This is a genomic window from Telluria mixta (assembly GCF_029223865.1).
Classification (GTDB): domain Bacteria; phylum Pseudomonadota; class Gammaproteobacteria; order Burkholderiales; family Burkholderiaceae_D; genus Telluria; species Telluria mixta.
Genome location: NZ_CP119520.1, coordinates 1,604,419 through 1,661,592, shown reverse-complemented (window position 1 = coordinate 1,661,592; position 57,174 = coordinate 1,604,419). Strand labels below are relative to the sequence as shown.

Sequence of the window (57,174 nt, the reverse complement as noted above, 5' to 3'; positions counted from 1 at the left end):
GCGCGCCAGCTTCCTCGAGGCCGTGCGCGCGCGCCGCGTGTTCGCGACGATGGACAAGGATGCGCAGGTCGTCCTCACCGCGAACGGCCACCTGATGGGCGAGCGGTTCGATAACGCGGGGGCGCTGCGGCTGCAGGTGGCTTACGCCAGCGCGACGGGCCGGCAGGCCGCGACGGTGGCGATCACCGAAGGCGTCCCGGGCCGCAACGGCGACGTGAGCCAGCTGTCGGACAAGGCGGACGTCACGACGACGCCCGCGCCGGGCGCGCATTTCTATTATGCGAAGGTGACGCAGGACGACGGCAAGGTCCTGTGGTCGGCCCCTGTGTGGGTAACGCAGCAGCCCTAGAAGCCCAGGTTGCGTCCCGCGCCGAGCAGCGTCGCGATGCCCAGCACGGCAAAGACCAGCGCCGCCAGGCCGTGCACCAGTTTTAAAGGAATACGGCCGGCGATCCGGTCGCCGAAGTACACGGCCGGCACGTTCGCGAGCATCATGCCGAGCGTCGTGCCGGCGACCACCGCCACGGCGGACGAGTAGCGCGCGGCCAGGGCGACGGTCGCGACCTGCGTCTTGTCGCCCATCTCGGCGACGAAGAACGCGAGCAGGGTGGTGAGGAAGACGCCGAAGCGCGCGAGCGGCGTCTCGTCTTCGTCGACCTCGTCCGGCACCATGATCCAGGCGGCCATGCCGAGGAAGGCGATGCCCAGCACCCAGCGCATGACGTCCGGACCGAGCAGGCGGCTCACGAGCGCACCGACGGCGGCGGCGAAGGCGTGGTTGGCGATGGTCGCGACGAAGATGCCGGCCACGATCGGCAAGGGACGGCGGAAGCGCGCGGCGAGCAGGAAGGCCAGCAACTGCGTCTTGTCGCCGATTTCGGCGAGGGCGACGATGCCGGTGGAAACGAGGAAGGCATCCATTGAATGGCGGATCATAGCAGAGGTGTGGCGCCGACGCGAACATGCTATCCTGCCCCGCGCTTCCACCACCCAAGGAACCCAAGAGTGCAATCCATGACCCGCATTGCAGCAGCGATCCTGCTCGCTTTTTCCGGCGCCGCACTGGCGCAGGCGCCCGTCGCCGCTCCCACCGCACCTGTCATTACGCAGGATGTTTCCGCGCTCGACGCTCACCTGGCCACCGACGTCCAACGCACGATGACGCTGTTCGACGTGCCCGGCATCGCGATCGCCATCGTCAAGGACGGCAAGGTCGTGGCCACGCAGGGCTTCGGCGTGCGCAAGCTGGGGGCGCCGGACAAGGTCGATGCGAAAACGCTGTTCGAGGTCGCGTCGAACTCGAAGGCGTTCACGGCGGCCGCGCTGGCGATGCTTGTCGACGAAGGCAAGCTCGCGTGGGACGATCCGGTCACGAAGCACCTGCCGGACTTCCAGATGTACGACGCATACGTCACGCACGAGATGACGGTGCGCGACCTGCTCACGCACCGCAGCGGCCTGGGTCTCGGCGCCGGCGACCTGCTGTGGTGGCCCACGACGAATTTCTCGACCGACGAGATCATCCACAAGCTGCGCTACATCCGCCCCGCGACGAGCTTCCGCAGCAGCTATGCGTACGACAACCTGCTGTACATCGTGGCCGGCAAGATCATCGCGGCCAAGTCAGGCAAGACGTGGGGTGAGACGATCCGCGAACGCATCCTGGCGCCGGTGGGCATGACGGCGACGACGACCAGCCTCGCGGAGAGCGCGGGCAACCCGGACGTGGCGAACGCCCACAGCAAGATCAACGACAGGATCGCGGCCGTGAAGGCGATGCCGGTGGCGAACGCGGTGGGCGCCGTCGGCATCAATACGAATGCCGGGGACATCGCGCGCTGGATGAACGTGCTGCTGGCCGGCGGCGTCGTGGGCACGGACGCGAACGGGAAGGAGATCCGCCTGTACAGCGCGAAGCAGGCACGCGAGATGTGGACGGCGCAGACACCGATGCGCATCAGCGAGCCCGATCCCAGGCTGGCCGCCACGCGTCCGAACTTCCTCGCGTATGGCCTCGGCTTCCAGCTGCGCGACTGGCAGGGGAAGTTGCTCGCGATGCACAGCGGCGCGCTGCAGGGCTTTTATTCCAAGGTGGTACTGGTGCCCGAAGCGAAGCTGGGCATCGCCATCCTCACCAATGCGGAAAGCGGCGGCTCGCTCAACGCGCTGCAGTACCAGCTGCTCGACCGCATGCTGGACCCGGCCGCGACGACCGACTGGATCGGCATCGTGAAAGCCGTCGAGGACGAGAAGCACGCAAAGGAACTGGCGCGCGTCAAGCAGGCGAACGCCGCGCGCGCATCGAAGTCGCAACCGTCGCTGGCGCGGACGGCGTACGACGGCGAGTACGAGGATCCGTGGTACGGCATCGCGACCATCCGCCACGACGGGAATAAACAGATCCTGACGATGTCGCGCACGCCCGACCTGACGGGCGAACTGGAACACTACCAGCACGACACGTTCATCGTGCGCTGGAAGGAGCGCAACTTCAATGCGGATGCGTACGTGACGTTCGCGCTGAATCCGGACGGGAGTATCGAGCGGATGCGGATGCAGCCGATTTCGACCGAGACGGATTTCAGTTACGACTTCCAGGATCTGAACTTCACGCCGGTCAAGAAGACCGCGCCGTGATTCAGATCGCCGGCACCGGCGAATATCCCGACACCGCCCGGTACTTCCCGTTCCCGTACCGGAGCACCTGCTTCTGGTCGATCGCCGCCGGCGGACCCGCGTACGACTCGGCACGGCTGATCGCGCCCTGGTAGCGGATGGTCAGGTCCCCCGGCTGCTCGTGCGTCGCGTCGATGCTCCAGCTGCTTTCGATCGCATAGCAGTCATGCGTGTCCGGCGTGCCCCCATCGTCGCGTGCGATGGGGTCTTGCTGGTGCGGCTTCACGAGCGGAGACAGGCGGCGCTGGCAATCCGCCGCGCTGTCGACGTTGATGCCGGACAGCGCCAGTTCCACGGCGGGCTCGCGCCGGACGGCGTCGCGGCCCACTTCGTACACGGCGAGCCAGGTGCCGCAGTAACCCTGCCAGCAGCTGCCGTATTCCACTGCGACGGCCGGACGGCGCGCGGCCAGCGCGACTTCGCGCACGGCGGCGGCGCCGGAAAAGCCGCGCAGCGCGAAGATGCCCTGGCGTCCGACGACGCCCCACGTGCCGCCATGCTGTTCGAACTGGTAAGCCGCCAGCGCCAGCGGGGTCGCGTGGACGGCGCCGGTGCGGCCGTCGTCTCCGGCCGGCACGAGGCCCGCGATCAGGGTCAGGTGCGTGGGATCGGTGCGTACCACCAGTTTCGGTTCGACGAGCACGCGGTTCGTGCCCACGTTCCAGCCGGCATAGATGCCGTGCCCGGTGCCGGGGAGCGGCGGCAAGGACGCGCTGTGCACGCGGCCGGCCGCGCTCTCGCTCCAGCCGGGAAAGGCCAGCGCCGCCAGCTGGGCCGGCGTGGGCAAGGCCTGTGCGGCCGCGGCGAGACTCGGCGCGCACGCCGAGAGCACGGCCGCGCCCAATGCGGCGCGGCGTAACGAAAGCACAGACGTCATCAATTCTTCTTGCCGTTCCAGACGTCCAGCATGTCTTGCGAACCTTGCGAGCGGATGCCGTTGTCCTGCAGGACGCCCTCGGTCGCGTCGACCATCGCCTGGCGCGGCAGGACCATCGTCTCGCCCAGGCGCTGGTCGAAGCGCAGCACGACGAGGTCGTCCTTCAGGTCGCGCAGCAGGGCCACCAGGTGGCGCAGGCTGCGTACCGGTACGCCGTTGATCGACTCGACGACGGCGCCGAAGCGGTTGCTGTAACCCGTCACGAGCTTGTGCGGGAAGAACGGCGAGCTGACGACGACGAGTTCTTCGCGCTGCGCGTCCGGCTCGTCGCCGCGGCGCGTGACGAGCGGGCTGGCGTTGAAGCTGTAGGCGTTCAGCAGCTGCGCGTTACCGCTGATGAAGGACAGGTATTCCGCCGTGGCGCGCGAGAACACGATCGGGCCGTACACGAAGTACGACGGATAGTCGCCGTCCAGCGCCGGGATCAAGAGGGGACGCTGGCCGTTCACGGGTACCTGCACCTGCATGGTCTTGCCGCCGCGGACGATGGTGAGCGGCACCTTGCCGTTCTTCGCGACCTGCTGCACGCGGTACTGGAAGCGCACGCGCAGGTTGGGCCCCAGCCTGACCATGCCCTGGTTGTCGATGGGGTAGTCGCCGATGCGCGTGATGACGTCCCATTCCTTCAGCGGATACGCGGCATCGCTGCGGTACGGGCGGTGCACGATGACGCCGTCGACCGACTTGTCCAGCTTGAGATACTGGCGCAGGATCGGGTTCTCCAGCGTCTGGATGTCGTCCAGCAGCAGCGGCTTGCCGTCGTAGCGGCCGTCGGCCACGTCGCGCAGGAACAGTTCCACTTCCTCGTTCGGGATCACGTAGCCGATGTTCTGAGCGTTCGCCGCCACCGAGAACGCGAGGCCGACCATCTTGTCGCCGTCGATCACCGGACCGCCGCTGTTGCCGGGGTTGATGGGCGCGTCGATCTGCACGCGCAGGCCTGCGCTGCCGTAGCCGTAGGGGACGAATTCGACGCGCGAGACGATGCCTTTGGTGACGGACAGCGACGTGCCGCCCATCGGATAGCCATAGGCCATCACGGCCTCGCGCACGTCCGGCAGGACGCTCGTGCGCGCGACCGGGCGGTGCTTGTCGAAGAACGACTCGTCGTCCAGCTTCAGGAGGGCCAGGTCCATGCCGCGCGCGATGGCGACGACGGTGGCGCCGACCTTGTCGCCGTCCTGGCTGGCCTGCACCTGCACCTGGCTCGCGTAACCGACGACGTGGGCGTTGGTGAGGATCCGCTTGCCTTCGATGACCACGCCCGATCCCGTGATGTCCTGCGGCGTGGCCTTGGTCCAGGGCTTGAACGGATCGGGCCGGCGCAGGGTGCTGAAGATCCTGACGACCGAGTTCTCGACGGCAGGCGACACGGGCGGCGCCGAGGTCGGCGGGGCGGTGGCCTGGCTGGCTTCCTGGGCCTGGAGCGTGCAGCTGGCCAGCGCGATCGCGGCGGCGGCCGCAAGGCGGACGATCTTCATGGATTCCCTGTTCTGAAATGTGACATGCAGCGTTGCCGACGCAATATACACGGTGCTTAAGTGTAAAAATGCACAAATTCTCACGCGTAACCATTCAGTAATGTCGTGTTGCATTCAAGCGTAATGACGCATGCATATGCGAGGTGTCCGGCCCACCTGTCGCGGACACCGGGCGGACAGTCGCGGACACCGCGAAACGCCGGAACGCGTGCAAATCCGCCGCCTCCCACGTGGCATGAAGATTGCCTATTCAAAACGTCAACTTGCTGCTAAGGTGCATCGGCTTCATCACCCCGCAGTAAAAAAAGGAGCGGTCCGCCACCCGGGCCGCTGACCAAAAAGAAGTGTGTGATTTCAGGAGAACCCATGGAACGCCGTACCTTCCTTAAAATCGGTGCCGGAACCGCCGGTGCCATGCTGGTACCCGTCTTCGGCAACGCGATCGCCGCCGAGGAGCTGCTCACCGCGATGCCAGTCGCGGCCAAGAAGGCGCTGGCCGATATCGCGCTCAACGCCGCCACCAAGGCCGGCGCGAGCTATTGCGACGTGCGCATCGGCCGCTATCTCAACCAGTACATCATCACCCGCGACCTGAACGTCGAGAACGTGACGAACACGGAATCGGCCGGCGTCGGCGTGCGCGTGGTGTGCAACGGCGCGTACGGCTTCGCCGCCACCAACGACATGACGCCGGACGGTATCGCCGGCGCGGCGCGCCAGGCGGTTGCGATCGCCAAGGCGAACGCGAAGCTGCAGTCCGAACCGGTGCGTCTCGCACCGGTCAAGGGCGTGGGCGAAGTGTCGTGGGCGACCCCGATCGTGAAGGACTGGCGCGCGGTGCCGATCAAGGACAAGGCCGAACTCCTGATCGCGGCGAACAAGGCGGGCATGGATGCCGGCGCGAGCTTCATGCAGTCGATGCTGTTCCAGGTGAACCAGCAGAAGTACTTCGCATCGACCGACGGTTCGTACATCGACCAGGACCTGCAACGTATGTGGGCGCCGTTCTCCGCGACCGCGGTGGACAAGGCCAGCGGCAAGTTCCGCTCGCGTAACGGCCTGTCGACGCCGGTCGGCATGGGCTACGAATACCTGGACGCACGCAAGGAAGACAAGATCAAGGCCGCGGGCGGCGTCGCCACGCTGTACACGAAGTCGTACGACATCGTCGAGGACGCGCGCGCCGCGGGCCGCGACGCCAAGCGCAAGCTGACCGCGAAGTCGGTCACGCCGGGCAAGTACGACCTGATGCTGTCGCCCGAACACCTGTACCTGACGATCCACGAATCCGTCGGTCACCCGACCGAGCTCGATCGCGTGCTGGGCTACGAGGCGAACTACGCCGGCACCAGCTTCGCCACGCTCGACAAGTGGGAGTCGAAGTCGTTCAAGTACGGCTCGCCGCTGGTGAACATCGTCGCCGACAAGACGACTCCGGGCTCGCTGGGCAACGTGGGCTACGACGACGAAGGCGTCAAGACCAAGCGCTGGGACATCATCAAGGACGGCATCCTCGTCAGCTACCAGGCCACGCGCGACCAGGCGCACATCATCGGCAAGGAAGAATCGGACGGCTGCTCGTACGCGGACAGCTGGAGCAACGTGCAGTTCCAGCGCATGCCGAACGTGTCCCTGCAGGCCGGCCAGAAGAAACTGACGCCGGACGAGATGGTCAAGGACATCAAGAAGGGCATCTACATCGTGGGCGAGGGTTCGTTCTCGATCGACCAGCAGCGCTACAACTTCCAGTTCGGCGGCCAGCTGTTCTACGAGATCAAGAACGGCAAGATCGGCCAGATGCTGGAAGACGTGGCGTACCAGTCGAACACGCAGGACTTCTGGAATGCGTGCACGGCGATCTGCGACGAGCGTGACTGGCGCATGGGCGGCTCCTTCTTCGACGGCAAGGGCCAGCCTCCGCAGATCAGCATCGTGTCGCACGGGTCGTCGACCGCGCGCTTCAACGGCATCAACGTCATCAACACCGCCCGCAAGATCGGCTAAGGGGACCCTGCATCATGACCATCCTGACCCAGGAACAAACCAAACACATCACCGACCGCGTCCTGTCGTTCTCGAAGGCGGACGAATGCATCGTCACCGTGAGCGGCAGCCGCAACGGCAACATCCGCTTCGCGCGCAACCAGGTCTCCACCGCCGGCCTCGCGGACGACACCAACATCTCCGTGACGGTCGCTTTCGGCAAGCGCCAGGGCACCGCCACCATCAACGAGTTCGACGACAAGTCGCTGGAAAAAGTCGTGCGCCGCGCCGAGGACCTCGCGCGCCTGGCGCCGGAGAATCCGGAATTCATGCCGGCCGTCTCGAAGCAGGAGTACAAGGCGTCGCAGACCTTCAACGCGAAGACGGCCGCCATCGATCCGGAATTCCGCGCCCAGACCGCGGCGTACGCGATCGAAGCCTGCAAGAAGAACAAGCTCGTCGCCGCCGGCTTCTTCACGGACGGTAACCAGATCTCCAGCGTGGCCAACTCGAACGGCGTGTACGGCCACCAGCAGCAAACGAGCCTCGACTTCACCTGCACCGTGCGCACGGAAGACGGCCGCGGCTCCGGCTGGGTCAAGCGCTCGGCCTCCGACGCGAACAAGTTCGACGCGCGCGAAGCGGCCGACGTCGCAATCGAAAAGGCGCTGCGCTCCGTCGACGCGAAGGCGCTGGAACCGGGCCGCTACACCGTGATCCTGGAACCGGCCGCCACGTCCGAGCTGCTCGGCTACATGCTGTTCGGCTTCGACGCGCGCCAGACCGACGAAGGCCGCAGCTTCCTGTCGAAGAAGGGCGGCGCCTCGCGCCTGGGCGACAAGCTGTTCGACCAGCAGGTCAACATCTGGGCCGACCCGTGGAATCCGGACGTGCCCGTCCTGCCGTGGGACACCGAGAACCTTATCGCGCGCAAGCGCATGGACCTGATCAAGGACGGCAAGGTCAACGCGCTGAACTACTCGCAGTACTGGGCGAAGAAGAAGGGCGTGCCGGCGACGGCCACGCCGGGCAACATCATCATGGCAGGCACCGACAAGTCGACGGCGGAGCTGATCGCCAACACGAAGAAGGGCGTCCTCGTCACCCGCACGTGGTACATCCGCATGGTCGACCCGCAATCGGTGCTGCTGACGGGCCTCACGCGCGACGGCACGTTCTACATTGAGAACGGCAAGATCAAGTACCCGATCAAGAACTTCCGCTTCAACGAGAGCCCCGTCACGATGCTCAACAATATCGAGGAGATCGGCAAGCCGGTCGTCATCGGTGGCGACGAGGTGCCGTTCCAGATGCTGATTCCGCCGATGAAAGTACGCGACTTCAACTTCACGTCGCTCTCCGACGCGGTGTAACAATAAGCACGTCGTTCCCGCGGAGGCGGGAACGACGGTTTTGCGGTAATGGAGAATTCATGGAACGCCGTACCTTCCTCAAAATCGGTGCCGGCACCGCCGGCACCATGCTGGTCCCCGTGTTCGGCAATGCGATCGCCGCCGAGGAACTGCTCAATCCCCTCGCACTGAGCTTCAAGAAATCGCTGGCCGATACCGCGATGGACGCCGCGAAAAAAGCGGGCGCCTCGTACTGCGACGTCCGCATCGGCCGCTACCTGAACCAGTACATCACCACGCGCGACCTGAACGTCGAGAGCGTGACGAATACCGAATCGACGGGCATCGGCGTGCGCGTGATCGCCGCCGGCGCCTACGGCTTCGCCGCCACGAACTCCCTGACCCCGGACGCCGTCGCCGGCGCCGCGCGCCAGGCCGTGGCCATCGCGAAGGCCAACGCGAAGCTGCAGACGGAACCCGTGCAGCTCGCGCCCGTGAAGGGCGTGGGCGAAGTCGCATGGGCCACGCCGATCAAAAAAGACTGGCGCAGCGTGCCCGTCAAGGACAAGGCCGACCTGCTGATCGCCGCGAACAAGGCGGGCCTCGCGGCCGGCGCCAGCTTCATGACGGCGAACCTGTTCCAGGTGAACCAGCAGAAGTATTTTGCATCGACGGACGGCTCGTACATCGACCAGGACATCCACCGCCTGTGGGCGCCGATCAACGCGACGGCGGTCGACAAGGCGACCGGCAAATTCCGCGCGCGCGCGGGCCTGGCGCCGCCGGTCGGCATGGGCTACGAATATTTCGACGTCAAGCCGGAGCACAAGGTGCGCGCGGCCGGCGGCGTGGCCACGCTGTACAACGGCGGCTACGACATCGTCGAGGAAGCGAAGAACGCGGGCCGCCAGGCGCGCGAAAAGCTCACGGCGAAGAGTGTCGACCCGGGCAAGTACGACCTCGTGCTGGCGCCGGAAAACCTGTTCCTGACGATCCACGAATCCGTCGGCCACCCGACGGAGCTGGACCGCGTGCTGGGCTACGAAGCCAATTACGCCGGCACCAGCTTCTGCACGCTGGACAAATGGGAATCGCGACAATTCAACTTCGGCTCGAAGATCGTCAACTTCACGGGCGACAAGACCGCGCCGGGTTCGCTGGGCGCCGTCGCCTACGACGACGAAGGCGTGCCCGCGAAGCGCTGGGACATCATCAGGGACGGCATCCTCGTCAACTACCAGGCCACGCGCGACCAGGCGCACATCATCGGCGAAAAGGAATCGCACGGCTGCTCCTATGCGGACAGCTGGAGCAAGGTGCAGTTCCAGCGGATGCCGAACGTGTCGCTCGTCCCCGGCAAGCAGAAACTGACGCCGGACGAGATGGTCAAGGACGTCAAGAAAGGCATCTACATACTCGGCCGCGGCTCCTACTCCATCGACCAGCAGCGCTACAACTTCCAGTTCGGCGGCCAGCTGTACTTCGAGATCAAGGACGGCAAGATCGGCCAGATGCTGGAAGACGTGGCGTACCAGTCGAACACGCAGGACTTCTGGAATGCGTGCACGGCGATCTGCGATGAACGCGACTGGCGCATGAGCGGCTCCTTCTTCGACGGCAAGGGCCAGCCGAGCCAGGTGAGCGCCGTCTCGCACGGCACGTCGACCACGCGCTTCAACGGCATCAACGTGATCAACACGGGCCGCAAGATCGGCTGAAGAGCATGGCGACGTACGACTTCTACTTCACGCGGCTGACGTACGAGTCGGGCGACTGGGACGTGGACCAGCGCATGCCCAGCAACGTCCTGAACTCGCTCGTCGAGTACACGACGTTGCGGGTCGATACCGCCGAGCGCATCGTTGCACTGGCGGACCCGAAGATGCTGGAAGCGCCGTTCTGCTACCTGGCCGGGCACAAGCTCGTGCAATTCACCCCGGCCGAGCGGCGCAATTTCGAACGTTACGTGAAGGGCGGCGGCTTCGTGTTCGTGGACGACTGCAACCACGACATCGACGGCCTGTTCGCCAAATCCTTCGAGGCCGAGATGGCGCGCATCTTCGGCCCGAAGGCGCTGCATAAAATCCCCAACAACCACCGGCTGTATTCCAGCTTCTTCCATTTCGACGGGCCGCCCAACACGGCGGTGGAGCTGAACGGCTGGGGCGACGATCTCGTGCACGAATACCTGCGCGCCATCGAGGTCAATGGTCGCATCGGCGTGCTGTACTCGAACAAGGATTACGGCTGCGAGTGGGACTACGACTTCCGCAACAAGCGCTGGCTCGCGGTCGACAACACGCGGTTCGCCGTCAACATCATTCAATACGCTTTAGGAGCATAGCCGTGGCAGAAGCATCCGCGTGGACCGAGAACGAGATCGCCGACCTGGCAGCGAAAGTGGACGCGCTCAAGGCGAGCATGGGCCGCGTGATTATCGGCCAGCGCGACGTGATCGACCTGCTGGTGACCTGCCTGCTGGGTGGCGGCCATGCGCTGGTCGAGGGCGTGCCGGGCCTCGGCAAGACGCTGCTCGTGAAATCGCTGGCGCAGGCGACCGACATGCAGTTCCGGCGCGTGCAGTTCACGCCCGACCTGATGCCGTCCGATATCGTCGGCACCGAGATCCTGGAAGAAGACCAGGCCACGCGCCAGCGCGTGTTCCGCTTCCAGCCGGGCCCCGTGTTCACGCAGGTGCTGCTCGCCGACGAGATCAACCGCGCGCCGCCGAAGACGCAATCCGCCCTGCTGGAAGCGATGCAGGAACGCAGCGTGACGTTCGCCGGCCAGACGCACAAGCTGCCGAAGCCGTTCTTCGTGCTCGCGACGCAGAACCCGATCGAGCAGGCCGGCACGTATCCGCTGCCGGAAGCGCAGCTCGACCGCTTCCTGCTGCGCATCGACGTCGGCTACCCGACCGAGGAAGAAGAGATGATGATGGTCGGCGCGACGACGCACGCCGGCCTGCGCGACGCGGATCCCGCCATGGACCTGGAGACGCTGCTGCGCCTGCAGCTGCTCGTGCGCGACATCGAGATCTCGGACTCGATGCTGCGCTATGCGACGCGCCTCGTGCGCGCGACGCGCCCGGCCGATTCGCCGGTGGAAGCGATCCGCAAGCACATCGGCTGGGGCGCCGGCCCGCGTGCCGGCCAGGCCCTCGTGCTGGCATCGAAGGCGCGCGCGCTGATGCACGGCCGCCTCGCGGTCACCCGCGACGACATTGGCGCGATGCTGCTGCCCGTGCTGGCGCACCGCGTGCTGCGCAACTTCGAGGCCGAGGCGGACGGCGTCGCCATCGCGGACATCCTCGCCGCGCTGCAGGCCGGCATCCGGGCCGAGTAAAACGTGCTGTCTTCATCGGCGCTGATCGCACATGCGACCAACCTCGAGCTCGTGGTGCGCCACGTGCTGGCGGGGCTCGGCCACGGCATCCACGCCGGGCGCGAGCGAGGGGCAGGTGTCGAGTTCTCGGAATACCGGGCCTATGCGCCCGGCGACGAGTGGCGCCGCGTCGACTGGAAGCTGCTCGCGCGCGCCGATCGATATTATGTGCGCGAGGCAGAGCGCGACAGCCATGTCGCGGTCTGGCTCGTGCTGGATGCGACGGCGTCGATGGCGGAACCCAGCCGCAGCGTGGAAGGGCTCACGAAGCTGCAGTATGCGCGCGTGCTGCTCGCCTGCGTGGCCGCCATCGCGCAGCGCCAGGGCGATGCGTTCGGCCTCGTCGTGTGCCGGGGCGAGCGCGCCGACTTCACGCCGGCCGCGCGTGGCCCGCGCCAGTTGCAGCGCGTGCTGGCGCGCCTGAACGGCGTCGAGGCGGGCGGCGTGCTGCCCGGCGCCGAAACGCTGCGCGCCAGCCTGCATTTTTCCCGTGCGCCCGGCGTCGTGTGCGTAGCGAGCGACTTTCTCGACTGGCCGTCGCCGCTGTCCGATGCACTGCTGCGCCTGCGCCGCATGCGCCACGACGTGCGCGCGCTGTGCCTGTACACGCAGGCGGAGGTGGATGCAACGTTCGATACGACGCCGGCTTACCGCGACCCCGAGCACGGCGGCGCCGTCTATCGCTTCGGCCGCGACGTGAAGGAGGCGTACGTCCGCAACCGCGCGGCGCACTTCGACGAGGTCGTGCGCGCGTGCCGCAAGAACGACGTGCCGCTGGTCCAGGCGCGCATCGAGCAGGCGCCGGGTGAGGTCCTGCGCGCCTGGTTACGGGGAGCGCGGGCCGCATGAACGTAATGAGCTTGTGGTGGTGGGCGCTGCCCATCGTGCTGCTGCCCATCCTGTGGCACCGCCAGAAGCGCGAGCAGACGAAGACGTCGCTGCTCGCGTCCGCGCGTTTCCTGCCGGCGGCGGAGCCGAAGATGCAGCGCGTGTGGCGCTGGCACGACGTGATCCTGCTGGCACTGCGCTGCCTGCTGCTCGTGACACTGATCGCGCTGCTGGCCGACCTCGTGCTGGCGTGGCGCGGGGACTCGGTGCTGGTCGTGCCGGGGACGCCGCCGGCGGTCGTCGACAAAGAGGCTGGTCAGCGCATCACCTTGCCCGACCGCGACGCGGTGACGTGGCTGCACGCGCACGAGCGCGAATTCGAACCGGGTGCGCGCCTGGTCGTCGTCGGCGACGCCGTCATGCCGGCCGTGCTGCCGCGCTTCCGGCACGCCGTCGAGCTGCGCACGGCGGCGGCGCCTGCCGCGCCGGCCGAGCGCCACGTCGCCGTCTTCAGCGACCGTGCCGACGACTGGCGCCGGCTGTTCGCCGCGGCCGAGGGTACATGGCATATCGTCGTGGATGCGGCGCCCGGCCCGCGTACGGAACTCGTCGTGTGGGACCGGCCCGACGTGCCGCCCGCCGGCCTGCGCGGACCGCTGTGGCGCGCAGGGCCGCCGCACGATGCCGACGGTGCGCGCGCGCTGTTCGCCGCGTGGCAGCGCCAGTATTTCGGCGTACAACCCTACACGGCGCCCGCACAGGCGCTTGCGCCGGACGCCGCCGCGCCGGCAGGACCGGCTTCCGGCGCGCTGCGCCACTGGCTGGGTCTCGCGCTCGTCGTTCTGTTCGCACTCGAAAGGATCGTCACCCATGTCCGGCGCCGTTGATCTCGTGCGCCGCCTGTGGCGCGCCGCATTGCTGCGCCGGGCCGGTTTGTGGTTCGTCGGCGCACTGCCCTGGCTGCTGCTGCGCTCCGGCCCCGGCCTGCTGGCCTGGTCCGCGTTCTGCGCGTGGGACGGCCTGCACCTGCAGCGCCGCGTGGCGCATGGCTGGGCGCACTGGATCGACGGCGCCGTGCCGGAGATGGAAGACAGCGCCGCGCTACTGGCGCAGGAACCGGAAACGTCTGTCGCGCGCCTGCAGCGCGAGCGCCTGCTGAAACGCATCGATGCCGCGCTGCCGCCGCGCCGTGTGCGCGCGATCGTGGCTGCGCACGTGCCGTTCGGCTGGACATGGCTGTTCGCGAATCTCGCGCTCGCGGGCCTGGCGTGGGGTTCGACCCTGCTGCCGCACGCCGCGGGCACGCGGGCCGTCGCCGCGCAGGCACCTGGCCAGAAGGCCGCCCCGCTTGCAACGCACGCGGGACTGGTCGTAAAACTGGCGCCGCCGTCGTACACGGGTGTGGCGCCATCGTCCTTCGCACCGAAGGATGCGCAGGTGCCCGAGCAGACCGCCGTCGAATGGTGCCGGGACGACCCGCAGAAGGCGGAAGAAACCATCGAATTGAGCGACGGCCAGACCCTGCACGCGGGCGCGCAGTGCGCGCGCTGGACGGCGACGGAATCCATCTTCTGGCGCTGGCGCGGCACGCGCTACACGCTGAAGGTCATACCGGACCAGCCGCCGGAGATCGCGATTACGCAGCCGAACGAGATGACGAAGGACTTGCCGCGCGACGCGAAGAACGCAGCCATTGCGGTGACAGTCACCGACGACTACCGCGTCCAGCAGGCCACCCTGCACCTGACGCTGGCGCGCGGCAGCGGCGAGAACATCCGCTTCAGCGACCGCGAACTGCCGCTGCCCGCATCGCCCGACCCGCGCCGGCGCAGCTGGAGCAAGGATTGGCTGCTCACGGACCTCGGCATGGAACCGGGCGACGAGCTGTATTTCTTCGTGCGTGCGAGCGACAACGCGGGGCGGCCGCACACGGTGCAATCGCCCACGGTCACGCTGCGCCTGCCCGCGCCGCCGTCGGAACGGGATGAAGAGACAACGGCGCTGCCCACGCTCGTCAAGCCGGAAAGCCTGCGCAGCCAGCGCCAGGTGATCATTGACACGGAGCAGCTCGTGGCGGACATGCGGTCGAAAAAGATGCGCGAGGACGAGGTGCGCGAACGCAGCGAAAGCATCGCCGCCGACCAGGCCGCGCTGCGCCGCCGCTATGGCCAGTTCCTCGGCGAGGAATCCACGTTGTTCGGCAAGGACGACGACCACGACGCGCATCCCGGCCAGAAGCTCGACGTGCTGCACGAATTCGGCCACGCGCACGACTCGGTCGAGAACGCGACCCTGTTCGACGACGCGACGAAAAAACTGCTGCGGCGCGCACTTTCGGCGATGTGGGATGCGGAAAAGGCGCTGCGCGCCATCACGCCGAAGACCGCGCTGCCGCCCGAGTACAAGGCGCTGGAAGCGATCAAGGAACTGCAGCAGTCGGAACGCATCTATCTGCACAAGACGGCGTTCGCGCCGCCCGCCATCAAGGAGGACAAGCGCATGAGCGGCGACATGGCCGGCGCGGCGAGCTACAAGCGCGCGCAGGCGAATGCCGCCGAGATCGTACCGGCGAACCTGCGCGACCTCGTGCAGGCGCTGGGCGGCGACGGTCCGCTGCCCGCGCTGTGGACGCGCACCGCGCACGACTGGGTGCGCGAACGGATCACGGACGACGAGCAGCGGCTCGCGGCGCAGCGGGCGATCCAGGACGCGGCCGACGGCAAGCCGGCCGCGCGCGCGCAACTGGCCGCATGGCTGCGCGGTGGCGTGACGGACGCACCGGTGCTGCTGCAGGCGCGGCCCGTCGTCGAGACGCCGTTCGCGAAGGCGTTGCGGGGAGGCGGGCGATGATCGCCATCGTTGCTGTCGTCATTGGGGTGCTGGCCGCGCTGGCGTATGCCGTGCGTCGGCGCTGGATCGATGCCGTGCTGGCGCTCGTGGCGAGTATGGCGCTGGCGGGCACCGTCGGCGAATTCGCGCTGCCGGGCGAGGCGGGGAGCACGCTGACGGTCGACGCGGCCGACCCGCCGCGCACGCTGGCCGGCGTGCGTGCCTTGCGCCTGTCCGGCGACGGCCTGCGCGCGGCCGAATGGGACGACCTGCCGGCCCGTTCGCTCGACTGGAAAAAGCCCGACACCCCGGCGCTCGATCTCGACTTCCCGCGCACGATCGCGCTGGGCCGCGTGTTCACGCTGCGGGTACATCGCTCGTGGTCTGCGCCCGGCCGCTTGCAACTGCTGGCGGAGAACGGTCAGGTGCTGGCCGAAGCGAAGGGAGATACGGACCTTGCCGTGCAATGGCTGCCGCCCGTCGCGGAGCGGCTGGTGTTGCGGGCGCGCCTGCTGGATGCCGCCGGCAAGGTCGTCGACGAGGGCCCCGTGCCGTTCACGGTAACGGACCCGGCGCCGCTGCAGGTGCGGGGCCGTTTCGGCGCGCCGTCGTTCGACCTGCGCGTGCTGGACGACCTGCTGGCGTCCAGCGGCGCCGTCATCGACTGGCAGGTCGAACTGGGCAAAGGACTGGAACGTGCCGAGACGGCGCGCACGCAGATGGACGCGCCGGACCTGGAGGTCGTCGACGCGGCGTGGTTCGAACGCGCGGGCGCAGGCACCCGCGACACGCTGCTGGCGCGCGTGGCCGCTGGCACGCGGCTACTCGTGCTGGGCGCGAATGCGCGCGATGCGGGTACGTGGGCGCGCAGCGTGCAGTTGCCGCTGGCGCCGCAGCCGGCCAACAAGACCGCCGGCACGGTGCTGCCGATGGCGTCCAGCGGCCTGAATCCGAACGGCGACCGTGCCGGCGAGTGGACAGGTCAAGACGGCTTGTGGACGCGCGACTGGAAAGACGGTCGCATCGCCTGGCTGGGCGTGGGCGACTGGCACCGTCATGCGATCGCGCAGCCGCGCCAGCTGGCGCTGTGGTGGCAGGACGTTCTCGACCGCCTGCGCGTGCAGCGCCGCGCGGACGTCGAATGGCTTAATCCGGACGAGATGCCGCTGCCGCACCGGCGCCTGGCTGTCTGCGCGCGCGGCGTGAGCGGCACTGTGACCGTCGCTGAATTGAAGCAGACGCTCGCCTGGCAGCGCCGCCCGGAACAGGTGGATGCCGCCTGCGTGGCCGTGTGGCCGGCGGCCAGCGGCTGGCTGCATCTGCAAACGGGGACGAACGAGGGCCAGGTGTACGTGTACGCGCCCGCAGACTGGACGTTGTGGCAAAGGAGCGAACGACGCGCCGCGACGGCGCAGTATGCGGCGCGCACGCCGGCGCCGGTCGCGCCGGGCGCGCGGCCGTTGCCCGTGTGGCCGTTCGGCGTCGCGTTCGCGCTGGCCATGTTGTCCTTGTGGTGGCGCGAACGGCGCTGATTCGGCACGATTTCCGCGAACGTGCGATGATCGATCATCGTCCACACGATCCGTTACCGCCATGTCCGAACCCACCGCCGCCCCACGTCTCCCCGACGGCCGTTTCCGCAACGTCGTCCCGCGCCGCCGCCAGGGCATCCTGGAGATGCTGGCGCTGTTCTGGAAAGTGTCGACGACGAAGCCGAAGACGGCGGTGCCCGACCAGCCGCTGCCCGTGCAGCCGCTGACGGCGGCCGACATCGCGTCCGCGTCCGATGCGAGCCTGTGGCGCCTGGGCCATTCGACGATGCTGTTCAAGCTCGCCGGCCGCTACTGGCTCACGGACCCCGTGTTTTCCGAGCGCGCCGCGCCGGTGCAGTGGGCCGGGCCGAAGCGTTTTCACGCGGCGCCGATCGGCATCGAGGCGCTGCCGCCGCTCGCCGGCGTGATCCTGTCGCACGACCATTACGACCACCTGGATCACGACAGCATCAGGCGCCTGATCCCGAAGGCCGACCTGTTCATTGCGCCGCTGGGCGTGGGCGACCGCATCGTGCGCTGGGGCGTCGATCCCGCGAAGGTGCGCCAGGTCGACTGGTGGCAGTCGACGGACGTCGACGGCGTACGCCTGACGGCCGCGCCGTCGCGGCATTTCTCGGGCAGGAGTCTCAGCGACGGCGACCGCACGTTGTGGGTATCGTGGGTCATCGAAGCGGCCGGCCTGAAACTGTTCTTCAGCGGCGACACGGGCTACCACGACGATTTCAAGACGATCGGCGAGCGCCACGGCCCGTTCGACGTGACATTCCTCGAAAACGGTGCGTACAACGAGATGTGGCCCGAGGTGCACATGCTGCCGGAAGAGACGCTGCAGGCCCACCTGGACCTGCGCGGACGCTGGCTGGTGCCGGTCCATAACGGCACGTTCGACCTGGCGCTGCACCCGTGGTACGAGCCGTTCGAGCGCATCGCCGACCTTGCGCGCGCGGCCGGCGTGAAGCTGGCGACGCCGATGATGGGCGAGCGCCTGGCGCTGGCGCAGCCGCAGGAGTGCGCCGATTGGTGGCGCGACGCGATGCCGGCGCCGGCCATGCCGCTCACGCCCGCAGCGCGCTGACCACGAGCTTGCGCTTGCCGTTCGGCGCCAGCGGGATATCGCTTTCTTCCTGTAGCGCGATGTCGAACCGGTCGCCCCAGCGGCGCCGTTGGGCGTCCAGCAGGAAGGCGCGCTGGGCGGCGTCGAGCGGGCCATGGCGCCCGACCACCGCGAGGACGATCTCGCCGGGACGCCGCTGGCGCACCTGGTACAGCCGCACGAAGTCCCACGTGGCCTCGTCGATGACGATGGACAGACCGGGGATACGGTTGCCCGCGCGGTCGATCAGGAATTCCTGCGCGCGGCCGTCGATGGCGGCGCAGCGGCCGCCCGCGTCGATCACGCCATAGTCGCCGGTGCGGTAGCGGATCAGCGGCATCACGTCGTTCCACAGCGAGGTGCCGACGATTTCCGCGCGCGTGCCGTCCCAGCGGTTTTCCGACCAGCCGTACAGGGGCTGGAAGCGATAGGCCGGATTCTCCATGCCGGTGCAGGTGGCGAAGGCCAGGTTCGTGCGTTCCGACAGGCCGTAGTTGAGCGAGACGGGGCAGTCGAACAGCCGGCGCAGCGCCGCCAGTTGCGCGGGTGTGACCGGCTCGGACGCCAGCAGCACGGCGCGTACGCGGACATCGAGGTCGCCGGGTTGCAGCAGTTCCGCCAGCGCCGCCGCGGAGCTGGGATATGCGTGCACGTAGTCCGGGCGGAAGCGGTTGAGGGCCGCAAGGATGGCGGCGCGGTGCGCGGGGCCGACGTGGTAGGGCGACAGCATCAGCCGGTTGCCCGCCATGCGTACCGGCGGCTCGTGCACGTGGCGCCGTGCGTCGGCCCCGATGCGCAGGATGCGCGACTTGTCGAACGAAAAGCCGAAGCGTCCCCACTCGTGTGCAAAGAAGGCTTTTTCGATGTCCGCCAGGCGCTTGTTGCGCCACATGCCGATGCCCTGGCCGGACGAGCCGCCGCTCGTCGCGTACAACAGCCGGCGCGGGTCGAGGCGGCTGTCGAGGAAGTCGCGCTGCCGCGCCATCACCTCGTCCTTGGTCAGCCAGGGAAAGGCGGCCAGCACCTCGACCAGCGGTTCGTGGGCCGCCTCGGCGATGCTGAGCCGCACGGTACGGCGGTAGTGCGGCACGTGTGCGAGTGCGTGCACGAGGATGCGGCGCAGGCGCCGCCGCGCGAGCGCATCGATGGCCGCGGCGTCGCCGGCGAGCAGCGCGCGCAGGCGGAAGAAATCGGGATGGTACAGCAGGCGGGCCGGAAGATACGGGCGCCACGCGTAGTAGCGGCGCGCCAGCCAGCCGTACAGGGCGGCGCGCTCAAGCATCGAGCAGGCGACGGAAGTCGGCCGGCGACGCGTCGCCCAGCCCTAGGCTCGCCAGCGTGCGCGCCTCGGGCTCGCTGCGGAAATCGCGGTCGAGCAGGCCTTCGGCGATCACGATCAGCGCGTCCGCGACGGGTGTCGGCACGTCCATCAGGCGGCCGATCGAGGACAGCAGGGCGAGGCCCATCGGCACGTCTTCCGTGATGAAGCGCGTCTCCATGCTGGCCGGTCCCTTCGGGCCGCCTTCCCGTGCGTAGCGGCGGAACACGGCCAGCGCGGGTTCGTCCAGGTCGTCGGCGTTGCGGAAGCGGCACTCGTCGAAATACGGCGACGGCCGCCCGCCCGTGGCAGCGATGACGGCGTTCTTTTCCGCGTCGAGCCGCGCCAGCAGGCGCAGGACCGACGGCGTGAACGCTTCGCGGTACATCCAGAACTCGCCTTCTGCGTATTCGATGCGGCTGGCCGAGAGCAGCGTACCGATCGTGTGCACGACGAGGTTCGGATTGTGCAGCGCGGATTCGACCACGTTGGTGCGGGTTGCGACATAGGTCGGGAACAAACGTGCCGCGCGCGCCAGTCCCTCGGCCGCGCGGGCCCGCGGCACGAAGGCCAGTGCATTGCGCACGTTGCGGAACAGGATGTCGACGATGCCTCGCCCGACGAGGCGCGCGTCGTACGGCAGGCTTTCGCCTTCCGCCAGCAGGAACCCGGCGCGGGCCTGCCAGGGCAGGAAGTGGAACGAACCCAGGTAGCCGGGCGCCAGCAGCACCAGCGCGCGGCCGTCGAGCCGCGGGCCGATCAGCGCGGCGACGTCCGGATGGCATTGGGTCTGCGTGGTGACGATGACGGCGTCCGGCGCGATGTCGAAGGCTTCGTCCGGATCGCGCGTGGCCAGCGCCAGTGCGGCCGTGCGCGGTGCGCCGCCGGCCTTGCCGATCACCGTGATCGTGTGCGTCGCGGCGACGGTGTCGAAGTTCTCGTCATGCAGCGCGCGCGACGTTTTGAGCAGGGCGACACGGTGGCCGTCCAACGCGAGCAGGGCCCCGAGCGCGCAGCCGGCATTGCCGGCGCCAACCATTAATACATTCATGTTGAGCTCCGTCAGAATCGTCGATGACGTTTCGTGACAATGCCCAATGCGCTCGTGGCTGGGTTGCGCTGGCTCAGTCGTATGCGCCGCGCATGACGGAACTATTTGCGGTAGCGGTACGTCTGCAGAGGTCCGTCGGGAAAGCCGACGGTCTCGGCGGCGATGGCCCCGGCTTTGAGCGCGACGCGGCGCGACGCTTCGTTGCCGGGTTTGATCAGGCTGATCAACGACGTCATGCCCAGCGTGGCGAACGCGACGTCGCGCACGGCCCGTGCCGCTTCCGTGGCAAGTCCCCGGCCGCGCAGCGCGGGCACGATCATCCAGCTCAGTTCCGCTTCGTCCCACCCGGCCGGATGAAACAGGCCGACGCGGCCCACGAAGCTGCCGTCGGCGGGATCTTCGAGCATCCACACGCCGTAGCCGCGCATTTGCCAGTGACCGATCAGCATCGCAAGATGCAGCCAGGCGTCCGTCCGGTCCAGCGGGCGGCCCTGGTCGATGTAGCGCATCGTGTACGGATCCGCATGCAGGGCGGCGAATGCGGCGACGTGGCGCGCTTCGGGAACGACCAGTTGCAGGCGCGCGGTGCGCAGGAGCGAGATGTCGGTGGTCATGCCCCATGCTAGCCCGAGCCGGGCCGGGGCCGGCGCACGATCAGCCGGCGTGGTCGCGCATCCACTCCTTCAACCCGTTGACCCAGTTCTTGGCCGGCAGGTTGTAGCGCCGCTTGATGTCGGCCGCGCGCTCGTACAGCACGGCGAAATCGATCTGCGGCGCGTCCTTGAATGCGATGACGACGATGTTGGCGTCGTGGACCTCGGGCAGCCAGACGACGGCGTCGAACGCGTCCCGCATCGCATCGAGGTTCTTGTCGTAGTTGGAAAAATCGCCGAACACGTTGGCCGTCATGACGCCGCCATCCTTCAGGCAGGCGGCGCACGCGGCGTAGAACTCGGGCGTATCGAGCACGGGACCGCGCGCTTCCTCGTCGTACAGGTCGACCTGCAGCACGTCCACCGTGCCGTGGTTGGCGTCATCCATCACGAAGTCCAGCGCGTCCATCTCGCGCACGTCCAGGCGGTCGTCGTCCGGCGGCAGGCCGAAGTAGTCGCGGCAGATGGCGATCACGTTCGGATTCAGCTCGACGGCCGTCACGCGCGCCTGCGGAAAACGCTGGTGGCAGAACTTCGTCAGCGCAGCGCTGCCGAGGCCCAGCTGCACGATGCGGCGCGGATCCGGCAGGAACAGCATCCACATCATCATCATCTGGACGTATTCGAGCTCGATCGCATCGGGCCGCGCCAGCCGCATCGAGCCCTGCACCCACGAGGTGCCGAGGTGCAGCGAGCGCACGCCTTCGAATTCGGTGATCGTGGCCGGCGGGTGGCCGGGCCGGGCGAAGCGGGGATCGCTGGCGTTCGACATTACGGCAGCGACCACGCGTACTGGACGGGCTGCCACGCCGCGACCGTATGGCCGTTCTTCAGCGCGGGCTTGAAGCGGCACAGCCGGAGCGCGGCTTCCGCGGCGTGGTCGAGGATCGCGTAACCGCTCGACTTGAGCAGGCGCGACTCGCGCACGGTGCCGTCGCTGGCGACCAGGAAGGCCATCATCGACACGCCGCTCATGCGCGCCTGCAGCGCTTCCTGCGGATAGACGGGCGGCGCGCAATCCTGGCCCGGCACCTGCTGCTGCGGCGGATGCTGCGGCTGCGCGGGCGCGGAGGCCGTGCGGGTGGAGGGGGACTGGACGCAGCCGGCCAACAGCGCCAGCGCGGTCATGCAAAACAGGGGTAGTCGGATCATTCTTCGCGTACTCCAACGTCGACGAAACCGGGAGTATCGCACGATCGTGCGCTTTCGCGGCAAATTCGGGGTCAGAGCACATTATAAATGGTCGTTGCGCTCAACATCGCCTATTGTGCGGGTAAGTACATGGAACGGCGTTCAATGCGCGAGATGGCGCCGGAAAAAAGGGACCTGACCCCGAATCTGAGCAATTTCCTAAAACCGGGCTCTGACCCCGAAGTGTCGAGTTCAGGCGGGGAGGATCAGGGTGACGGCCAGGCCGCCGCCCTCGCGGTTGCCGAGGGTGATGCGGCCGCCGTGGGCTTCGGCGATTTCGCGCGCCAGCGCCAGGCCGAGGCCCGTGCCGCTGCGCTTCGTCGAGTAGAACGGGACAAGGGCATTCGTCAGCACGGCGTCGTTCATGCCCGTGCCGCGGTCGAAGACGTCGATGCGGACGATGTCCTGTACGCGCCGCACGTGCAGCTCGACGTCTTCCGGGCGCGAGCCGGATTCGTGGGCGTTCTTCAGCAGGTTGAGCAGCGCCTGTTCCATCTGCGCGCGGTCGATGTGGGCCGGCGTCTCCGGCAGCTCTCCACCCAGGCGGAACGCGACCTGGTCCGCCAGCCCGGCCACGAAGTCGGACCAGGCGATCGTCTCCAGGCGCGGTGCCGGCAGCTTCGCGAAGCGCGCGTAGCCGAGGATGAAGCTCTCGAGGTGGCGCGTGCGTTCGCCGATGGTTTGCAGGATCTGCGGCAGGCGCTCCGTCTGGCCGCGCCGCACGAGCTCCGTGCCGGAGTGGGCGAGCGATGCGAGCGGGGCCAGCGAGTTGTTCAATTCGTGGCTGATGACGCGGATGACTTTTTTCCACGTCTGCACTTCCTGGCGCCGCAGCTCGGCCGTCAACTGGCGCAGCAGCAGCAGTTCGTGGCGCCGGCCGTTCAGGCTGAAGTTGCGGCGGGCGAGGTGATAAACCTCCTCCTCCTCGCCGTCGCCGGCCGTGAACAAGCCGTCGCCCCCGCGTGCCAGCGCTTCCACGAGCGCCGGCGTCTTTTGCAGCACGTCGTGCAGCGCATGGCCTTCCAGCTTATGGCCCTCGAACAGCAGCTGGCGCGCCGCCACGTTGGCATAGACAATGACGCGGTCGGCCGCGCCCGGCGGCTCCGTCACGAGCAGCATGGCGACGGGCGTGTTCTGCACCATCGTGTCGAGCAGCAGTTCGCGCTGCACGAGGTCCAGTCTCTGCTCGCGCAGCACTTCGCCCAGCGCGTTGTGGGCGGCGATGAGGTCGGACAGTTCGTCGTTCTGCGGCCAGTGCAGGCTGAACGAAAAATCGCCGTCGCGGTAGCTGGTGACCGTGCCCTCCAACGCGCGAAACAGCGACAGGATCGGCTGCACCTGCGAGCGCAGGGTGATGATGGAAATCGGCACGACGCACAGCAGGCAGATGCCCAGCACGGCGAGCGGGCGGCCCGGCAGCAAATGGTCGAGCGCCAGTGCGATGATGATCCCGACCGCCAGCAAGGTGCCGACGAGCGCCGACCAGCGCGTGACGAGCGACAGCCGGAATTTCATGCGGCGCGGGCGATACCCAACCTCTCCATGCGGCGGTATAAAGCCTGGCGCGACAGTCCGAGCTCCGCCGCCGCCTGCGCAATCACGCCGCCCGCGCGCGCCAGCGCCTGCGTGATGGCTTCACGGTCCGGCTCCGCGTCGAGCGCGGCATGGGCCGGCAGCGGCAGGCCGAGGTCGGGCGCCTTGATCACGTCGCCCTGGGCCAGCAGGTTCGCGCGCGCCATCACGTTTTTCAGTTCGCGCACGTTGCCCGGCCAGTTGTGCGCGAGCAGGGCGGCTTCCGCACCGGGATGCAGGATCTTGCCGCGGGGGAGGAAGCCGTGCGCCAGCGGCAGGATGTCGCCCGGACGCGCGGCGAGTGCCGGCAGCTTCAGTTCGATCACGTTCAGGCGGTAGTACAAGTCTTCGCGGAAGGTGCCGGCGCGGATCATCGCCGCGAGGTCCGCGTTCGTCGCGCTGATCACGCGCACCTTCACCTGGCGCTCGCGGTTGGAGCCGAGGCGTTCAAAGCGCCCGGTCTCCAGCACGCGCAGCAGTTTCATCTGCCCGGCCAGCGGCAGGTTGCCGATCTCGTCGAGGAACAAGGTGCCGCCGTCGGCCGCTTCGAATTTGCCTTCGCGCGCCTTCGATGCGCCCGTGTACGCGCCGGCATCGGCGCCGAACAGCTCCGCCTCGATCAGTTCCGACGGCAGCGCGCCGCAGTTCAGCACGACGAACGGGCCGTCGCGGACCATCGAATTCGCCTGGATGATGTCGGCGATGCGTTCCTTGCCCGTGCCGTTCGGTCCCGTGATCAGGATCGGCACGTCGGCGCGCGCCACCTGGCAGGCGAGGCTCAGCACGCGCTCCGTGGCCGGGTCGGCCCATACGAGGCCGCGCAGGTCGAAATTCTGTTCCAGTTCGCGCCGCGCACGGCGTTCGCGCTGCAGGCGCTGGCCCAGCGCGCGGTTGGCTTGCCCCAGCTCGATCAGGTTCGTCACCGTCGCGAGCAGGCGGTCGTCGTTCCACGGTTTCGACAGGTAGTCGGCGGCGCCGGCCTTGATCAGGTCGACGGCCGCGTCCAGGTGCGTCCACGCCGTCAGCAGGATCACCGGCAGGTCCGGATATTGTTTCCGGATTTCCCGGAACAGCGCCACGCCTTCCTCGCCCGACGTGGTGTCGGCCGTGAAGTTCATGTCCTGGATGACGAGGTCGACCTGCTCGCGCGCGAGGAGGGCGAGGCCTTCCTCGGGCGAGGCGGCGCGCAGCGAGGCGATGTCGTGCAGCGAGAACAGCACGTCGAGCGCGATGCCGACGGCGGCGTTGTCATCGATGATCAATACGGTAGGCATGCCCGCTAGCATATCACTGCCGGGTCACACGCTGCGGGTCGCCGTCGCCGGCGAAATGCTGGCCGCGCGCCATGCGGGACCGTACGCCGCCGCCACGCCCAGCAGCCAGAAGCCGAGGGCGCCGAACACGAGATAGCCGGCCGGCAGGCGCGCCATCTCCAGCTTGCTGACGAGGAGCTGGTTCAGCGCGAGGCCCAGCGCCACGCCGCCGAACACGCCGGCGCTCGTGATCATGAAGTTCTCCGTGATGAAATAGCGCAGGATGTCGGTCTTCTTCGCGCCCAGCGCGCGGCGCACGCCGATCTGCTTGCGGCGCTGCGTGACCCACAGGCTGGCCATGCCGACGATGCCGCTGGCGGTGATCAGGAGGAGCAGCACGCTCACGGTGACGAGCATCCACTGCAGCGCGACGTCGGCGCGGTAGCGGTCCTTGCGGTCTTCGTCGACGGTCTTCAGTTTCGTGATCATCGGCGTGGCCGACGACTTGTGCAGCGCTTCCTCCGCTTCCTTCATCACGCGGTCGCGCTGGCCCGGCTCGGTGCGGACCGCATACAGGACAACCGGTTCGCTGCCGTACAGGCGTCCCGGCATGATCACGGACTGTTCGCCCCGTTCGCCGACTTCGGCGTGGGCGCTCATCAGGCCTTGCACGACGCCGACCACCTGCACGCCGCGCGCGTCCTTGCCGGTACCGAAGTACATCGTCTTGCCGACGGCCGGCTGGTCCGGCCACAGCTTGTCCGCCAGCGGTTTCGTCAGCATGACCTGGGGCGGCGGGTCGGCCGTCGTGTCCTCGTTGATGTCGAGGAGTTCGCCCGGCAGGAAGTCGCGGCCTTCGACCAGTTTCAGGCCGAAGGTCTGCACGAGCGAATCGCCCGAGACGTATTGCGAGGCGACGGCGCTCGGCTTGTCCTGGCGGTCGTTGACGGCGACGCCGGTGTTGCTGCCGCTGCGCGACAGCGGCATCTGGCTGACGTGGGCGACCGACGCCACGCCGCCGACGGCGCGCAGCAGCGCGGTCTGGCGCTTGATGTTGGCGAGGCGCTGCTCCGGCGTGTCGTTCGACAGGCTGCGCACCGTGACGTAGAACGTCGAATGTTCGTCGGACAGGCCGGACGGCCGCGCGGCGACGGCGCGTCGTTCGTTGACGATGTGGGCCGCGTTGGCCAGGATCGCCAGGCTCAGGGCGACCTGCAGTGCGACGAGGATCGGACCGGTCTTGTTGCGCAACAGCGCGGACAAAATGGGACGGATTTCCATGACGGTCTCCTTACTGCGATTTGAGCTGGATGGCGGGCGTGACCTGGCAGGCGCGCCAGGTCGGCAAGAGGCCGGCGAGGATGGCGGCACCGACCGACATCACGAAGGTCACGAACAGCATCTGCCAGTCCATGTGGGCCACGGCGGCGGTCTGCTTGCCCTGCATGGAAATCAGCGCCAGCGCGCCGAACGCGAGGACGAGTCCCAGCACGCCGCCGACGAGACCCACGACGCCGGTCTCGATGAGGAACTGGCGGAAGATGTCGGTACGCGAGGCGCCCAGCGCGCGCCGCACGCCGATCTCGGACGCGCGCACCGAGAACTTCGCCAGCAGCAGGCCGATGGTGTTCACGAGGCACAGCGCGAGGAAGCCGAAGGCGAGCCAGGTCTGCAGCTTGCTGTCCTTGCCGACGACCTTCGTGAACACCAGCCATTCGGGCACGTCGTACAGGCGGTTGACGGCGTTGCGCTTCAGGCGGCCCAGCTTGCGCTGGTCGGCCGCATAGTTGTCGAGCCAGGCCTGCAGGTCGGCGCGCTCGCCGGCGGATGCCGTTTCGAACCACACCGTGATCCAGGTGCACTCGGATGCCAGGCGCGCGGCGAAGCCGGGGCCGGAGTTCGTCGAGCAGCTCATGCTGCCGTTGTGCGTGAGTTCGTGACGGATGGACGTCGCGAACGGGATGAAGAATTCCTCGCCGGCGCCGTAGCGCACGCCGCCGTTCAGGCGATAGAAGCGCGGCAGCGGCATCCAGTTGTCGATCACGCCCACGATGGTGAACGGGAAGCCCATCAGCATGACGCGCTGGCCGACGGGATTGGCGTCGCCGTACAGTTTTTCGGCGATCTCGCGGCTGAGGACCACGACGTCGGCGCCGCGCGCTTCGTCCTGTTCCGTCCAGGCCTGGCCGTGGATGAAGGGCACGTCGAACATGGCGAAGAAGTCGCGCGAGGGCGCGAGACCGGACAGGTTGAACGGCTGGATGTCCGCGCGCGGCGGCTGGATCGGCGCGGAGACGCCGTACAGCGCCGTGCGGCGCACGCCCTGGCCGCCCTTGAGCAGGTTGACGGCGTCCTTGTAGCTGATCTGGATGTCGTCCGGATCCTCGCCCGGCGTGTAGCCCTCGACCGGGCCGTTGTCGATCAGCGGCACGAACAGCCGGGTGCTTTTCTGCGGGATCGGGTCGCTCGACATCATGTGCAGGATCGTCAGCGTGGACACGCTGGCGGCCACGCCGACGGCCAGGGTCAGCACCATCAGCGCGGTGAGGGCGGGATTGCGGCGCAGGCTGCGCACCCCGAGTTTGAAGTAATAGCCGAACACGTTGGTCTCCTCAGACGGTGGCCGTGGCGGATTTCGTGTCGACCAGGGTCGGGCCGCGGCGCACGAGGTCCGACACCTGGCCGTCGATGATGTGCACGTTGCGCGTGGTGCGCACGGCCAGTTCCGGGTCGTGCGTGACCATCAGGATCGTCGTGCCGGCCGCATTGATCTCTTCCAGCAGTTCCATCACGCCGCGCGCCATCTGCGTATCGAGGTTGCCGGTCGGTTCGTCCGCCAGCAGCAGTTTCGGCGAGCCCGCCAGCGCGCGCGCGATGGCCACGCGCTGCTGCTGGCCACCAGACAGCTCGGCCGGATAGTGTTTCATGCGCGACGCCAGGCCGACCTTGGCCAGCGCGTCCTCGATGCGCTTCTTGCGCTCGGCCGCGTTGAAGCCGCGGTAGCGCAGCGGGACGTCGACGTTGTCGTACAGGTTCAGGTCCGGGATCAGGTTAAAACCCTGGAAGATGAAGCCCAGCTTTTCGTTGCGCAGGCGCGAGCGGGCGTTGTCGTCCAGGCCCTTCACGTTGACGCCGTCGAGGATGTACTCGCCGGAGGTGAATTCCTCGAGCAGGCCGGCGATGTTGAGGAAGCTCGTCTTGCCCGACCCGGACGGGCCGGTCACGGTGACGAACTCGCCTTCGCGGACTTCGATCTCGAAGCCGCGCAGCGCGTGCGTCTCGATCATGTGGGTGCGGTATACCTTGGAGAGATTGGTCATGCGCAGCATGGCTTGTCCTTTGGGTTGGTTACTGATTGATCGAGACGCGTTGGGCATTGCTGAAGGCGTCGGTGCCGGCGACGACGACCTTGTCGCCCTGCTTCACGCCCGAGAGGATTTCGACGGCCGACATGCTGGTGGCGCCCATGCGGATCGGCGTGCGCGTGGCGATCCCGTCGCGCACGACGTAGGCATAGCGTCCGCCCTCGCTTTCGACGAACGGGCCGCGCGCCACCATCAGCACGTTCGGCTTTTCTTCGATGAGAAGGCGTGCCGTCACGCGCTGGCTCTGGCGCAGGCCCTTCGGCTGCTCGCCGTCGAAGCGCACGCGCGCCAGCACCATGCTCTTGACGACTTCCGGCGACAGCGCCGACAGCTTGCCCGTCGCCGTGCCCGCGGGGAGCGTGACCTCGGCGTTCATGCCCAGGCCCAGGTCGGCCGCATACGTTTCCGGCACCTCGATCTCGACCTCGAGTTTCGACAGGTCGACGAGCGTCATCAGCGGCGCGTTCGCGGCGACGACCATGCGGTCCTGCACGTTCAGCGTGCCGATGAAGCCGTCGACAGGCGCGCGCACGGTCAGTTCGTCGACGCGGCGCTGCGCCTCTTCCATCGACAGGCGCGCGCGTTCCAGGTCGTTCAGCTTTGTCTTGATCGCGAGCGCGACGTCCTCGCTTTCCAGGCTGGCCGCCTGCGTGGCGTGCTTCGCGCGGATCTGCGCGGACTGCACCGCGTCCTTCGCTTTCTGGTAATCGATCTTGGCGATGACGCCGAGCTGGCCCACGCTGTCGTAGCGCTCCAGCGTGCGCTGGGCGGACAGGCGGTCGATCTCGGCGGTGTCGGCCTCCTTCTGCGCCAGCAGCTTCTGCTTGCGCGACAGGATCTGCTGGCGCGCCACCTCGGCCTTCAGGCCTTCGTACGCGGACGTCTCGCGTTTCAGCACGTCCGTCAGGTCGGGCGATTCGAGCACGGCCAGCACTTGCCCCTTTTTGACCGTGTCGCCGGCGGCGACCTTCAGGTTGACGGTGGCGGGCGCCTTGGCATACAGGGTCGGGCTGACGGCGGCGACGACGCGGCCGTTGACGGAGGCGTCGCGCACGAGCGTGCCGCGCGTAACCTCGGCGATGCGCAGGCGCGACGCGCTGACAGAGGCTTCGCTGCCGCGCCACGTCGACACGAGGCCGGCGCACAGGGCGGCGACCGCGACGGCGCTGCCGATCCAGAGTGCGCGACGCTTCAGCTTGTGGCCCGGGGGCGGGGCGATGACGGCGTCTTGTTGGGATGTATCGCGGATCATGATGTGGACACGGGTTGTGGACAGTGTCGTATTTGCATGATCCATGCCAGCCGCTAAGTCATTGATTTCATTGGTGCGGACAGCGGCACGGTTGCGTCCGCGACTGTCCGGGGCCGGCATGGACGGACAGTGCGGACGGTCTTGATGTCTGGAAAGGAGCGTGGTGACGTGGCGCGGTAAATTCGGGGTCAGAGCCCGAATTTGGGAAATTTCCAAAAATCGGGCTCTGACCCCGGTGTTCAAGCCGACCGGCGTGACAGGTATGCGCGCCACCCGCCGAACACGCTGATGTCCGTGGCATTGGCGATGGCGGCCGGTTCGCAGATGAAACCCTTGACCCGGCTGCCGCCCGCCAGTTCGAGCGAGCCGATGCCCAGCGGCGCCGGGATCTCGGCCACGAATTCGCCGAAACGGCGCAGCGGCAGTTCCCACACTTCGACCTCGATCGCCGTGCCGTCGCGTTCGACCCGTGCGAGCCCCGGCTTCGGTGGCGTCGTGCCCGGCAGCGCATACAGGCGGTAGTGCGGCGCCGTGTGCGTGGCCGCCACCTTGCGCGCGCCCCGTTCCAGCAGTTGCCAGTTCAGCGGTTGGCCCGCCAGGTGCGCGCCGACGACCGCGACCCGCACCGTGGGCTCGACGAACGGCAGCGGATCGGCGGCCAGCGCGTCGGCATCCGCGCCGCCGAGCAGCGCTGCGGCGGCCGTCGCCAGCAGGTGGTCGCTGCCGGCGGCGCCGATCAGCGTGACGCCCGCCGGCAGGCCGTCCGCACGGGCAACCCCTGGCACGGCCAGCGCGGCCATGTCGAAGAAGTTCACGAAGTTCGTGTAATACCCCAGCTGCGAATTCAGTTCCACGGGGCGTTCCAGCACGTCGGCGATGCGCGGCATGGTCGGCGTCGTCGGCACGAGCAGGATATCGTAGTCCGCCAGCGCTTCCTCGGCCGCGCGGCGCAGCGCCGCCAGCCGGTAGTGGCCCTGGAACGCAGCGGTCGCGTCGTACTCCTGCGCTTGCCCGATGATGCCGGCCACCACGGGATGCGCGGCATCCGGCTGCGCGTCGATGAAGGCGCCGACGGCAGCATGGCGCTCGGCGACCCACGGGCCCTGGTAGAGCAGGGCGGCGGCGTCGCGGAACGGCGCATAGTCGACGGTGCCGAAGGTGCAGCCGGGCAGGTCGCGCAGGCGCGCGAGCGTCGCTTCGAACGCGGCTTTCGCGGCGGCGTCGCCGAAGAATTCCAGTTGCGCGGGCACGGCAATGCGATAGCCGCGCCGGCGCACGCCCCGCATCGGGATCGTACGCGAGTAAGGATCGGCGGCATCGTACCCGGCCGCGGCCTGCACCACCTTCCACGCGTCGGCCACGTCGGCCGCGAACACGGACACGCAATCGAGCGTGCGGCAGGCCGGCACGACGCCGCGCGTCGAGAGCAGGCCACGCGTGGGCTTGAGGCCGACGATGCCGTTCAGGCCTGCGGGCACGCGGCCGGAGCCTGCGGTATCTGTGCCGAGCGCGAAGGCGGCCATCCCCAGCGCCACGGCGACGGCCGAGCCGGAGCTGGAACCGCCCGACACATAGTCCGGGTCGATCGCGTTCCTCACGGCGCCGTACGGCGAGCGCGTGCCGACGAGGCCCGTCGCGAACTGGTCCAGGTTCGTCTTCCCGACCAGCAGCGCCCCCGCCGCGACGAGCTTCTGCACCACCGGTGCGGAGGCGTCCGGCACGTACGCGAAGGCGGGACAGGCGGCCGTGGTAGGCATGCCGGCCACGTCGATGTTGTCTTTGACGGCGAACGGAATGCCCAGCAGCGGCAGGCGGTCCAGCGCGGCGGCGCCGTCCGCCGCCAGCACGGCGTCCTGCGCGCGGGCCTGCGCCAGCAGGTCGGATGCGTCGGCGCGGTGGATCCAGATCTCGGGGCGGTCCGCCGCGGCGATGCGGGCCAGCACGTCCTCGATGTGGTGGCTGGGCGTGGACGTGCCGCTCAGATAGGCGGCGTGGATGTCGGCGATCGTCATGATGTCTCCCGAAGAATGGTCAGAAGCCGTAGCTGAGGGTGGCCAGCAGGCGGTTGCCCTGCTTGACGCCGTAGCGGTTGTCGCCGCCCACGAGTCCTTGCAGGCCCCACGTGAAGCCGGCGCCGAGCGGCTGCGTGAAGCCGATCGTCAGATGGCGCCAGCCACCGGACGACGGCGCGCCGCCGGCGAAGCAGCCGTTGACGATGAAGCTCGTGCCGGCCGCGCAGCGCGTGCCGGTCAGCGTGTCGATCGTGCCCAGGTAGCGGCCTTCCTTGTGGTACGTGTAGAAGCCCAGCGTGGCGGAGAGGGTGATGTCGTGCGGGAGCGGCTGGCTCGCGGCGAGCGTCCAGTAGGTGTCGCCCTGGTTGCCCCACACGACGTCCTTGAGCAGCGTCTGCGCCGTCACGCTGAACGGGCCGTAGCTGGCCCCCAGCTTGGTTTCGAACGCGTTGGCGTGTTCGCCGTTGACGTAGTAATAGCCGGTCAGGCCGACCGTGTAGCCGAATTCGCCCACCTTGCCGTTGTAGCCGCCGTAGAAGTCGTTCTCGATCGATTTCTTGTGCTGGAAGTCGGCGATGCTGCGATCGGCATACGACTCGCCCAGGCGCTTGTACGAGTAGTTGATCTGCGACGCCCAGTAGCCGAGGAAGAAGCCGGACGGATCGTTCCAGTCCACGCCCCATTGCAGCGCGGGCTGGTCCGACTCGGGTGCGTCCGCGCCGGCGTTGCCCAGGCCCGGCAGGCCGGGTCCATAGGTCGAGCTGACGCCGCGCAGGATATATTTGCTGACCAGGTCGACGTGGCCGGTGAACGCGGGCGCGTCGTCGGCATGAGCGGCGCCAGTAAGCAGCAGGGTGGCAATGGCGAGAATGATCTTCTTGTCGTGCATGCGGGACTCCTTGTTTGGATGGGATACGGATTCAGGAAGCGGGAGTGAAGACGGCGATGCGCTGGCCGGCGGCGACGGGCTTGCCCTCGGCGACGAGCCATTCGTTCAGCACGCCGTCGGCGGTGGCGACGACGGGGATTTCCATCTTCATCGACTCGAAGATCGCCAGCGTGTCGCCCGCGCGCACGGCGGCGCCGGCCGGCACGACGATCTTCCACACGCTGCCGGGGACAACGGCGGACAGGTACTGGCTGCCATCGGGCAGATCGGCCAGTTCCGCGGCGTCGCTGCTGGCTTCCTCGCTGACCCATTCGGCCTGGCCGCTCGTGCGCCAGCGTTCGCGCTCGGCTTCGAACGCGGCCTGCTGGCGCGTCTTGAACGCGGCGATGGCATCCGCTTCGCGCGCGAGGAACGCGTTGTAGTCGGCCAGCGAGAACGTGGTCTCCTCGATGCGCACGTCGAAGCGGCCGAGCGGGAAGTCGCGCCGGTGTTCGAGCAGGCGGTCTTCCGTCACTTCGTAGAAGCGGATCTGGTCGAAGAAGCGCAGCAGCCACGGTTTGCCGTCGCGGAAGCTGGCCGTCTGGCGGTAGCGGTTCCACATCTGCACCGTGCGGCCGACGAACTGGTAGCCGCCCGGGCCTTCCATGCCGTACACGCACAGATAGGCGCCGCCGATGCCGACGGCGTTTTCCGGTGTCCACGTGCGCGCCGGGTTGTACTTCGTCGTCACGAGGCGGTGGCGCGGATCGACCGGCGTCGCGACGGGCGCGCCGAGGTAGACGTCGCCCAGGCCCAGCACCATGTAGCTTGCCTTGAACACGACGTCGTACACGTCGCGGATGGAGTCCAGGCCGTTGATGCGGCGGATGAACTCGATATTACTGGGGCACCAGGGCGCGTCCGGGCGGACGGTCGTCTCGTACTTCTGGATCGCGAGACGTGTCTGCGTGTCGTTCCAGGCCAGCGGCAGGTGCACGATGCGCGACGGGACCACCATGTCCTCGACGGGGCCCTGCGCCGCCAGCAGCGCGCCGACCCGTTCCAGCAGGTGCGCCGCGCTCAGGCGGCGATGGTCGAAGTGGACTTGCAGCGAACGGATGCCCGGTGTGAGGTCGACGACGCCATCGAGGCGCGCCTCTTCCAGCGCGCACATCAGCGCATGTACGCGGAAGCGCAGGTTGATGTCCAGCGCGAGGTCGCCGAATTCCACCAGCAGGTAGTCGTCGCCGGCGCGGCGGAACACGACCCGGGTGCCGTCCGGCAGCGCCGCTTCGCCCGCGACGGCCGGCTGCGCCTGGCCTGACGTCGACACCGGCGGCGTCCACACGGGCACCGCGTCGGTCCGTTCGAACACGGCTTCCAGCGCCGCGCGCAGGGCCGCCGCCTCGTCGACGGACACGCGGTGGAAGCGCACCGTGTCGCCCGGCTTCAGCTGGCCCATCTTCCACAGGTCCGCGGACACGATCACGGCGGGGCACACGAAGCCGCCCAGGCTCGGGCCGTCCGGGCCGAGGATCACGGGCATGTCGCCGGTGAAGTCGATGGAGCCGATGGCGTAGGCGTTGTCGTGGATGTTCGATGGGTGCAGGCCCGCTTCGCCGCCGTCCGTGCGCGCCCAGCGCGGCTTGGGGCCGACGAGGCGCACGCCGGTACGGCTGGAATTGAAGTGCACCTGCCAGTCCGTACCGAAGAACATGGCGATGTCGTCGTCCGTGAAGAAGTCGGGCGCGCCGTGCGGGCCGTAGTGTACGGCGATGTCCCAGTGGTGCGCATACGCGGGCAGCGCGGCGGGTGCGATGGCGCGGGGCTGCGCCGGCACGGGCTTCAGCTTGAGCATGTCGCCCGCGCGCACGGCGCGGCCGCCGTGGCCGCCGAACTGGCCCAGCGTGAACGTGGCGCGGCTGCCGAGATATTCGGGCACGTCGACGCCGCCCGCGAACGCGAGATAGGCGCGCACGCCTGCACCGCGAACGCCGGCAAAGCGCAGCGTTTCGCCGGAGGCGATGGCGTGCACGCCCCAGTTGGCGAGTTCGCGCTTGCCATCCGTGCCCGACACGCTGGCGCCGAGGTCGGCGCCGGCCAGTGCGATCGTGCACGCGCAGTTGAAACGCAGGGTGGCGCCCTGCAGGGTCATCTCCAGCGTGGGCGCCGCCGCGTCGTTGTCGAGCAGGTGGTTCGCCACGCGGTGTGCGTACGCGTCCATCGGGCCGGACGGCGGGATGCCGACGGCCCACAGGCCCTGGCGGCCCGGATAATCCTGCACCGTAGTCTGGATGCCGCCGTCCAGCACTTCCACGGTCTGCGGCGCGAAGTCCATCGCGGCCAGCATCTGCGTGATCTGGCGGCCGGCGACGAAATCGTCGTAGCGCAGGATGCGCGCGAGGTAGGCGAGATTGGTCTCGATGCCGTCGATGCGCGACGTTTCGAGCGCGTTTGCCAGCATGGCCACCGATTCCTCGCGGCTGTCCGACTTGACGATCAGCTTGGCCAGCAGCGGGTCATAGTACGGGCTGACGGTGACGCCGCGCTCGACCCATGTGTCCACGCGCAGGCCGGGCGCGAATTCGACGGCCGTCAGTACGCCGGAGCAGGGTTGGAAGTTGCGCGCCGGGTCTTCCGCGTACACGCGCAGCTGCATCGCGTGGCCGTTCGGCACGAGCGACGCCTGCTCCGGCAGCGTGAGTTCGCCGGCGGCCGCGCGGATCATCCATTCGACGAGGTCGACGCCGAACACTTCTTCCGTCACGCCGTGTTCCACCTGCAGGCGCGTGTTCACTTCGAGGAAGTAGAACGCGCCCGTGTCGGCGTCCAGTACGTATTCGACGGTGCCGGCCGACAGGTAGCCGATCGACGCGCCCAGGCGCACGGCGGTGGCGGCCAGCGCGTGGCGCGTGCCGTCCGACAGGCCGGGGGCGGGCGTTTCCTCGATCACCTTCTGGTTGCGGCGCTGGACGGAGCAATCGCGCTCGCCCAGCGACACGACGTTGCCGCGGCCGTCGCCGAAGATCTGTACTTCGACGTGGCGCGCGCGCTGCACGAATTTTTCCAGGTAGATGCCGCTGTTCTTGAAGTTGTTCTCGGACAGGTGGCGCACGGACGCGTAGGCGCCGGCCAGTTCGTCGTCGTCGCGGCACAGGCGCATGCCGATGCCGCCGCCGCCCGCCGTACTTTTCAACATGACGGGATAGCCGATGCGGTGCGCTTGCGCGAGCGCGTCTTCGACGCTGTCCAGCAGGCCGGTGCCCGGCAGCAGCGGCACGTCCGCCTGCTGCGCCAGTTCGCGCGCCGTGTGCTTCAGGCCGAAGTCGCGCATCTGCTGCGGCGTCGGACCGACGAACACGATGCCCGCCTGCGCGCACGCTTCCGCGAAGCCGGCGTTCTCGCTCATGAAGCCGTAGCCGGGGTGGATCGCCTGCGCGCCGGTGCGGCGTGCCGCGGCGAGCACGCGTTCGGCCGACAGATAGCTTTCGCTGGCCGCGGCCGGGCCCACGCACACGGCTTCATCGGCCAGGCGCACGTGCAGCGATTCGACGTCGGCCTCGGAATAGATGGCCACCGTCTTCATGCCGAGGCGGCGCGCGGTGCGGATCACGCGGCAGGCGATTTCGCCGCGGTTGGCGATCAGGATCTTGTCGAACATGGCGGTCTTTCAGGCGGCATCCCAGATCACGAAGCGGACCGGGGTGGGGTTGTAGGCATTGCACGGGTTGTTCAGCTGCGGGCAGTTCGACACGAGCACCAGCACGTCCATCTCGGCGCGCAGCTCGACGTACTTGCCCGGCGCGGACAGGCCGTCTTCGAACGACAGGCCGCCGTCTTCCGTCACCGGCACGTTCATGAAGAAGTTCACGTTGGGGACGAGGTCGCGCTTGTCCATCCCGATGTCCGCACGGGCGAGGGCGAGCAGATAGTTGTCGCGGCAGCTGTGCATGAATTTCTTTTGCAGCGCGTAGCGCACGGTGTTGCTCTCGGCCGCGCAGGCACCGCCCAAGGTGTCGTGGCGGCCGCACGTGTCGGCCACGATAGACAACATCGGCCGGCCGCGGTTCGAATACAGCACGGAACCGGCGGACAGGTAGATGCCGCCCTGGCGCTGCAGCGTGTCGGTGACGCTGTAGCTCTCGGCCGTGTCGGCGGCGTTGTAGAAGATCGTGTCGACGGCCTGGTTGCCCTCCAGGTCGACGATGCGCAGCGTCTGGCCGCGTTTGACTTCGTGCAGCCACGGCTCGCCCGCCGGCAGGTCGTGGATGGCGAGGGCGGCGGCGGGATCGAGCGGGCTTTCGCGCAGGGTGTGCATGACGGTCTCCTCAGCGGTAGATCATTTCGGTGTTGGTGTAGCCGCGGGCGTTTTCCGGGCACGACAGGCGGCAGATGTCGTCGCTGCCGGCGGGGCCGGAATCCCACGCGACGATGGCGACCTTGCCCGGCGCGTACTCGGGGCGCGGGTCGAGCGGATGCGGCGCGGTCGAGACCAGCACCAGCGTGTCCATCTCGAAGCGCAGCTCGACGAAGTCGCCGGCCTTCGCGTGGTTCTCGGCGAAGCGGAAGCGCCCGTCCGCATCGACGGCCACTTTGGAAAACAGGTTCACGTTCGGCACGAGGTCGCGCAGGCCCAGGCCCCACTTGCCCATCTCGACGAGCAGGCTGTCCTTGCCGTTGCGGTGCATCGCGTTGCGGTGTTCCTGGTAGCGTTTGACGCCGTGGCGGCGCGCGATGCCTTCCGCGTCCGACAGGCCGCACAGCGGGTCGTGCCAGCCCACGGTGTCGCGCGGGATCGAGGCGAGAATGCGGCCCATGTCCGAGTACAGCACGTGGCCCGCCGTCAGGTGCGCGGTGTGCTGGGCCTTCAGCGTGTCCGGCAGGTTCAGGCGCTCCATGCGCTCGTCGGCGCGATACAGCAGCACGGAGGCGTTGGCGCCGGCTTCCGCCGCGATGAAGCGCAGCGTGGTGCCGCGCCGGACGCGATAGGACCAGTGCGCGCCACCGGGGAAGCGTTCGGTCCACAGCACGCGGGCCGGGTCCAGGTCCGGTGCCAGTTCATTGGTTTGTTCGGTGAGCTGCATGGTGCCTCCGTCAGTCTTGTGCGGTACGGGTGAGTTTTTCGAGCTGTTCCAGGTCGGTCTTGACGCCGGACGTCTCGCGGATGCGGTTCAGGATCCGGCGTTTCAAGGCCGAGAATTCGGGCGCCAATTTGAGGTCCTGGTGGCGCCGGGCGTCGAACGGCACGTCGACGATCGAATCGATGCGCCCCGGACGCGGCGCCATCACGACGACGCGCTCGCCCAGGTAGATCGCTTCCTCGACGTCGTGCGTGACGAACACGATGGTCGTCTTCTCCAGATGGTGGACGTGGCGGATCAGGTCGTGCATCACTTCACGCGTCTGCGCGTCCAGCGCGCCGAACGGCTCGTCCATCAGCAGCACGTCGGGCCGCGCCATCAGCGCCCGCGCGATCGCCACGCGCTGCTGCATGCCGCCCGAGAGTTCCGCCGGATACGCATGCGCCACGTGCGCAAGGCCCATCAGGCCGATCAGCGCGTCGGCGCGGCCGGATGCGATTTCGACGTCGCTGGAGGTCGCGGCGGCGTGGTGCGCGAGGCGGCGGCAGAAGCGGATGTTGTCCTTCACCGTCAGCCACGGGTACAGGCTGTAGCTCTGGAAGACCATGGCGCGGTCGGCGCCGGGGCCGTCGACGTCGCGGCCGTTGCAGACGATGCTGCCTTGTTCGTATTCCTCCAGGCCGCAGATCGTGCGCAGCAAGGTGGACTTGCCGCAGCCGGACGCGCCGACCAGGGTCACGAATTCGCCGGCGGCGATGTCGAGGTCCACGTGCTGCAGCGCCAGCGTGCGCCGGGTCCCGCGGCCATAGTGTTTATAGAGGCCGCGTACGGCAATCTTGGGTGTCATGTTTCAGCCTCGCAGGTGATGCCAGGGAAAGCAGCGCTTGTGCAGCCAGCGGAACGCCTGGTCCGTGAGCAGGCCCACGAGGCCGATCAGCAGGATGCCGGCGAAGATCTTGTCGGTCTGCAGGAAGCGCTGCGCCTTCAGGATTGCGTAGCCGAGGCCCGAGTTCGCGGCCACCAGTTCGGCCACGACGAGGTACGTCCACGCCAGGCACATCGCTCCCCGCAACGTGGTCAGGATCGCGGGACGCGCGGCCGGGATCAGCACGTACTTGATGATCTCCTCGTTGGTCGCGCCCATCGTGCGCGCCGCTTCGATCGGTGCGTCCGGCACGCGTGCCACGTCGGCGGCGACGAGCAGCAGCATCTGGAAGAACACGCCGACCCAGATCACCGCGACCTTGGCGCTCTCCTCGATGCCGACCCACAGCATGATCAGGGGGATGAACGCGACGGCGGGCAGGTAGCGGGTGAATTCCGTCAGCGGCTCGAGGAAGGCGCGCACCGGGGCATACGTCCCGACCAGCACGCCGAGCGGCACGGCGACGAGGGCCGCCACGCAGAAACCGCCCAGCACGCGGCCGATGCTGACGATCACGTCGCCCAGCAGGTCGCCGTCGCGGTACCACTCGCCCAGCTGGGCCAGTACCTGCCACGGCGGCGGCAGGAACACGGGATCGGCCCAGCCGTTCAGCGAGACGACGATCCATGCCGCCAGCGGCAGCACGAAGCCGGCGACGGCCAGCGCGAGCGCGCTGCGGCGGCGCAGGTCGCCGCGCACGTCCCACGGCGAGCGGCGGTTGCGCATCACCGTCGGGCCGGCCGCGCGGTCAAGGGGAGGCAAGTCGTCGCGCATGGCTTACTTCTTGAGGGCGTCGGCCAGCAGCGAGGCGTCGATGCCGGCGGCGTAGTCGACCGGGCCGGCGATCAGCTTGTTCGTGCTGAGGAATTTGTGGATCTCGGGACCGGCCGCGACGAGCGACTGCGGCTTGCTCGCGTCGAGCGCGGCCTGGTTGTCGGCGCGGTCGAAGAAGCGGGTGCCGGGCAGGAAGACCTTGTACTCGGCCGGCTTGATGCCGACCACTTTCGACATGATCTGCACCGCCTCGTCCGGGTGGTCGTGGATGAAGGCCTGCGTGTCGAACCATGCCTGGATCATGCCGACGAGTTCCTGGCGCTTGGTCTTGTCGCGCAGGGCCTTGCCGTGGGCGACGAGCAGGTCGGGCACGAGGCCCGGCATGTCGCGCGACGTGAACAGCGCGTGGCCCTTGCCGCTCGTCTGGATCTTGTTGACCCACGGGTTCCACACGACGGCGGCATCCACACGTCCTGCCACGAACGCGGCGGCCGCATCGCCGGCGGACAGGTTGACGATCTTGACGTCGTTGACGCTCATGCCGTTCTTCGCGAGTGCCGTGGCGAGCACGAAGTGCGAGATGCTGAACTGCTCCAGCGCCACCGTGCGGCCCTTCAGGTCGGCGAACGACTTGATCTTCGGGCCGACCATCAGCGCGTCGTTGCCGGCCGAGTTGTCGTTGACCAGCACGGCCTTGACGTCGACCTTCTTCGCCAGCGGGGTCATGGTGTCCGACCACGTCTGCGCATTGGCATCGAGCTGGCCGGCCGACAGCGCGGAGACGGAGTCCGTGTAGTTGCCGAACCAGACCAGCTTGACGTTGGCGCCGTGCCGCTTGAAGAATCCCTTCTGGTCCGCGACGTACCAGGCAACCCACCCCGGCCAGTCGGACAGGCCGACCTTGACCTCGGCGTGTGCCGGCCCGGCGGCCGACAGCGCCGCGCACAGGGCGAGAACCGTTGCGATGGAACTGCGAAGGATGCGGTGGTGCTGGAAGAAACGCATGATGGAGCTCCCGAAGTGGATAAGAACGAGAGGCGGGCGATTGCGGCGCAATCGTCCTCCTCCCGGGCTTTTATCCCTCCGTGTAGCTCCTTGCCGCGTGGCGGCGGGGAACCGGCAGCTCTCGGACCAGCACCGCGTGCGCGGTCGGAACCCTAGCCACCATTTAGAGATGTGCGCGATGCCGACACCGGCCCACCTCTCGTTGCAGGTTCAATTTGCAAGAACGGTGCCAGCCGGGTCCGGCCGGGCTTTGCCCGTGTGTGTGTGCTCCGCGCATGCGTATGACGCGCCGCGGCGGTGCGTCCGTGCGCCGATCTGGTGCGTTTCTCACGCGGGCAGCGCGCCATCGCCGTCGACGCGGGCGGGCATCGACCTTGCATGGGATGGAGGACGATCACGCAGCGGAGCACCGATGTCCACCTTTGCCAGCACCTTGTGTCACCGTCTCGCCCGCCTTGCCTGGGCGTTCCTGTACCTGCTGGCCTCGCAGCCGGCGCACCGCTATCCGTGGATGGCGCGGCCGGCACCACCGGGGTCACCACCGGGGTCAGAGCCCGATTTTTGGAAATTGCCCAAAAAAGGGCTCTGACCCCGGTTTGAGATGGCGCATCAGTCGCGCGGCAATGGCTTGCCTTTCGCGATCACTTCGTGGCAGTCGCCCTTGATGGTGGCGTTGTCGTAGTCGGTCCAGCCGTAGCTGTCGACGTAGCGCTTGTGCTGCTTGAAGGCGGTGTTCACGAAGCTCCAGTCCAGGCGCTCGTCCGGGTAGCGCACGTCGCCCAGGTCGAGCAGTGTGTGGAACATGTTTTCGGTCGCCAGCTTCGCCTTGCGGTGGCGGCGCAGTTGCGTGACCTTGTCCGGGAAGCGCTCCGCGTAAGAGTCGGAGTACCAGGCGAACGCGGGGACGTGGAATTCGTATTGCGTGTTGTGGCCGTGGAAGGCGAGGCGGCAGTTGTTGTCGTACAGCGTCTGGCCGTGGTCGGCCACGTACAGCATCGCGGCCGGCTTGTCGGCCTCTTTCAAGGTGCCGATCACGTGGTCGAGGAACCAGTCCGTGTACAGGATCGAGCTGTCGTAGCTGTTGTTCAGCTTGTCCTTGATGCGGATGTCCGTGTAGACGGGCTTGTCGATGCCGTACAGCGACGGCAGCCATTTGTCGAACTGCTTCGGGTAGCGGTGGCTGTAGTTCCAGTGGCTGCCCAGCGTGTGCAGCACGATCAGCTTTTTCGGCGCCGGGTCCGCGACGGCATGTTTCAGCGGGCCGAACAGGATTTCGTCGTAATTGGAATTGTCCGTGAAGCCGCCCAGGTTCAGGAAGTCGACGACGTCCGCTTCCTTCGCGAACACGGACACGGGCGTGTCGAACTTGCCGAACGAGATCTGGTTCGACAGCCAGAACGTTTTATAGCCCGCTTCCTTGAACGCGGTCAGGAAGGATTTTTCCGAGAACCCGTCCTTGAGGCTTTGCGTGGCCGGCTTGCGCGAGATGATGACGGGGACGCTCAAGCGCGTGGCCGACACGGACGTGATCACGTCGCGCAGCACGACGAGGTTGTCTTCCTTCGACAGCAGCGGGTTCGTGTCGCGCTCGTAGCCGTTCAGGCTCCAGCGGTCGTAGCGCGACGATTCGCCGATCACCATCACGATCACCTGCGGATCGTCGTTCGGTTCGGCCAGGTGCGCATCGAAGCGGAAGCGGGCGCTTCTCCGGTTCAGGTCGGCGAGGTAGACGCGTTCCTTGTAAAAATCGACGCCGCGCGCGGCCAGGCCGAACGGCCACGAGTGGGCGAACGCGTCCAGGTCGAACGGCAGCTTCATCCAGTGCGCCAGCGGCGGCAGCGATGCGGCGCGCGGGATGCTGGACGGGCGCGGCGCTGCGGTCTCTTCGCTGGCGGGTTCGACGCTGTCCGGGGCGGGCGTCTTCACGAGCCGGACGGTCGCCGACCCCGGAGCGGCACGCGTCAGCGGCGGCGGGGCGACGCCGTATTTCAGGCCGTAGGCGAAGACAACGGCCGCGATCGCCAGCACGCCCAGCACGACGGGGCGCGACACGTCGGCCCAGTCGAGGTCGCGCGTGCGCCAGGCCGCGATCCAGCTCGTGACGAACCATGCGAGCACGCCGAGGAAGACGCCGGCCAGCAGCCAGACTTTGCTGCCGAGGAATTCCATGGCCTCGGCCGGACTCGTCTCCGCGATGATGCCGAGGTGGTGCGTGGAGATCCCCTGGCCGTAGAACGCAAATAAATAAAGCTCGACGGGCAGCGCGAGGAAGGCGGGCAGCAGCAGCCAGTGGAAGTACGCCGGGCGCTTGAACACGCCCCATACGCCCAGCCAGGCCAGCAGTTCGATGCCGGCCACCTGGCCGGGGTGCGACAGCGGCTGGCCGAACAGCGGCGCCACGTACGGCACGCAGGACAGGAGCAGATAAGTGAGCGCGACGTACAGGTTGCGCGGGCGTAGCAGGAATGACATCGAGCGTGCGTATGCGGCAGAGCGTGGGCGAAGTCGGCTATTATCCGATTTTTGCCACAGGTAACGCCATTCCCTCTGCACAACGGATGAAATCCATCGTACACTGGTTGTGTCGTTATCACGACATCTACTGAGCGTTTACGCAATCTCCCGCCGCTGTCGGGGTGCTTGGTCAGCAAGTTTGTTGACCCGGCCCCGCTTCAGGTCTATACTCGCGAGTTCTCGAATTATTCTACGCATGGTTTACGCATAACAGCCGCTCCCGCTGGTGAGTGGCTTTCGTCGCCTGTACAGAGAGTTGCGGGACAAGGTTTCAGCCCCGGGAAGCAAGAGCCCCGGGTCATTAACTAGTAGTCATTTTGTTGGATTTTTGAACGATGCCAACCATCAATCAACTGATTCGCAAGCCGCGTGAAGCCGCGGTTGTGAAGAGCAAGTCGCCGGCACTGGAAAACTGCCCGCAAAAGCGTGGTGTCTGCACCCGTGTCTACACGACGACCCCGAAGAAGCCGAACTCGGCACTGCGTAAAGTCGCCAAAGTCCGCCTGACCAACGGTTTCGAAGTCATTTCGTACATCGGCGGTGAAGGCCACAACCTGCAGGAACACTCGGTCGTGCTGATCCGCGGCGGTCGTGTGAAAGACTTGCCGGGTGTGCGTTACCACATGGTCCGCGGTGCACTGGATACCCAGGGCGTGAAAGACCGTAAGCAGGCCCGTTCGAAGTACGGTGCCAAGCGTGCCAAGGCTGCCAAGAAGTAATCTTCTTGCAATCTGGGTAAATTAATATTGAGTTAGTTGAGGCGGCCGGAAGGCCGAGTAAGTGAAGGGCTTTGATGGCCTTTCGCGAGTGCGCAAGCACTCAACTGAAGACAGGAAGGAATTGAAATGCCACGTCGTCGTGAAGTACCCAAGCGCGAAATTCTGCCGGATCCGAAATTCGGCAACATCGATCTCGCCAAGTTCGTCAACGTCCTGATGTTGTCCGGCAAGAAGTCGGTCGCAGAAAACATCATCTACGGTGCCTTCGACTACATCCAGTCGAAATCGGGCAAGGACCCGCTGGAAGTGTTCGCAACCGCGATCAACAACTGCAAGCCGATGGTCGAGGTGAAGTCCCGCCGCGTCGGTGGCGCCAACTACCAGGTGCCGGTTGAAGTGCGTCCGGTCCGCCGTATGGCCCTGTCTATGCGTTGGTTGCGCGAAGCCGCAAACAAGCGTAGCGAGAAATCCATGCAGCAGCGCCTGGGTGGCGAGCTGATGGAAGCAGCAGAAGGCCGCGGCGGCGCGATGAAGCGTCGTGACGAAGTCCACCGTATGGCTGAAGCGAACAAGGCGTTCTCGCACTTCCGCTTCTAAGCGAATGGCCAACTTCCCTTGGGGGCAGAACGCCTCCGGGGTGGTGCGGCCATGCAGTATCAGTTGTTCAGGCCGAGCTCATTTTGATCACCAGAATGCTGCTCGGTTTTGTCCATTCAAAAGTTAGGAAAATTTATGGCACGCACTACCCCTATTGAGCGCTACCGTAACATCGGTATCTCCGCTCACATCGACGCCGGTAAGACGACGACCACCGAGCGCATCCTGTTCTACACCGGTGTGAACCACAAGATCGGTGAAGTGCACGACGGTGCAGCTACCATGGACTGGATGGAGCAGGAGCAAGAGCGCGGCATCACCATTACCTCGGCAGCGACGACCTGCTTCTGGAAGGGTATGGCGAACAATTTCGAGCCGCACCGCTTCAACATCATCGACACCCCGGGCCACGTCGACTTCACCATCGAGGTGGAGCGTTCGATGCGCGTCCTGGACGGCGCCTGCATGGTCTACTGTGCAGTCGGCGGCGTGCAGCCGCAGTCGGAAACCGTGTGGCGTCAGGCTAACAAGTACAAAGTCCCGCGTCTGGCGTTCGTCAACAAGATGGACCGTACCGGTGCGAACTTCTTCAAGGTGTACGAGCAGATGCGCGCCCGCCTGAAGGCCAACCCGATCCCGCTGCAGATCCCGATCGGCGCCGAAGACAACTTCAAGGGCGTGGTCGACCTCGTCAAGATGCAAGCGATCTACTGGGACGACGCGTCGCAGGGCATGAAGTTCGACTACCGCGAGATCCCGGCCGAGCTGGTCGATCAAGCCAACGAATGGCGCGAAAAACTGGTCGAGACCGCTGCTGAAGCGTCGGAAGACCTGATGAACAAGTACCTCGAAGAGGGCGAGCTGACCGAAGCCGAGATCAAGCAGGCACTGCGCCAGCGTACGATCGCTTCGGAAATCGTCCCGATGATGTGCGGCACCGCCTTCAAGAACAAGGGCGTGCAGGCCATGCTGGACGCGGTCATCGAGTACCTGCCGTCGCCGGTCGACATTCCGCCGGTCAGCGGTACCGACGAGGACGACCAGCCGGTCACCCGTACGGCATCGGACGACGAGAAATTCGCTGCGCTGGCATTCAAGATCATGACCGACCCGTTCGTCGGCCAGCTGATCTTCTTCCGCGTGTACTCGGGCGTCATCAAGTCGGGCGACACCGTGTTCAACCCGATCAAGAGCAAGAAAGAGCGCGTCGGCCGTATTCTGCAGATGCACGCGAACCAGCGCGAAGAGATCAAGGAAGTCCGCGCCGGCGACATCGCCGCTGCTGTCGGCCTGAAAGAAGCGACGACCGGTGAAACGCTGTGCGACCCGGCTGCCCCGATCATCCTGGAAAAGATGGTGTTCCCGGAGCCGGTGATCCAGCAGGCCGTCGAGCCGAAGACCAAGGCCGACCAGGAAAAGATGGGCCTGGCACTGAACCGTCTGGCTCAGGAAGACCCGTCGTTCCGCGTGCGCACCGACGAAGAATCGGGCCAGACCATCATCGGTGGTATGGGCGAGCTGCACCTGGAGATCATCGTCGACCGTATGAAGCGTGAATTCGGCGTGGAAGCGACCGTCGGCAAGCCGCAGGTGGCTTACCGCGAAACGATCCGCAAGTCGGTCAGCGACGTCGAAGGCAAGTTCGTCAAGCAGTCGGGTGGTCGTGGTCAGTACGGTCACGCCGTGCTGTCGATCGAGCCGCAGGAACCGGGCAAGGGCTTCGAGTTCATCGACGCGATCAAGGGTGGTGTGATTCCGCGTGAATTCATCCCGGCGGTCGAAAAAGGTGTGCGCGAGACGCTGTCGAGCGGCGTGATGGCCGGCTATCCGGTGGTCGACGTGAAAGTCACGCTGACCTTCGGTTCGTACCACGACGTGGACTCGAACGAAAACGCGTTCCGCATGGCTGGTTCGATGGCATTCAAGGAAGGCTGCCGTCGCGCCAACCCGGTCATCCTCGAGCCGATGATGGCCGTGGAAGTGGAAACGCCGGAAGACTACGCCGGTACGGTGATGGGCGACCTGTCGTCCCGCCGCGGCATGGTGCAGGGCATGGACGAGATCCCGGGTGGCGGCGGCAAGATCATCAAGGCCGAAGTCCCGCTGTCGGAAATGTTCGGTTACTCGACCGTGCTGCGTTCGGCAACCCAGGGTCGTGCGACCTACACGATGGAATTCAAGCACTATGCTGAAGCACCGAAGCATGTGATGGACGCCATCGTTACGGCAAAAGCCAAGTAATAGTTAATCAGTCGAGGACAGGGCGGTGAACCTGCTCTGTCCTACAAAAAATAAGATATTGTTCTTTTAAAGGAAGATCAAAATGGCAAAAGGTAAATTCGAACGGACCAAGCCGCACGTGAACGTCGGCACCATCGGTCACGTTGACCACGGCAAAACCACCCTGACGGCTGCAATCGCAACCGTTCTGTCGAAGAAATTCGGCGGCGAAGCCAAGGCCTACGACCAGATCGACGCGGCTCCGGAAGAAAAAGCACGCGGCATCACCATCAACACCGCGCACGTCGAGTACGAAACGGCCAACCGCCACTACGCACACGTCGACTGCCCGGGCCACGCCGACTACATCAAGAACATGATCACCGGTGCTGCCCAGATGGACGGCGCGATCCTGGTGTGCTCCGCCGCTGACGGCCCGATGCCGCAGACCCGCGAACACATCCTGCTGGCTCGCCAGGTGGGTGTTCCGTACATCATCGTGTTCCTGAACAAGTGCGACCTGGTCGACGACGCAGAACTGCTGGAACTGGTCGAAATGGAGGTGCGTGAGCTCCTGTCGAAGTACGAGTTCCCGGGCGACGACCTGCCGATCATCAAGGGTTCGGCTCGTATGGCGCTGGAAGGCCAGCAGGGCGAAATGGGCGAAGACTGCATCATCCGCCTGGCTGAAGCCCTGGACACCTACATCCCGACCCCGGAACGTGCCGTCGACGGCGCCTTCCTGATGCCGGTGGAAGACGTGTTCTCGATCTCGGGCCGCGGTACCGTGGTGACCGGTCGTGTCGAGCGCGGCATCATCAAGGTCGGCGAAGAGATCGAAATCGTCGGTATCGTCGATACCGTGAAGACGACCTGCACCGGCGTGGAAATGTTCCGCAAGCTGCTGGACCAGGGTCAAGCTGGCGACAACGTCGGCCTGCTGCTGCGCGGCACGAAGCGTGAAGACGTCCAGCGTGGCCAGGTCCTGGCCAAGCCGGGTTCGATCAAGCCGCACACCGACTTCACGGGCGAAGTGTACGTGCTGTCGAAGGACGAAGGCGGTCGTCACACCCCGTTCTTCAACAACTACCGTCCGCAGTTCTACTTCCGTACGACTGACGTGACCGGCTCGATCGTTCTGCCGGCCGACAAAGAGATGGTCATGCCGGGCGACAACGTGTCGATCACCGTCAAGCTGATCGCTCCGATCGCGATGGAAGAAGGTCTGCGCTTCGCAATCCGCGAAGGCGGCCGTACCGTCGGCGCCGGCGTGGTTGCCAAGATCATCGCCTAATAGCTTGATCCAGTAGCAAAGACGAGACAGAAGGGACAGGCCAGAAGGTCTGTCCCTTCTGCTTGTGCAGTAAGGGATAAAACGGTGTTATACTGCCGTCCCCTCCGCAGTATCCGCAGTACCTGACACATTGATTGCCGGCCCGTGTGCCGGTTCGTTCTTTTTTAAGGAAATAGCATGTCCGCTCCGAATCAGAAAATCCGTATCCGCCTGAAAGCGTTCGACTACAAGCTGATCGACCAGTCCGCTCTGGAAATCGTCGACACCGCCAAGCGCACCGGCGCAGTCGTCAAGGGCCCGGTTCCGCTGCCGACCCGCATCCAGCGTTTCGACGTGCTGCGTTCCCCGCACGTCAACAAGACCTCGCGCGACCAGTTCGAAATCCGTACGCACCAGCGTCTGATGGACATCGTGGACCCGACCGACAAGACCGTCGACGCGCTGATGAAGCTGGACCTGCCGGCTGGCGTTGACGTCGAAATCAAGCTGCAGTAATCGTATTTCCGCCGCGGCGTGAGCCGCAGCGATCCGGGCCGGTACCGCCTTGCGGACCGGCCCGTTGTCTTTTGGAGGCCCCGTGATCGACACCGCACGCCTGCGCCTGCGCCAGTGGCGCGACACCGACCTGGAACCGTTCGCGCGCATGAATGCGGATGCCCGCGTGATGGAACATTTTCCCGCGCCGCTAGACCGTGCCGCCAGCGACACGCTCGCCGCCAGGCTGCGCGCCGAGATCGCAGAACGGGGCTATGGGTTATGGGCCGTCGAACTGCGGCACACGGGCGAATTCATCGGCTTCACCGGCCTGCGCAGCCCGGCCGTGCCCTTGCCGATCGGCCCGTGCGTGGAGATCGGCTGGCGCCTCGCCGTCGGCCACTGGGGTCGGGGCCACGCGTCGGAAGCGGCGCGGGCGGCGCTCGCGTATGGATTCGCCACGCTGGGCCTCGACGAGATCGTGTCGTTCACCGCGCTGCCGAACGTGCGCTCGCAGGCCGTCATGCAGCGCATCGGCATGACGCATCGGGGCGAAATGTTCGAGCACCCCAGCGTCGCGCCGGGGCACCCTTTGCGGCCTCATTGCCTGTACCGGCTCACGCGCCGGCAGTGGAAAGCCGGGCAGGCCGAATAGCGGTCAGGCGGCTTTCAGCGCCAGTTCCTCGGCCAGCCGGTTATGCCGCTCCAGCACGACCGGCAGATCCACCGTCCGCAACACGCCATCCTTCACGACGACCTTGCCGTTGATGACGCTGTGATTCACGTTGGCCGGCGTGCAGAACACGAGCGCGGCCACCGGATCGTGCAGCGCCCCCGCGAAGCCGACGCCATCCAGCTTGAACATGACGATATCCGCCGACATGCCCGGCGCGATGCTGCCGATGTCGTCGCGATTGAGCACCTTCGCGCCGCCCAGCGTGGCGAGTTCCAGCGCCTGGCGCGCCGTCATCGCATCCGGGCCGAAGCCCACGCGCTGCAGCAGCATCGCCTGGCGCACCTCGCCCAGCATGTGCGCGCCGTCGTTCGACGCACTGCCGTCCACGCCGAGGCCCACGGGCACGCCCGCATCGACCATCTTGCGCACCGGTGCGATGCCGGACGCGAGGCGCATGTTCGAGCACGGGCAGTGCGCGACGCCGGTGCCCGTCCGTGCGAACAGGCGGATGCCCGCGTCGTCCAGCTGCACGCAGTGCGCGTGCCACACGTCGTGGCCGACCCACCCGCAGTCTTCCGCATATTCGGCCGGCGTCATGTTGAATTTCTCGCGGCTGTAGGCGATGTCGTTGACGTTTTCCGCGAGGTGCGTGTGCAGCGACACGCCGTGGCTGCGCGCCAGCAGCGCCGCTTCCTTCATCAGGTCGCGCGACACGGAGAACGGCGAGCAGGGCGCCACGACGATCCGCTGCATCGCGTGGCGCGAGGCGTCGTGGTAGGTCTCGATCAGGCGTTGCGTGTCCTTCAGGATCGCCGCTTCGTCTTCCACGACGCTGTCCGGCGGCAGGCCGCCTTTCGAGCGCCCCACGCTCATCGCGCCGCGCGACGCGTGGAAGCGCATGCCGATGGTGTGCGCCGCTTCGATGCTGTCGTCGAGGCGGCAATCGTTCGGGTAGATGTACAGGTGGTCGCTGCTCGTCGTGCAGCCGGACAGGATCAGTTCCGCCATCGCGGTGAGCGTCGACACGTGGACCATCTCGCCCGTCAGGTTCGCCCACACGGGGTACAGGTTCGTCAGCCAGTTGAACAGCTCGCCGTCCTGCGCGGCCGGGATGACGCGCGTGAGGCTCTGGTACATGTGATGGTGCGTGTTGACGAGGCCGGGGATGACGACGTGGCCACGCGCGTCGATCACTTCGTCGGCATCGCGCGGCAGGTCGTCCGTCGTGCCCACGTGCTCGATCACGTTGCCGCGGATGAAAATAGCGCCGTCTTCGATTTCGCGGCGTTGCGCGTCCATCGTGACGAGGACGCGCGCATGTTTGATCAGGAGAGTTTTGCTCATCGATTTTCCACTTTTTTAGATTTCAACACTGCGGAAACAATGCGCGGGCACTGCGGAAACAATGTCGGGGATCGTCCCTGTCAGATCGCCTCCAGGTCTTTCACCAGCAGGGGCTGCGGGACGTCTTCTTCGTCGTCGTGGACTTCCACGGGACGGTTCGGCAGCACCAGGTTCAGCAGGACGGCCATGATGGCGCCCGTGCTGATCCCCGAGCCGAAGATCTCGTTCACGAACGGCGGCAGCTTGGCCAGCAGTTCGGGACGCACGCTGACGGCGAGGCCGCAACCGATCGAGACGGCGATGATGAGGCCCGTGCGCTTGTCGTGCTCGACCTTGCCCAGCATCTGCACGCCGGCCGTGAGGATCATCGCGAACATCATGAGGCCGGCGCCGCCCAGCACGGGCTGCGGGATCGTGACGACGACGGCGCCCAGCACCGGGAACAGGCCGGCCAGCGCCAGCATCACGCCGGTGAGGGCGACGACGTGGCGGCTCGCGACGCCGGTCAGCGAGATGACGCCCACGTTCTGCGCGAACGTCGACATCGGCGGCGCGCCCAGGGTCGACGCGAACGCGGAACCGACGCCATCGCACAGCACGCCGCGCTTGAGCAGCGTGCCGCGCATCTTCGTTTCCGTCGCGGCGCCCAGCGCCATGAACGTGCCGGTCGTTTCGACCATCGTCACGACGTAGGCGAGGCCCATCGCGAAGATGCCGCTCGGCGGGAAGCTCATGCCGAAGTGCAGCGGCTGCGGCAGCGCGAACACGGCGGCCTTCTGCACGCTCGAGAAGTCGACGAGGCCCAGGCCCAGGCAGACGGCGTAGCCGATCGCGATGCCGATCACGATGGCGGAGGCGGAGATGATGCCCTTGCCGAACTGCACGAGCGCCACGACGATCGCCAGCACGAACAGCGCGATGCCCAGGTTCTCGGGCGCGCCATAGTTCGCGCCAGGCGCCTTGCCCCCCGCGGCCCAGTCGACGGCGACGGGGACGAGCGACAGGCCGATCATCGTCACGACGACGGCCGTCACCTGGTGCGGGAACAGCTTGCGGATCTGCGGCATGAAGAAACTGCCGACGATCATGACGACGGAGCCGGCGAGCGACGAGCCGAGGATGCCCGCCACGCCATGCTCGAAACCGATGCTGATGGCCGCGCCGACGAAGGCGAAGCTGGTGCCCATCACGCACGGGAGGCGGATGCCGACCGGGCCGATGCCCTTGCACTGGATGATCGTGACGATGCCCGAGCCCAGCAGCGCCGCGTTGACGAGTGCGACGATCTGGTCCGCGGGCAATTTGAGGATCGCGCCGACGACGAGCGGCACGGCGATGATGCCGCCGAGGGCGGCAAGCATGTGCTGGGCGGCGAGGAGGGTCGTGGTGATGAGAGGGGGGCGGTCGTCGACCTTGTACAGCAGATTATTCATGTGTGTCTCCGTCGAATGTTGTCCTGAACTGCGTCGGGTGGTTCGATGATTTCCGGACGGTGGAGACGGTGAACCACGGCAGGCAATCCGAGATCCGGATGCAACCGATTGCGATGTCTCCACAATGCTTGGGCCACTCTGCGGCGGCTTGTTTCCAAATCATGATGCCCCTGCATTTCGGCACTGTCAACGAATTTGTATACAGTTTCTAATGGAAAAGAAGTAGATGAATCTGCCGCTTCACAGAGGGAAAGCAGGGTATTTGCGCATCCTCTGTATACAATTTTTCACGAGCGTTTTGCGTGGAAATATCAGATGAACCGGTCGGACTCAGGCCTCTTGATAAGCCGAATAGCGGCCTGATCTTGAATGAAGAGCGTCCGGTAGTTGTAATTACTGAAACACATCGGTAATAATCGCGCCTCAGGAGGAAGCGATGGCGACCATGAAACAGGTAGCGGCGCGTGCCGGGGTGTCGATCTCCACGGTGTCGCACGTGATCAACAACACGCGCGTCGTCAGCGACGACGTGCGCCAGCGCGTGCTCGGCATCATCGACGAGATGCGCTACATCCCCAGTGCCGTCGCCCGCAGCCTCAAGAACGACAAGACCCACACCATCGGCGTGCTCGTGCCGAACTCGTCCAATCCATACTTCGCCGAACTGATCCGCTGGATCGAGGACGCGGCATTCGGGCTCGGCTACAACATCATCCTGTGCAACGCGCACGGCGGCGCGCAAAAGCAGACGGCCTATCTGCGCCTGCTGATGGAAAAGCGCATCGATGGCCTGGTCCTCGTCGCCAGCGGCGCCGACGACGAACAGGATCTGTTGCTGCGCCACGAAACCGTCCCGATCGTCCAGCTGGAACGGGCGCTGCCCGGGCTCGATGCGGACCTGGTCCTGGCCGGCCAGGAAGAGGGCGGATATCAGGCGACGCGTCACCTGATCGAACTGGGACACCGGGACATCGCCTGCGTGTCCGGCCCGGCCGACCTGCCGCGCACGCGCGAACGCGTCGGCGGCTTCATGCGCGCGATGGCCGAGGCCGGTTTGACCGTCGCGCCGGACCGGATCGTGCACGAGGAATTCACGAGCGCCGGCGGCCACGCGGCCTTTACGCGCCTGCTGGGGCGGGAGCAGCGGCCGACGGCCGTGTTCGTCACAAGCGACCTGATGGCGCTGGGCGGCCTGTGCGCCGCCGGTGCGGCCGGGGTGCGCGTGCCGGCGCAATTGTCCGTGGTCGGCTATGACGACATCGCCGGCGCCGGCTATGCGCTGCCGCCGCTGACGACGGTGGCGCCGCCCAAGCGCGACATGGCGGAGCTCGCCATCGAACTGCTGATCGACCGCATCCGCGGCGAGCATGCGCCGCTGCGCCGCACGGCGCTGGCCAGCACGCTGGTCGTGCGGGCGTCGACGGCGCCGCCGCAATGAGCCGTCAGGTGGCCGCCGGCGCGGCCGGTGTCGCCTCGCGCGCATCGTGCAGGTGCAGTCGCTGCGTCGGAAACGCGAACTCGATCTCCAGTGCCGCAAAACGGTCCATCAGCTGCAGATAAATCTCCTGCTGGATATCCATGTAGCGGTTGAAATCCGCCGTTTCCACCCAGTACACGACGTCGAAATTCAGCGCGGGCGCGACCATGCCGGCGAAGTGCGCGCGCTCGAACGTCACCCCTTCGTGCGCCTGGACGATCTCCGTCAGCAGCGGAGGAATGAGGCGCAGCTTGTCCGTCGGCGTGTCGTACGCGACGGCGACCGTGAAGGCGGCGCGGCGCCGGCTCATGCGCGTCATGTTCTGCAGGCGGCTCTTCAGCAAATCCGCGTTCGAGAACACGAGCTGCTCGCCGCCCAGGCTGCGCAGCCGGGTCGTTTTCAAGCCCACGTATTCCACGGTGCCCAGGTATTTGTCGACGATGATGAAGTCGCCGACGACGAAGGGCTTGTCGAGCACGATGGACAGCGACGCGAACAGATCGCCCAGGATGTTCTGGACGGCCAGTGCCACCGCGATACCGCCGATCCCCAGCGAGGCGACGAGGGTCGTGATGTTAACGCCCAGATTGTCCAGCACCATCAGCAGCAGCACGGTCCACAGCACGGTCTGCGCGATGAAGCCGACGGCCGCCGCCGACGTGGCGCGCGCCGGATCGCCGGCGCGGTTCTGGTAATAATCCGTCAGCCAGGCGCGCAGCGCGCGGTGGCCCCAGACGGCGGCCTGGATCAGGCCGGTGACGATGGCGACCCGCGTCGCGAACAGGTGCACTTCCGGCGGCAGGATGAGAAACTTGCTGCCGGCGAACAGGCCCATGATGACGATGGCCAGCAGCCGCGTGCCGTCGAGCGCTTCGACGACGATGTCGTCCAGGCGCGTCTCCGTGCGCTCGGCCAGCTTGCGCATGTGGTGCACGCCCAGCCGCTTGGCGATATACAGGGCCAGCGCGACGCCGGCCGCGATGCCGAGGGCCGTCAGCCATGCCAGGGTCGTGTTATTGAAGAACACTACATTCATCCGATCATCCTTTCCGTTGTCGCGGATGTCACATTGTACGGGGGAGAGGTGACACACAAGTTTTTTCGGACGGGTATTGCGCTTTGCTAAAACATCCTCGTATAATGCGGCTCCCCGGGCGGTTAGTTCAGCTGGTTAGAATACTTGGTCGACATCCAAGGGGTCGCAGGTTCGAATCCTGCACCGCCCACCAGAATTCCTCCATATCGCAGGCCCCGAGCCTGCAGAGAAAAGACGCCAAGGTATCTTTTCTGTGCCGTTCAGCCTGAACGGATTCCTCTGATCTCCAAGACACTAGCGTTAAACGCAACAGGCCGCGTCAACTCCGCATTCTCTTGTTGCGTCTATCCGTAGCGCGCGCTATACTAGCCGGCTTCGGTGTGGGCCTATCTTTTTTCGGTCCACGCGTTTAAGAGGAAGTTTTTTTAAAACTTCCGAAAGTCAACTAGCCCCGCCCAATCGTAGGTGGGAATGGAGAAAAAATGAGCCTGGGCCTTCTCGGTCGCAAGGTTGGCATGATGCGCATCTTCACGGACGACGGCGATTCGATTCCCGTCACCGTGCTGGACGTGTCGAACAACCGTGTTGCGCAAATCAAAACTCCTGAAACTGATGGTTATGCCGCAGTTCAGGTCGTCTTCGGTCAACGTCGCGCCTCGCGCGTGAACAAGGCCGCTGCCGGTCACTACGCCAAAGCTGGCGTCGAAGCTGGCACGATGCTGAAGGAATTCCGCGTCGAAGCCGCTCAAGCCGCTGGTTTCAAGACTGGCGACGCAGTCAATGTCTCGATGTTCGAAGTGGGCCAGAAAATCGACGTGCAAGGCACCTCGATCGGTAAGGGCTACGCCGGTACCATCAAGCGTTACAACTTCTCGTCGGGCCGCGCCACCCACGGTAACTCGCGTTCGCACAACGTGCCGGGTTCCATCGGTATGGCACAGGATCCGGGCCGCGTGTTCCCGGGTAAGCGCATGACCGGTCACATGGGTGACGTCACTGTCACGACCCAGAACCTGGAAATCGCCCGTATCGACGCCGAGCGTCAACTGCTGCTGGTTAAAGGTGCCGTTCCTGGCGCCAAGAACGGTCAAGTGATCGTCAAGCCGGCAGTCAAAGTCAAAGCCAAGAAAGGAGCGTAAGAGATGGAACTGAAGCTCCTGAATGAGCAAGGCCAAGCTGGCGCCGCAGTCAACGCCGCCGACACCGTGTTCGGCCGTGACTACAACGAAGCCCTGATCCACCAGATCGTGGTCGCCTACGCCGCTAACGCGCGCTCGGGCAACCGCAAGCAGAAGGATCGTGAAGAAGTCTCCCACACGACCAAGAAGCCGTGGCGTCAAAAAGGTACGGGCCGCGCTCGTGCCGGTATGTCGTCGTCGCCGCTGTGGCGCGGTGGTGGTCGTATCTTCCCGAACTCGCCGGACGAGAACTTCACGCACAAGGTCAACAAGAAGATGCATCGCGCAGGTATCTGCTCGATCTTCTCGCAGCTGGCCCGCGAAGACCGCCTGAGCGTCATCGAGAACCTGACCGTCGAAGCACCGAAGACCAAGCTGCTGTCGCAAAAGCTGCAGGGCATGGGTCTGGACTCGGTCCTGGTGATCACCGACACCATCGATGAAAACCTGCTGCTGGCATCGCGCAACCTGCCGAACGTGCTGGTTGTCGAGCCGAAGCACGCCGACCCGATGTCGCTGGTGTTCTACAAGAAAGTCCTGGTCACCAAAGCTGCTCTGGCCAAGATCGAGGAGATGTACGCATGAGCGCCGCAATCAAATTCAGCGAAGAGCGCCTGATGAAGGTGCTGCTGGCTCCGGTCATTTCCGAAAAGGCGACCTTCGTCGCGGAAAAGAACGAACAGATCGTGTTCAAGGTCCTGCCGGACGCGACCAAGCCGGAAATCAAAGCCGCCGTCGAGCTGCTGTTCAAAGTCGAAGTGGAATCGGTGCAGACCGTGAACCGCGAAGGCAAGCAGAAGCGTTCGGGCCGTTTCACCGGTCGTCGCAACCACACCAAGCGCGCTTTCGTGGCCCTGAAGCCGGGCCAGGAAATCAATTTTGTCGAGGAGGCTAAATAATGGCACTCGTTAAGATGAAGCCAACCTCCCCAGGCCGCCGCGGCATGGTGAAGGTTGTGAACCCCGACCTGTACAAGGGTCGTCCGTTCGCAGCCCTGGTTGAGAAGAAATCGAAGACCGCTGGCCGTAACAACAACGGTCACATCACCACCCGCCACATCGGCGGTGGTCACAAGCACCACTACCGCGTGGTCGACTTCAAGCGCAACAAGGACGGTATCCCGGCCAAGGTCGAGCGCATTGAATACGACCCGAACCGCAGCGCGCACATCGCTCTGGTGTGCTACGCCGACGGTTTCCGCGCGTACATCATCGCCACCAAGGGCATGTCCGTGGGCGATACCGTCATGAACGGCTCGGAAGCGCCGATCAAGTCGGGTAACTGCCTGCCGATCCGCAACATCCCGGTCGGTACCACCATGCACTGCGTCGAAATGCTGCCGGGTAAGGGTGCTCAAATGGCCCGTACCGCAGGCGCCGGCGTCGTGCTGATGGCTCGCGAAGGTACCTACGCTCAGGTTCGCCTGCGCTCGGGTGAAGTGCGCCGCGTGCACATCGAGTGCCGCGCAACGGTTGGCGAAGTCGGCAACGGCGAGCACAACCTGCGCAAGATCGGTAAAGCCGGTGCAATGCGCTGGCGCGGTGTCCGCCCGACCGTTCGCGGTGTGGTGATGAACCCGATCGACCACCCGCACGGTGGTGGTGAAGGTCGTACGGCTGCCGGTCGTCATCCGGTGTCGCCATGGGGCCAGCAGACGAAGGGCAAGAAGACGCGTTCGAACAAGCGCACGTCGTCGATGATCGTCTCGCGCCGCGGCAAGAAATAAGGATAAGACATGACTCGTTCATTGAAAAAAGGGCCGTTCATTGACGCCCA

The 57,174-nt window shown here is 66.5% G+C and carries 50 protein-coding genes, 1 tRNA gene and 1 riboswitch (2 of these 52 cut by a window edge); of the genes, 25 read left to right on the top strand and 26 right to left on the bottom strand.

The window, feature by feature from the left end:
• Positions 1 to 349, top strand: the 3' end of a protein-coding gene (locus P0M04_RS07370) for a CehA/McbA family metallohydrolase (protein ID WP_259448265.1). Its footprint begins 1,262 nt before the window's first position; 349 of the gene's 1,611 nt are visible here — the last part of the coding sequence; its start codon lies beyond the left edge, outside the window; it ends in the stop codon at positions 347 to 349.
• Here the strand turns inward: P0M04_RS07370 and P0M04_RS07365 are convergent.
• On the bottom strand, positions 346 to 921 hold the full coding sequence (locus tag P0M04_RS07365; protein ID WP_259448499.1) for a TMEM165/GDT1 family protein: 576 nt from the start codon (positions 919 to 921) through the stop codon (positions 346 to 348). The two genes, P0M04_RS07370 and P0M04_RS07365, sit on opposite strands and share 4 nt — an antisense overlap.
• 93 nt (positions 922 to 1,014) lie before the next feature.
• Here P0M04_RS07365 and P0M04_RS07360 point away from each other — a divergent pair, with 93 nt between their 5' ends.
• A complete protein-coding gene (locus tag P0M04_RS07360) occupies positions 1,015 to 2,637 on the top strand; it encodes a serine hydrolase (protein ID WP_259448264.1) in 1,623 nt (540 codons plus the stop codon).
• A 1-nt stretch (position 2,638) separates the two neighbouring features.
• On the opposite strand, the gene P0M04_RS07355 is transcribed toward P0M04_RS07360, so the two are convergent.
• Both P0M04_RS07355 and P0M04_RS07350 read right to left on the bottom strand, forming a co-directional pair.
• Positions 2,639 to 3,553, bottom strand: coding sequence for a hypothetical protein (locus tag P0M04_RS07355; protein ID WP_259448263.1), 915 nt, complete (start codon positions 3,551 to 3,553; stop codon positions 2,639 to 2,641).
• Positions 3,553 to 5,094: a S1C family serine protease gene (locus P0M04_RS07350; RefSeq protein WP_259448262.1), complete on the bottom strand. Its 1,542-nt coding sequence runs from the start codon at positions 5,092 to 5,094 to the stop codon at positions 3,553 to 3,555. Before P0M04_RS07350 ends, P0M04_RS07355 begins: the two co-directional genes overlap by 1 nt.
• Positions 5,095 to 5,460: 366 nt before the next feature.
• Between P0M04_RS07350 and P0M04_RS07345 the strand changes: the two genes are divergently transcribed.
• From P0M04_RS07345 to P0M04_RS07300, 10 genes are all read left to right on the top strand, one after another.
• Positions 5,461 to 7,098, top strand: a complete 1,638-nt coding sequence (locus tag P0M04_RS07345) for a TldD/PmbA family protein (RefSeq protein WP_259448261.1) — start codon at positions 5,461 to 5,463, stop codon at positions 7,096 to 7,098.
• A gap of 14 nt (positions 7,099 to 7,112) precedes the next feature.
• Positions 7,113 to 8,450 carry a TldD/PmbA family protein gene (locus tag P0M04_RS07340; RefSeq protein WP_259448260.1) on the top strand — a complete coding sequence of 446 codons (1,338 nt, stop codon included), beginning with the start codon at positions 7,113 to 7,115 and terminating at the stop codon, positions 8,448 to 8,450.
• Between the two features lie 59 nt (positions 8,451 to 8,509).
• Positions 8,510 to 10,147: a TldD/PmbA family protein gene (locus tag P0M04_RS07335; protein ID WP_259448259.1), complete on the top strand. Its 1,638-nt coding sequence runs from the start codon at positions 8,510 to 8,512 to the stop codon at positions 10,145 to 10,147.
• A gap of 5 nt (positions 10,148 to 10,152) precedes the next feature.
• Positions 10,153 to 10,773: a DUF4159 domain-containing protein gene (locus P0M04_RS07330; protein WP_259448258.1), complete on the top strand. Its 621-nt coding sequence runs from the start codon at positions 10,153 to 10,155 to the stop codon at positions 10,771 to 10,773.
• Positions 10,774 to 10,775: 2 nt separating this feature from the next.
• Positions 10,776 to 11,774 (top strand): AAA family ATPase, encoded by a 999-nt coding sequence (locus P0M04_RS07325; RefSeq protein WP_371877251.1) that lies wholly within the window; start codon positions 10,776 to 10,778, stop codon positions 11,772 to 11,774.
• 3 nt (positions 11,775 to 11,777) lie between these two features.
• On the top strand, positions 11,778 to 12,662 hold the full coding sequence (locus tag P0M04_RS07320; protein ID WP_259448257.1) for a DUF58 domain-containing protein: 885 nt from the start codon (positions 11,778 to 11,780) through the stop codon (positions 12,660 to 12,662).
• Complete coding sequence (locus tag P0M04_RS07315; protein ID WP_259448256.1) at positions 12,659 to 13,528, top strand: BatA domain-containing protein; 870 nt, start codon at positions 12,659 to 12,661, stop codon at positions 13,526 to 13,528. The genes P0M04_RS07320 and P0M04_RS07315 overlap by 4 nt, the downstream gene beginning before the upstream one ends.
• Positions 13,512 to 15,491 (top strand): DUF4175 domain-containing protein, encoded by a 1,980-nt coding sequence (locus tag P0M04_RS07310; protein WP_259448255.1) that lies wholly within the window; start codon positions 13,512 to 13,514, stop codon positions 15,489 to 15,491. Before P0M04_RS07315 ends, P0M04_RS07310 begins: the two co-directional genes overlap by 17 nt.
• The gene (locus P0M04_RS07305; RefSeq protein ID WP_259448254.1) at positions 15,488 to 17,002 is read left to right on the top strand and encodes a hypothetical protein; all 1,515 of its coding nucleotides are present in this window, start codon (positions 15,488 to 15,490) and stop codon (positions 17,000 to 17,002) included. The genes P0M04_RS07310 and P0M04_RS07305 overlap by 4 nt, the downstream gene beginning before the upstream one ends.
• Before the next feature lie 61 nt (positions 17,003 to 17,063).
• Positions 17,064 to 18,098, top strand: a complete 1,035-nt coding sequence (locus P0M04_RS07300; RefSeq protein ID WP_259448253.1) for an MBL fold metallo-hydrolase — start codon at positions 17,064 to 17,066, stop codon at positions 18,096 to 18,098.
• Here the strand turns inward: P0M04_RS07300 and P0M04_RS07295 are convergent.
• The 20 genes from P0M04_RS07295 to P0M04_RS07200 all read right to left on the bottom strand — a co-directional run bounded on the left by P0M04_RS07295 (position 18,079) and on the right by P0M04_RS07200 (position 42,908).
• Positions 18,079 to 19,398 carry a phenylacetate--CoA ligase family protein gene (locus P0M04_RS07295; RefSeq protein WP_259448252.1) on the bottom strand — a complete coding sequence of 440 codons (1,320 nt, stop codon included), beginning with the start codon at positions 19,396 to 19,398 and terminating at the stop codon, positions 18,079 to 18,081. The genes P0M04_RS07300 and P0M04_RS07295 overlap by 20 nt on opposite strands.
• Positions 19,391 to 20,485: an NAD/NADP octopine/nopaline dehydrogenase family protein gene (locus tag P0M04_RS07290; protein ID WP_259448251.1), complete on the bottom strand. Its 1,095-nt coding sequence runs from the start codon at positions 20,483 to 20,485 to the stop codon at positions 19,391 to 19,393. The genes P0M04_RS07295 and P0M04_RS07290 overlap by 8 nt, the downstream gene beginning before the upstream one ends.
• 101 nt (positions 20,486 to 20,586) lie before the next feature.
• On the bottom strand, positions 20,587 to 21,099 hold the full coding sequence (locus P0M04_RS07285) for a GNAT family N-acetyltransferase (protein ID WP_259448250.1): 513 nt from the start codon (positions 21,097 to 21,099) through the stop codon (positions 20,587 to 20,589).
• A gap of 40 nt (positions 21,100 to 21,139) precedes the next feature.
• Complete coding sequence (locus P0M04_RS07280) at positions 21,140 to 21,910, bottom strand: spermine/spermidine synthase domain-containing protein (RefSeq protein ID WP_259448249.1); 771 nt, start codon at positions 21,908 to 21,910, stop codon at positions 21,140 to 21,142.
• Complete coding sequence (locus tag P0M04_RS07275; RefSeq protein WP_259448248.1) at positions 21,910 to 22,290, bottom strand: energy transducer TonB; 381 nt, start codon at positions 22,288 to 22,290, stop codon at positions 21,910 to 21,912. Before P0M04_RS07275 ends, P0M04_RS07280 begins: the two co-directional genes overlap by 1 nt.
• Positions 22,291 to 22,521: 231 nt before the next feature.
• Positions 22,522 to 23,844: a sensor histidine kinase gene (locus tag P0M04_RS07270; RefSeq protein WP_259448247.1), complete on the bottom strand. Its 1,323-nt coding sequence runs from the start codon at positions 23,842 to 23,844 to the stop codon at positions 22,522 to 22,524.
• Positions 23,841 to 25,175 carry a sigma-54-dependent transcriptional regulator gene (locus P0M04_RS07265; protein WP_259448246.1) on the bottom strand — a complete coding sequence of 445 codons (1,335 nt, stop codon included), beginning with the start codon at positions 25,173 to 25,175 and terminating at the stop codon, positions 23,841 to 23,843. The genes P0M04_RS07270 and P0M04_RS07265 overlap by 4 nt, the downstream gene beginning before the upstream one ends.
• Positions 25,176 to 25,199: 24 nt before the next feature.
• Positions 25,200 to 26,435, bottom strand: coding sequence for an ABC transporter permease (locus P0M04_RS07260; protein WP_259448245.1), 1,236 nt, complete (start codon positions 26,433 to 26,435; stop codon positions 25,200 to 25,202).
• Between the two features lie 10 nt (positions 26,436 to 26,445).
• Positions 26,446 to 27,756: an ABC transporter permease gene (locus P0M04_RS07255; RefSeq protein WP_259448244.1), complete on the bottom strand. Its 1,311-nt coding sequence runs from the start codon at positions 27,754 to 27,756 to the stop codon at positions 26,446 to 26,448.
• 10 nt (positions 27,757 to 27,766) lie between these two features.
• The gene (locus P0M04_RS07250; protein ID WP_259448243.1) at positions 27,767 to 28,483 is read right to left on the bottom strand and encodes an ABC transporter ATP-binding protein; all 717 of its coding nucleotides are present in this window, start codon (positions 28,481 to 28,483) and stop codon (positions 27,767 to 27,769) included.
• 19 nt (positions 28,484 to 28,502) lie between these two features.
• Entirely contained in the window at positions 28,503 to 29,771 is a 1,269-nt protein-coding gene (locus tag P0M04_RS07245) for an efflux RND transporter periplasmic adaptor subunit (protein WP_259448242.1), read from the bottom strand.
• Between the two features lie 239 nt (positions 29,772 to 30,010).
• A complete protein-coding gene (gene atzF, locus P0M04_RS07240) occupies positions 30,011 to 31,783 on the bottom strand; it encodes an allophanate hydrolase (protein ID WP_259448241.1) in 1,773 nt (590 codons plus the stop codon).
• A gap of 19 nt (positions 31,784 to 31,802) precedes the next feature.
• Positions 31,803 to 32,672, bottom strand: a complete 870-nt coding sequence (locus P0M04_RS07235) for a TorF family putative porin (RefSeq protein WP_259448240.1) — start codon at positions 32,670 to 32,672, stop codon at positions 31,803 to 31,805.
• 31 nt (positions 32,673 to 32,703) lie between these two features.
• On the bottom strand, positions 32,704 to 36,312 hold the full coding sequence (gene uca, locus P0M04_RS07230) for an urea carboxylase (protein ID WP_259448239.1): 3,609 nt from the start codon (positions 36,310 to 36,312) through the stop codon (positions 32,704 to 32,706).
• A 9-nt stretch (positions 36,313 to 36,321) separates the two neighbouring features.
• On the bottom strand, positions 36,322 to 36,969 hold the full coding sequence (locus P0M04_RS07225) for an urea amidolyase associated protein UAAP2 (RefSeq protein ID WP_259448238.1): 648 nt from the start codon (positions 36,967 to 36,969) through the stop codon (positions 36,322 to 36,324).
• Between the two features lie 10 nt (positions 36,970 to 36,979).
• Positions 36,980 to 37,735, bottom strand: a complete 756-nt coding sequence (locus tag P0M04_RS07220; protein ID WP_259448237.1) for an urea amidolyase associated protein UAAP1 — start codon at positions 37,733 to 37,735, stop codon at positions 36,980 to 36,982.
• 10 nt (positions 37,736 to 37,745) lie between these two features.
• Positions 37,746 to 38,579 carry an ABC transporter ATP-binding protein gene (locus tag P0M04_RS07215; protein ID WP_259448236.1) on the bottom strand — a complete coding sequence of 278 codons (834 nt, stop codon included), beginning with the start codon at positions 38,577 to 38,579 and terminating at the stop codon, positions 37,746 to 37,748.
• A gap of 3 nt (positions 38,580 to 38,582) precedes the next feature.
• On the bottom strand, positions 38,583 to 39,431 hold the full coding sequence (locus P0M04_RS07210) for an ABC transporter permease (RefSeq protein WP_259448235.1): 849 nt from the start codon (positions 39,429 to 39,431) through the stop codon (positions 38,583 to 38,585).
• Positions 39,432 to 39,434: 3 nt separating this feature from the next.
• Entirely contained in the window at positions 39,435 to 40,436 is a 1,002-nt protein-coding gene (locus P0M04_RS07205) for an ABC transporter substrate-binding protein (RefSeq protein ID WP_259448234.1), read from the bottom strand.
• Positions 40,437 to 40,493: 57 nt separating this feature from the next.
• Positions 40,494 to 40,603, bottom strand: a riboswitch (guanidine-I (ykkC/yxkD leader).
• A 442-nt stretch (positions 40,604 to 41,045) separates the two neighbouring features.
• Positions 41,046 to 42,908, bottom strand: coding sequence for a phosphoethanolamine transferase (locus P0M04_RS07200; RefSeq protein ID WP_259448233.1), 1,863 nt, complete (start codon positions 42,906 to 42,908; stop codon positions 41,046 to 41,048).
• A 377-nt stretch (positions 42,909 to 43,285) separates the two neighbouring features.
• Between P0M04_RS07200 and rpsL the strand changes: the two genes are divergently transcribed.
• The 6 genes from rpsL (at position 43,286) to P0M04_RS07170 (ending at position 48,909) form a co-directional block, all read left to right on the top strand.
• Entirely contained in the window at positions 43,286 to 43,669 is a 384-nt protein-coding gene (rpsL, locus tag P0M04_RS07195) for a 30S ribosomal protein S12 (RefSeq protein ID WP_036240557.1), read from the top strand.
• Between the two features lie 126 nt (positions 43,670 to 43,795).
• Entirely contained in the window at positions 43,796 to 44,266 is a 471-nt protein-coding gene (gene rpsG, locus P0M04_RS07190; RefSeq protein ID WP_166857969.1) for a 30S ribosomal protein S7, read from the top strand.
• Positions 44,267 to 44,401: 135 nt separating this feature from the next.
• Positions 44,402 to 46,507, top strand: coding sequence for an elongation factor G (gene fusA / locus P0M04_RS07185; RefSeq protein WP_259448232.1), 2,106 nt, complete (start codon positions 44,402 to 44,404; stop codon positions 46,505 to 46,507).
• Positions 46,508 to 46,589: 82 nt separating this feature from the next.
• The gene (tuf, locus tag P0M04_RS07180) at positions 46,590 to 47,780 is read left to right on the top strand and encodes an elongation factor Tu (protein WP_259448231.1); all 1,191 of its coding nucleotides are present in this window, start codon (positions 46,590 to 46,592) and stop codon (positions 47,778 to 47,780) included.
• Positions 47,781 to 47,957: 177 nt separating this feature from the next.
• Positions 47,958 to 48,275 (top strand): 30S ribosomal protein S10, encoded by a 318-nt coding sequence (rpsJ, locus tag P0M04_RS07175; RefSeq protein WP_005663509.1) that lies wholly within the window; start codon positions 47,958 to 47,960, stop codon positions 48,273 to 48,275.
• A gap of 82 nt (positions 48,276 to 48,357) precedes the next feature.
• Positions 48,358 to 48,909 (top strand): GNAT family N-acetyltransferase, encoded by a 552-nt coding sequence (locus P0M04_RS07170; protein ID WP_259448230.1) that lies wholly within the window; start codon positions 48,358 to 48,360, stop codon positions 48,907 to 48,909.
• Between the two features lie 3 nt (positions 48,910 to 48,912).
• Here P0M04_RS07170 and P0M04_RS07165 read toward each other — a convergent pair whose 3' ends face one another.
• Both P0M04_RS07165 and P0M04_RS07160 read right to left on the bottom strand, forming a co-directional pair.
• Entirely contained in the window at positions 48,913 to 50,274 is a 1,362-nt protein-coding gene (locus P0M04_RS07165; RefSeq protein WP_259448229.1) for an 8-oxoguanine deaminase, read from the bottom strand.
• Positions 50,275 to 50,354: 80 nt separating this feature from the next.
• Complete coding sequence (locus P0M04_RS07160) at positions 50,355 to 51,707, bottom strand: nucleobase:cation symporter-2 family protein (protein ID WP_259448228.1); 1,353 nt, start codon at positions 51,705 to 51,707, stop codon at positions 50,355 to 50,357.
• Between the two features lie 436 nt (positions 51,708 to 52,143).
• On the opposite strand from P0M04_RS07160, the gene P0M04_RS07155 reads away from it, so the two are divergent.
• Entirely contained in the window at positions 52,144 to 53,145 is a 1,002-nt protein-coding gene (locus P0M04_RS07155; RefSeq protein ID WP_259448227.1) for a LacI family DNA-binding transcriptional regulator, read from the top strand.
• Positions 53,146 to 53,149: 4 nt separating this feature from the next.
• Here the strand turns inward: P0M04_RS07155 and P0M04_RS07150 are convergent, their stop codons facing one another.
• Positions 53,150 to 54,220, bottom strand: coding sequence for a mechanosensitive ion channel family protein (locus P0M04_RS07150; RefSeq protein ID WP_259448226.1), 1,071 nt, complete (start codon positions 54,218 to 54,220; stop codon positions 53,150 to 53,152).
• A 116-nt stretch (positions 54,221 to 54,336) separates the two neighbouring features.
• On the opposite strand from P0M04_RS07150, the gene P0M04_RS07145 reads away from it, so the two are divergent.
• The 6 genes from P0M04_RS07145 to rpsS form a co-directional block, all read left to right on the top strand.
• Positions 54,337 to 54,413 (top strand) — tRNA-Val (locus P0M04_RS07145).
• 289 nt (positions 54,414 to 54,702) lie between these two features.
• Positions 54,703 to 55,359, top strand: coding sequence for a 50S ribosomal protein L3 (gene rplC, locus P0M04_RS07140; protein ID WP_259448225.1), 657 nt, complete (start codon positions 54,703 to 54,705; stop codon positions 55,357 to 55,359).
• A 3-nt stretch (positions 55,360 to 55,362) separates the two neighbouring features.
• Complete coding sequence (rplD, locus tag P0M04_RS07135; protein ID WP_259448224.1) at positions 55,363 to 55,983, top strand: 50S ribosomal protein L4; 621 nt, start codon at positions 55,363 to 55,365, stop codon at positions 55,981 to 55,983.
• Positions 55,980 to 56,297: a 50S ribosomal protein L23 gene (rplW, locus tag P0M04_RS07130; protein ID WP_036240333.1), complete on the top strand. Its 318-nt coding sequence runs from the start codon at positions 55,980 to 55,982 to the stop codon at positions 56,295 to 56,297. The genes rplD and rplW overlap by 4 nt, the downstream gene beginning before the upstream one ends.
• Positions 56,297 to 57,124, top strand: a complete 828-nt coding sequence (gene rplB, locus P0M04_RS07125) for a 50S ribosomal protein L2 (RefSeq protein WP_259448223.1) — start codon at positions 56,297 to 56,299, stop codon at positions 57,122 to 57,124. The genes rplW and rplB overlap by 1 nt, the downstream gene beginning before the upstream one ends.
• A gap of 9 nt (positions 57,125 to 57,133) precedes the next feature.
• Positions 57,134 to 57,174, top strand: partial view of a 30S ribosomal protein S19 gene (gene rpsS / locus P0M04_RS07120; RefSeq protein WP_036240336.1) — the 5' portion only. The gene runs 235 nt beyond the window's last position; only the first 41 of its 276 coding nucleotides appear in the window; the start codon lies at positions 57,134 to 57,136; its stop codon lies beyond the right edge, outside the window.

Excerpts from the sequence above, each read along its gene's own strand:
- P0M04_RS07365 (WP_259448499.1), bottom strand. The coding sequence starts at position 921 with ATGGATGCCTTCCTCGTTTCCACCGGCATCGTCGCCCTCGCCGAAATC.
- P0M04_RS07360 (WP_259448264.1), top strand. The coding sequence starts at position 1,015 with ATGACCCGCATTGCAGCAGCGATCCTGCTCGCTTTTTCCGGCGCCGCA.
- P0M04_RS07355 (WP_259448263.1), bottom strand. The coding sequence starts at position 3,553 with ATGACGTCTGTGCTTTCGTTACGCCGCGCCGCATTGGGCGCGGCCGTG.
- P0M04_RS07350 (WP_259448262.1), bottom strand. The coding sequence starts at position 5,094 with ATGAAGATCGTCCGCCTTGCGGCCGCCGCCGCGATCGCGCTGGCCAGC.
- P0M04_RS07345 (WP_259448261.1), top strand. The coding sequence starts at position 5,461 with ATGGAACGCCGTACCTTCCTTAAAATCGGTGCCGGAACCGCCGGTGCC.
- P0M04_RS07340 (WP_259448260.1), top strand. The coding sequence starts at position 7,113 with ATGACCATCCTGACCCAGGAACAAACCAAACACATCACCGACCGCGTC.
- P0M04_RS07335 (WP_259448259.1), top strand. The coding sequence starts at position 8,510 with ATGGAACGCCGTACCTTCCTCAAAATCGGTGCCGGCACCGCCGGCACC.
- P0M04_RS07330 (WP_259448258.1), top strand. The coding sequence starts at position 10,153 with ATGGCGACGTACGACTTCTACTTCACGCGGCTGACGTACGAGTCGGGC.
- P0M04_RS07315 (WP_259448256.1), top strand. The coding sequence starts at position 12,659 with ATGAACGTAATGAGCTTGTGGTGGTGGGCGCTGCCCATCGTGCTGCTG.
- P0M04_RS07310 (WP_259448255.1), top strand. The coding sequence starts at position 13,512 with ATGTCCGGCGCCGTTGATCTCGTGCGCCGCCTGTGGCGCGCCGCATTG.
- P0M04_RS07305 (WP_259448254.1), top strand. The coding sequence starts at position 15,488 with ATGATCGCCATCGTTGCTGTCGTCATTGGGGTGCTGGCCGCGCTGGCG.
- P0M04_RS07300 (WP_259448253.1), top strand. The coding sequence starts at position 17,064 with ATGTCCGAACCCACCGCCGCCCCACGTCTCCCCGACGGCCGTTTCCGC.
- P0M04_RS07295 (WP_259448252.1), bottom strand. The coding sequence starts at position 19,398 with ATGCTTGAGCGCGCCGCCCTGTACGGCTGGCTGGCGCGCCGCTACTAC.
- P0M04_RS07290 (WP_259448251.1), bottom strand. The coding sequence starts at position 20,485 with ATGAATGTATTAATGGTTGGCGCCGGCAATGCCGGCTGCGCGCTCGGG.
- P0M04_RS07285 (WP_259448250.1), bottom strand. The coding sequence starts at position 21,099 with ATGACCACCGACATCTCGCTCCTGCGCACCGCGCGCCTGCAACTGGTC.
- P0M04_RS07280 (WP_259448249.1), bottom strand. The coding sequence starts at position 21,910 with ATGTCGAACGCCAGCGATCCCCGCTTCGCCCGGCCCGGCCACCCGCCG.
- P0M04_RS07275 (WP_259448248.1), bottom strand. The coding sequence starts at position 22,290 with ATGATCCGACTACCCCTGTTTTGCATGACCGCGCTGGCGCTGTTGGCC.
- P0M04_RS07270 (WP_259448247.1), bottom strand. The coding sequence starts at position 23,844 with ATGAAATTCCGGCTGTCGCTCGTCACGCGCTGGTCGGCGCTCGTCGGC.
- P0M04_RS07265 (WP_259448246.1), bottom strand. The coding sequence starts at position 25,175 with ATGCCTACCGTATTGATCATCGATGACAACGCCGCCGTCGGCATCGCG.
- P0M04_RS07260 (WP_259448245.1), bottom strand. The coding sequence starts at position 26,435 with ATGGAAATCCGTCCCATTTTGTCCGCGCTGTTGCGCAACAAGACCGGT.
- P0M04_RS07250 (WP_259448243.1), bottom strand. The coding sequence starts at position 28,483 with ATGCTGCGCATGACCAATCTCTCCAAGGTATACCGCACCCACATGATC.
- P0M04_RS07245 (WP_259448242.1), bottom strand. The coding sequence starts at position 29,771 with ATGATCCGCGATACATCCCAACAAGACGCCGTCATCGCCCCGCCCCCG.
- atzF (WP_259448241.1), bottom strand. The coding sequence starts at position 31,783 with ATGACGATCGCCGACATCCACGCCGCCTATCTGAGCGGCACGTCCACG.
- P0M04_RS07235 (WP_259448240.1), bottom strand. The coding sequence starts at position 32,672 with ATGCACGACAAGAAGATCATTCTCGCCATTGCCACCCTGCTGCTTACT.
- uca (WP_259448239.1), bottom strand. The coding sequence starts at position 36,312 with ATGTTCGACAAGATCCTGATCGCCAACCGCGGCGAAATCGCCTGCCGC.
- P0M04_RS07225 (WP_259448238.1), bottom strand. The coding sequence starts at position 36,969 with ATGCACACCCTGCGCGAAAGCCCGCTCGATCCCGCCGCCGCCCTCGCC.
- P0M04_RS07220 (WP_259448237.1), bottom strand. The coding sequence starts at position 37,735 with ATGCAGCTCACCGAACAAACCAATGAACTGGCACCGGACCTGGACCCG.
- P0M04_RS07215 (WP_259448236.1), bottom strand. The coding sequence starts at position 38,579 with ATGACACCCAAGATTGCCGTACGCGGCCTCTATAAACACTATGGCCGC.
- P0M04_RS07210 (WP_259448235.1), bottom strand. The coding sequence starts at position 39,431 with ATGCGCGACGACTTGCCTCCCCTTGACCGCGCGGCCGGCCCGACGGTG.
- P0M04_RS07205 (WP_259448234.1), bottom strand. The coding sequence starts at position 40,436 with ATGCGTTTCTTCCAGCACCACCGCATCCTTCGCAGTTCCATCGCAACG.
- P0M04_RS07200 (WP_259448233.1), bottom strand. The coding sequence starts at position 42,908 with ATGTCATTCCTGCTACGCCCGCGCAACCTGTACGTCGCGCTCACTTAT.
- rpsL (WP_036240557.1), top strand. The coding sequence starts at position 43,286 with ATGCCAACCATCAATCAACTGATTCGCAAGCCGCGTGAAGCCGCGGTT.
- rpsG (WP_166857969.1), top strand. The coding sequence starts at position 43,796 with ATGCCACGTCGTCGTGAAGTACCCAAGCGCGAAATTCTGCCGGATCCG.
- fusA (WP_259448232.1), top strand. The coding sequence starts at position 44,402 with ATGGCACGCACTACCCCTATTGAGCGCTACCGTAACATCGGTATCTCC.
- tuf (WP_259448231.1), top strand. The coding sequence starts at position 46,590 with ATGGCAAAAGGTAAATTCGAACGGACCAAGCCGCACGTGAACGTCGGC.
- rpsJ (WP_005663509.1), top strand. The coding sequence starts at position 47,958 with ATGTCCGCTCCGAATCAGAAAATCCGTATCCGCCTGAAAGCGTTCGAC.
- P0M04_RS07165 (WP_259448229.1), bottom strand. The coding sequence starts at position 50,274 with ATGAGCAAAACTCTCCTGATCAAACATGCGCGCGTCCTCGTCACGATG.
- P0M04_RS07160 (WP_259448228.1), bottom strand. The coding sequence starts at position 51,707 with ATGAATAATCTGCTGTACAAGGTCGACGACCGCCCCCCTCTCATCACC.
- P0M04_RS07155 (WP_259448227.1), top strand. The coding sequence starts at position 52,144 with ATGGCGACCATGAAACAGGTAGCGGCGCGTGCCGGGGTGTCGATCTCC.
- P0M04_RS07150 (WP_259448226.1), bottom strand. The coding sequence starts at position 54,220 with ATGAATGTAGTGTTCTTCAATAACACGACCCTGGCATGGCTGACGGCC.
- rplC (WP_259448225.1), top strand. The coding sequence starts at position 54,703 with ATGAGCCTGGGCCTTCTCGGTCGCAAGGTTGGCATGATGCGCATCTTC.
- rplD (WP_259448224.1), top strand. The coding sequence starts at position 55,363 with ATGGAACTGAAGCTCCTGAATGAGCAAGGCCAAGCTGGCGCCGCAGTC.
- rplW (WP_036240333.1), top strand. The coding sequence starts at position 55,980 with ATGAGCGCCGCAATCAAATTCAGCGAAGAGCGCCTGATGAAGGTGCTG.
- rplB (WP_259448223.1), top strand. The coding sequence starts at position 56,297 with ATGGCACTCGTTAAGATGAAGCCAACCTCCCCAGGCCGCCGCGGCATG.